Raw genomic sequence first — 55,360 nt, 5'->3', positions numbered from 1 at the left:
CCCTCCTGAATTTGCGTGATAGATTGACGTTCGCGTAAACTTTGTCACGCGAAACCCCACGTCACCCTCTTTGCTGTTGCGCCGGTGATTGCTAGAGGTGGGCGAAACAACACGATGAGGCCGCGCATGACCCCCGAAGAAATTGCCAAACTGCCCTATCGCCCCTGCGTCGGGCTGATGCTGATGAACGATCAGGGCCAGATCTTCGTCGGCCAGCGCAACGACCGGTTCGAGGACGCCTGGCAGATGCCACAAGGCGGCGTGGACAAGGGCGAAGACCCTCGTGATGCGGCCTTGCGAGAGCTGTTGGAAGAAACCGGTGTAACCGGTGATCTTGTGGAAATCGTGGCCGAGACCGAGGGCTGGCTGCCCTATGACCTGCCGCATGACATCGTGCCCAAGATCTGGAAAGGCCGGTATCGTGGGCAGGAGCAGAAATGGTTCCTGATGCGGTTTCTGGGAACCGACGACCAGATCGACATCCAGACGGATCACCCCGAGTTCACCCGCTGGAAATGGCAGGACTCCGATCGCCTGATCGCCGAGATTGTGCCCTTCAAACGCGAGGTCTACGAGCGCGTCATGGAGGCCTTTCGTGGGTATCTGCGCTAAAAAGGGCTGCGACAGCTCCGTGCCGGCGTCCCGACTCAGGCATTCTGTTTTGCGTAGACAGGCGTGCCGTCGGGCTCATAGCCGATGACCCCCGGCTCCCACCACCAGATCGGGTTTGCCTTGAAACTGTCGCGCGCATCCAGCCGGTCGAGCAGCGCCGAAACCTTGCCGTATTGGTCCAGTTTCAGGTCGACACCAAGCGGCCTTGCCTGCACGAAACGCACATGGGCGGCCAGAAAGATATCCTGCATCGACAGGTAGCTCGGCACGAAACCGTCCTCGCCGCTCAGCCGGTCTTCCAGCCAGCCCAGGATATGGGTCAGCTTCTCGGCCGACCGCTGCAGATGCGCGTTCTGGTCCACGCTCACGCCGGACCATTTCATTTGCGAGATGGTCGTGGCCGCGTAGCCGAAGGTCTGGATGGTCGAGAATACAAGCTTGTCCTGCCACTGCGCGCCCCCGGGCCGAAAGGCAAAGGGTGCCAGCTTGGGCGCGGCCTGCGGCCTGTCCGGATAGGTCGACAGCAGGTATTCGACGATGGTGCCGCTTTCCCACAGCACAAGATCGCCGTCCCAGAATGTCGGCACCTGCAATGTCGGAGTCGCCTGCGCGCGTTGCTCGGCGCTGGGCGTGGTGATTTCCTCTCGCCTTTCGTAATCCAGCGAAAGTTCGTCCAGAACGATCCTGACCGCCCTTGCAAATGGCGATCCCGTCGTGAACAGCAGTGCTCTCATGACACCCCCCCCCTTTTTAATGCGAAAAGCATAACGCTGTCAGAGCTAGCCCTGCCAGCAAAAAAGGGCTTCGCGGCCCGGTGTTCAGGCCGCGCTCGCAGGGTCGAGCCGAATTTTTTCCCGAAGAAAGGCGCGGGAAACCCGCGTCCTCAAACCAACCCTTCTTCCCTCAGCAGCTCCAGCATGTTCGCCTCGGGGCGGGGGCCGATATGGCTGATGACCTCGCGGGCGCAGGCATTGCCGATGCGGGCGCAGGTCTCGTAATCGCGTCCCGTCGCCATGCCGAACAGGAACCCGGCGGCAAACTGGTCGCCGGCACCTGTTGCGTCAACGGGGACGACCTTCTCGACCGGTACGTCAATGCGAGCATCGCCGTTCATAACCGTCACCCCGTCACCCGAACGGGTGCAGACCACCAGCGGGCAGATCGCCGACGTACGCCGCAGCGCCTCTTCCAGGTCGTCGGTCTCGAACAGGGATTTGATCTCGGCCTCGTTGCCGATCACGAAATCCAGCTCGTTTTCAATCAGCAGCAGGAAATCCACCCGATGCCGTTCCACACAGAATGGGTCGGAAATGGCAATCCCGGCCTTGCCGCCACCCTTGTGACAGGCACGTGCGGCCTCAAGGAATGCCGCCTTGCCTTTTTCCTTGTCGAACAGATACCCCTCGAGAAACATGATCTGGCTGTTTCCTGCGACCTCATCCGGAACGTCCTGAGACGACAGTTCCGAGGAAATGCCCAGATAGGTGTTCATCGACCGCTCGCCATCAGGCGAGACAAAGATCATCGAGCGTGACGTGGGCAATTCGCCACCCGGAACAGGCGGGTTCACGAAGTCGACGCCATCTTCGTTCATCGCATCTGCATAGAACCGGCCCAGAGCGTCATCGTGTACCCGGCCGATAAACGCTGCATCCAGCCCAAGAGCGCCTGCGCCCGCAATTGTATTAGCTACTGAGCCGCCCGGCGTTTGAACTCGGCTTTCCATCGAGGCGTACAGCACCTCGCCGCGTTCCTGTTCGATCAACTGCATGATGCCTTTTTCGATGCCCATCAGCTCCAGAAAGCTGTCATCGGCCTGGGAAATCACGTCCACAACGGCATTTCCGATGCCGGTCAGTTGATAAGTCTTCATAGGGTTTTGTCCTCGAATTGGCAGAGATCACGGATGATGCAGGTCGGGCATTGCGGCTTGCGCGCCTTGCAGTGGTACCGGCCATGCAGGATCAGCCAGTGATGCGCATGAAGTTGAAAGTCAGCGGGAATATTGTCTTCGATGGCGCGTTCGACCGTGTCCACATCCTTGCCGGGGCAAATACCGGTGCGGTTGCCGACGCGAAAGATATGGGTGTCCACCGCCTGCGCCGGTTGCCGCCACCACATGTTCAGAACCACGTTGGCCGTCTTGCGGCCCACACCCGGAAGGGATTGCAGGGCAGCCCGGGAATTGGGAACCTCGCCACCATATTCGTCAACCAGGATACGGCTGAGCTTGATGACGTTCTTGGCCTTCTGGCGGAACAAGCCAATGGTCTTGATGTGCTCGATCAGGCCGTCCTCGCCCAGTTCCAGCATCTTTTGCGGCGTGTCGGCGATCTTGAACAACTCGCGCGTCGCCTTGTTGACGCCCGCATCCGTGGCTTGCGCCGAAAGGGCCACGGCGACGACCAGAGTATAGACGTTCACATGCTCCAGCTCTCCCTTGGGTTCCGGGTCGGCCTCTTGAAAGCGCGTGAAAATCTCGCGGATCGTATGATAGTCGAGTTGCTTTGCCATCCGGGCCTTAATGCCGTCCACCGCGCCCTGACACAAGCACAAAGCCAATGCGCAAGTTCCGGGTCGCGACAGCGTGGCCGGCGCGCTATGGTTTTGTCAGATGATGAGGTGGAACCATGAACGTCCAGACCCCAGAAAGCGGTTATCATTACAACGTCATGCGCCGGGCAATCGAGTTGATCGATCAGGGCGGTGAAGGCCTGAGCCTTGATGAACTGGCCCGCCAGATGGATATGAGCCCGGCCCATTTCCAGCGTTTGTTCTCGCGTTGGACCGGAGTGTCACCGAAACGGTATCAACAATACCTGACGCTGGGCCATGCGAAGGCATTGTTGCGTGAACGGTTTACGACATTGGAAACGGCCCACAATGTGGGCCTGTCCGGCAGCGGGCGTCTGCATGATCTGTTCCTGAAGTGGGAATCGATGAGCCCCGGCGAATATGCCCGCAAGGGCGAAGGCCTGACGATCTATTGGGGGTGGTTCGAATGTCCCTTTGGCCCTGCGCTGGTCATGGGGACCGACAAGGGCATCTGCGGCATCGCCTTCGGGGCCGAGACCGGCGAAGAGGCCGCGATGGAAGACATGATCTCGCGTTGGCCCAAGGCAACGTTCGTCGAAGATCCGATGCGCCTGCGTCCTTGGGTGCTGAGTGCTTTTGGCGCTGCCAGCGACCGGTTGGAGCCGACACCGCTTTTCCTGATCGGATCACCTTTGCAAATCAAGGTGTGGGAAGCGCTGATGCATATCCCGTCCGGGCAGGTCACGACCTATTCCGAGATCGCCCAGCGAGTCGGCTCGCCGCAAGCCGTTCGCGCCGTGGGAACGGCAGTTGGCCGCAACCCGGTCAGTTGGTTGATCCCCTGCCATCGGGCATTGCGCAAATCAGGTGGTCTGGGGGGCTATCACTGGGGCTTGCCTGTCAAGCGTGCCATGCTGGCCTATGAGGCGGCGCAGGCAGACGCCTGATTGACATACGGCCCGGCCGCTGCCAAAAGGCACCTCAGGTTCGGGTCCCCTGCCGTTCGCGGCCATTGGCTTTGGTGAAACCCGGTTTGAAAAGCATCTGTTGCCCTTTCCCGGCGCGCGGATGGAAATGCGAGCCCCGTCCTGACTTCGCGCCCGTTCAAGGAAACGAGGCACATGATGACACGATCCCGAACCGTTGCTCCGGTTGAAGAGCTGAAAGCGCAGGCGAGACGCCTGCGGGAAGACTTGAAAACGAAGGGCGTTTCGCTGTCGCACAGTGCGGCATTGGAACTGCTGGCCCATCAGCATGGCGTTCGAGACTGGAACACCTTGCACGCAATGGCCGGAAACCGGATGCATCTGCGCGTGGGTGATCGGGTCGAAGGGCGCTATCTGGGTCAGGCGTTCACGGCCGAAATTCGCGGTCTGACCATGCTTGGCGATGGCGCGCGTCGCCGAGTGACCCTGCATTTCGATACGCCGGTAGATGTGGTGCGCTTTGACAGCTTTTCTGCATTTCGACAGCGCGTCACCGGAGAGATTGGGTGGGACGGTCAATCCCGGCGCCGCACGTCCGATGGCGTGCCCCAGCTTGTAGTGCGGCCCCTATAGGGGGTTGCGGGCGGGGCCAACCGTGTTGCCCCGCCCGATCTGTCTGCTTAGCAGGTAAAGTTACTCTGCCGCCCAACCACCGACAGCTTTGATCTCGAGGAAGTCCTCAAGCCCAAAGACGCCGCCTTCACGCCCGTTGCCGGATTGCTTCATGCCGCCGAACGGTGAGCCCGCGCTGCGCGATTGTCCGTTCATTTCGACCATGCCCGAGCGCAGCGCCCGCGCCATGCGATTGGCACGCGCGCTGTCCTGCGTCTGAACATAGTTGGTCAGGCCATAGGGTGTATCATTGGCGATTTCGACAGCCTCTTCTTCGGTGTCGAAGGGGATCATGGTCAGAACCGGGCCAAAGATTTCTTCGCGGGCGATGGTCATCTGGTTGTTTGCATCGGCAAAGACCGTGGGGCGGACATAGTAGCCCTTGTTCAGCCCCTCTGGCCGTCCGGTGCCACCTGCGACCAGCCGCGCCCCTTCATCGATGCCTTTCTGGATCAGGTCCTGAATCTTGGTCCACTGAACTTCATTCACCACCGGTCCGATATGACGGCCTTCCTCTGAGGCAGGGCCAACCTTGACCATGTTTGCAACCTCGGCCGCGGTTTCCACAGCCTTGTCATAGATCGGGCGTTGCACCAGCATCCGGCTGGGGGCGTTGCAGCTCTGGCCGGTGTTTTGCATCATGTGCAGCACCCCACGCTTAACCGCTTTTTCGTCCGCGTCCTCAAAGATGACGTTGGCCCCTTTGCCTCCAAGCTCAAGATGTACTTTCTTGAGGGTATCTGCCGCATTTTTGGAAATCGCGGTGCCTGCGCGGGTCGAGCCGGTGAAGCTGACCATGTCCACATCCGGATGGCCCGAAAGTTGCGAACCAACACCCGCGCCGTCGCCGTTGACCAGATTGAACACACCGGGCGGGAAGCCTACCTCGTCCATCATCTCGGCAAAGATCATCGCGTTCAGCGGGCTTTGTTCCGACGGTTTCAGCACCATGGTGCAGCCCGCAATCGCAGCAGCCCCAACCTTGAGCGTGATCTGGTTCATCGGCCAGTTCCACGGCGTGATCAAAGCGGCAACGCCAACCGCCTCGTAAATGATGCGATCATTCGGCGCATGATCCCCCAGCGGGCGTTCAAATTCAAACGACCTGGCGGCGCGGATGAAGTTCTTCAGGTGATAGATGCCGGCACCCGCCTGCGCCGAGCGCGCCAGATCGATCGGGGCGCCCATTTCCAGCGACATCGCCTGCGCCAGATCCTCTGCCCGGGCTGCATAGAGTTCGACCAGTTTTTCCACCAGCGCGATGCGGGTTTCCACTGGCGTGGCCATCCAGCCCGGCAGGGCGGCCTTGGCCGCGGCAACGGCCGCATTCGTGTCGGCTTCGGTGCCAAGCGAGATCACGGCGCAGGGGTCTTCGGTTGACGGGTTGATGACCTCGAAGTCATTGGGCTGCGATGGGGCCACCCACTGACCATTAATATAGAAATCCCGCTTTTCGATCATCCTGAGCCCTCCTGAAGGTCTGCCTGAAACCGGTTGTTCGGGGCCACTCTGTCACCCATGCACAGGCTGAGCAATAGTGAATTTGATCAAATTATTTTCTGGCAATGCCCACGAATTCCGTATCGCCAGGCGTGATGGACGGTTTAACCTGCACACAAAGTGATTAGGTTCCAAACAACCGATTCAGGTTTTTCACAGAGAAGGAGATGCCCCATGGGTTTGCGTATCAACGACACCGTTCCGAATTTCACGGCAGAAACGGATCAGGGCACCATTCAGTTTCACGACTGGATTGGCGACAGCTGGGCCATTCTGTTCTCGCACCCAAAGGATTTTACACCTGTTTGCACCACCGAGTTTTCGGCCGTTGCGCAGTTGAATGACGAATGGGCCGCGCGCAACACCAAGGTGATCGGCGTATCGGTCGATGGTGTCGAAGACCACAAAAAGTGGAAGAAGGACATCGAGGAATATGGCAAGGCCAAACCCGGCTTTCCGATCATCGCCGATGACGGTCTGGCTGTGTCCAAGGCTTTCGACATGCTGCCTGCCGAAGCATATCTGCCCGACGGCCGTACACCGGCTGACAGTGCCACGGTGCGTTCCGTCTTTATCATCGGCCCGGACAAGCAGCTGAAGCTGTCGATGACCTACCCGATGACCGTGGGCCGGAACTTTGCCGAAATTCTGCGTGCGCTTGACGGTTTGCAGATGTCGGCCAAGGGCGTTGCGACACCTGCCAACTGGGTGCCGGGTGAAGACGTGATCATCCCGCCAACCGTGTCGAACGAAGACGCCAAGGCCAAGTTTGGCGAGTTCGAAACGATCTTCCCCTATCTGCGCAAGACCAAAGCGCCGTCGTAAGCCGGTTGCCGGGTCAGGGGGGCTGTCTGCCCCCCATCGTGCCCGCTGGCACGATTCCCCCGGAGGATATTTTTTCGCCAGATGAAGCAGGCGGTTGTTGCAGTTCGGGCGACCACCGGCATATCCAGCGCGTACTGCATTTTTCGGGGTTTTCCGGGTGCTCCCGCGCCTGAGGCGCGAGGGCAAAGAGGTGCAGGAAACCGGAGAGAAACCTGACACCCGAAGCAATCAGAAATTATGGCGAAGTCCGAAATTGATGCTGAAAGTATCCAGATCGTCCTCTACGTTGCCGGTCAAAGCTCCGTTGGGGGCCAGGCGCTGCGACGAAACATCAAAGGCGCGGGCGTAACGGGCGTCAATCGTGAACGCTGTCGACGCGTTGATGTCATATGCCACACCGGCGATCAGCTGGGCGGCCAAGGTGGTGTCGGTGTCGTTCAGCGCCACACCCGGCCCGTAAGAGAATTCCAGATCCGAATAGGTGGCCCCCAGACCAAACCCGGCAAACGGTGTCAGCGCGCCGGCCTGTTTGAAATCGAACAGCAGATTGGCAAATAACGAGGTCTGCGTGACGTCGCCCGAGATATTGCCCTCGGGCCCCGGACCATTGCCGGTAAAGTTCACACCATCCACGTCGCTGTCGCGATAAGACAGTTCCAGCTCGATCCGCGTTCCGATGATATCGTTGGACCATTGCGGGATTTCCTTGCCTATCGCGAGGCCCAGTCCGAAACCTGCGTCGAATTCGGTATCGACCGATTGCGTCGCGCCACCGATCGTCCCGGTGAAATCGCTGTCCTGTAGCTGGCTGTAGCCGATGAAGCCGTGAATATAGGTGCCGTCGCCCAGGCTCTGCGCGGCAAGCGCCGTTGCGCTGATCGCCAGAGCCGAAGAGGCGAGAATGAGGCGCGTGAACATAACCATCTCCAGTGTTCCAAAGTCCGCATGCCATGGATGTGGACGAGGCTTGCCCAAAAAGAAAGGCGCCGGGCCTTCACTTCGTTTCACAGGTTTTTAGGAATGTGTGAGTGAATAGACACGAGGCTCTGCCACTGTTTCAGGGCACATCCCTGACCAACGGTTCTGACAGGAGTTCGTCGACAAAGAAACTGAGCAACTGCACCCTGCTGGAAACGCCCGCCTTTCGATAGACTGCAGCGCTTTGGGCCTTGATCGTCCCTTCTTTCGTCTGTCGCATTCCGGCGATTTCCGCGATGGAAAGACCCTTGATCGTCAGCATGGCGACGTCACGCTCAGCATCACTGAGCTTCCACTCGCTGAACTGGGTTTCGATGACCTGGGCAAAAGCCCCTTGCGCCACTTGCAGTTGCCGCTGCATGTCGCGCACCCGCCTGGACTGGGAACGGATCAGGGCGATCGTGGCGCTCAGGCCGCCGACAAGCGCCAGCGACAGAAACAGTTCGAACGAATGAAGGTTACGAAACCCTGCGCCGTCACCGCCTGTCCAATCCAGCACCGCATCCGTCATGAAAAAGGCGGCGCAGAGGGCCTGCATCACCAGAAGGAGCCAGAGCAAAGACGTTTGAGGTACTTTCATGCGGCCCCTTGGACGTTGCAGGTTCAGTCGTCGTCCTCTTCGAGCTCGATGGCTGTCACCACCCCGTCCGTGTCAGACAGAACCAGTTCAGTTTCCCCGCCATCCTTGGTGAGTTCAACCTCGATCTTCCCACCTTCGAATTCGATCTCTTCGATCTGGTACCCCTGGGCTTCAAGCGCCGTGCGGATATCGGCTTCGCTTGTGCCCAGTTTGTCGCCCAGTCCGACATTGGCCAAAGCAAGAACCGGTGCGGTTGCGATCAATCCCGTCAGTGTCAGCAGTTTCAAGGTTTCCATATCGCATCTCCTTTTTTCGTTGTGGCGATGCGGTCGAACTGGGGATGGCAGCGGACACCTGCGATTGGTTTTTGGTTGAAACAGGGCGAATGGAACCAAGGTTTATGCCATTTGCGGCCGTTTGCGCGCGTCAGGTTCAGATTGCAATCAAGTTGTGATAGTTTGTTTTGCGGAAACATACGGGCATGTGACCAACGATGTCGGGCTTTCTGACTGTCCTGAACAGGAGAAAACCATGGCTTTTACAGATTGGTACGTCGAGGGAGAAAGCTTCGGAAACTGCAACTGCGGCTATGCCTGCCCCTGCCAGTTCGAGGAATTGCCGACGCATGGCGATTGCCGCGGCTTCGAGGTGCTTGAAATATCCACCGGATATTTTGGCGAAACGGATCTGAGTGGAACCAAGGCTGCGTTGATCTATGCATGGCCCGGGCCAATATTCGAAGGTGGCGGCGAAATGCAGGTGATCGTCGACCCCGCGGCCTCACCGGCGCAGCGCGATGCGTTGGAAAAAGTCTTTCACGGCGAAGAAACCGAAGAGATGGCAACCCATTGGTACGTGTTCCGGGCCATGTGTGAGACGGTGCACGACACGCTGTACCTGCCGATCGAGCTTGAGATGGATATCGAAGGACGAACGGCCAGCGTTGCCGTTGGCGACGTTCTAAAGTCGACCGGGCGCCCGATTCAGGCCCCGCATGGTGGCGGCGAACACCGTGTACGCATCGATATTCCCGGTGGGATCGAATTCACCATTGCCGAGATCGGCAGCGCCTCGACCCGAGCCGATGCGGCGATCAAACTGGATCTGAAAGACAGCTACGGCCAGTGGCACCTGTTGAAACATGGCCCCGGTGGTGTCGCGCACTGACCTGCGGTCAGGCGGCTTTCGCGGATTCATTGGGGCGGACTTTCCAGCCCGGAACCGCCAGATCCGCCGACAGCACCCGGACTTCGAAAGGTTTGAGGACCGGCAATGCGGTCGAACCGTAACTGCCTTCACCATTGGCAAGTTCCGGGAACAGTTCGAACAGCTCGCTTCGGGTGGCGGGTGCCATTGCCCCAAGGCTGGTGTCGCCGGGGTAAAAGGACTCGGACCAGATTCCTTCGACATTCACCAACTCATGCTGATCAAAGAGGATATGAATGTACTCCACCCCAAGTGCGGGCGTTTCCTGAACGATGGTATGCCCATTGATCAGCCCCTTTGCGTGGGCCAGCATCGCCGCTTCGCAATGCATAAGCTCCATCATGGTCGAGGTCACGGCAATCCGGTGCTGTGGGGAAATGACGAGATCGCGGCTTGGGCTGTTCGACCCGAAACAGCCCGCCTTGATCCGTACAGGGGACAGGTGCGTGTTTCGCCGCAACTCAGCCGCGGACAACCGGCGCTTGCCGATCCAGCGGACCGGGCGGGCATGGCCGCCGGCGGTGATGACCGGGTCGCCGGGCTCCAGCGCCTCGACCCGGCGCAGCCCAGTTGGTGTCTGGATCAGAGATCCTGAGGTGAAACACACGAAAGAAGGCAAAGTGTCATACGCGGATGGCGGCGCGGTGCCGGCAAAACTGGTATCTGAAATCGTGTCATTCAGTTCGGCCTGACCCGAAGTGACTATGATGTAACGCGGGTTTGAAAACTGGATCAGGATGAACGTGACCGGCGCGCCATCGACCGTTCCTGTGTAGTTTTCGAAAGTACTGAAATTCTGGGTCGAGCCGGAAAAGCCGGGAAGAGACCCGAGGTCAAGTTGCGAGCTGCCATCCGGGTCGGGATCTTGCAGCAGAGCGTCATTATCCGTGACGTCGACCGAATACGCAGCAGTAATATCAACAATGCGGTTGCTGAACGGGTCTGCGCTGATTTCATAAACAGTAATCGATGCCACGGTCGAACAGCTTCCTTGAAAACGGCAATATCCCCCTTAAGGTTGAGCTAATACACGCAATAAGTGTTAATAATTGATTTACCAAAGTTGCGGCGCAGTTAACCGTCCTGCTGCCGCGCAAACAAAAAGGCCCCGGATGAAACCGGGGCCTTCCGCTGTGGGTCAGAGGGGCAGATTACTCTGCGTTTTCCTCTTTCTTTTCTTTCTTTTCCGGAACGATCTCTTCGCCGGTCTCCTGATCGACGACTTTCATCGACAGGCGCACCTTACCGCGATCGTCAAAGCCCAGAAGTTTGACTTTGACTTCCTGACCTTCTTTCAGAACATCCGACGGATGGTTCAGGCGGCGGTTTTCGATCTGGGACACGTGGACCAGACCGTCGCGCTTGCCAAAGAAGTTCACGAAGGCACCGAAGTCGACGATCTTGACCACTTTACCGGTGTAGATCTGACCTTCTTCCGGCTCGGCCACGATCGAATAGATCATGTCATAGGCCTTCTGGATCGATTCACCATCGGGCGAGGCGATCTTGATGACACCGTCGTCGTTGATGTCGACCTTGGCACCCGAAACCTCGACGATCTCGCGGATGACCTTACCGCCCGAGCCGATCACTTCGCGGATCTTGTCGGTCGGGATGTTCATGGTCTCGATGCGCGGGGCGTGGACCGAGAAATCGTTGGTCTCGGACAGGGCTTTGCCCATCTCGCCCAGAATGTGCATCCGGCCTTCCTTGGCCTGTGCCAGGGCGGTTTCCATGATCTGCGGCGTGATACCGGCAACCTTGATATCCATCTGGAGCGAGGTGATGCCGTTTTCGGTGCCCGCAACCTTGAAGTCCATGTCGCCCAGGTGGTCTTCGTCACCCAGGATGTCGGTCAGAACAGCGTACTCACCGTCATCTTCCAGGATCAGACCCATGGCCACACCGGCAACTGGCGCTTTCAGCGGAACACCTGCATCCATCATCGACAGCGAACCGCCGCAGACCGACGCCATCGAGGACGAGCCATTGGATTCAGTGATCTCCGACACCACGCGGATGGTGTAGGGGAAGTCGGTCGGTGCAGGCAGAACAGCCTGCAGCGCGCGCCATGCCAGCTTGCCGTGACCGATTTCACGACGGCCGGGCGAACCCACGCGGCCCACTTCACCCACCGAATACGGAGGGAAGTTGTAGTGCAGCAGGAAGTTCGATTTGAAGTTGCCATGCAGCGCGTCGATGAACTGCTCATCGTCACCGGTGCCCAGCGTGGTTACAGCCAGCGCCTGTGTTTCACCACGGGTGAACAGGGCAGAACCGTGGGTCCGGGGCAGAAGCGAGGTTTCCGCAACGATCGAGCGGACATCGGTGGTCGAACGACCGTCGATCCGTTTGCCGCCCCTGACGACGTCGCCACGCAGAATGCCGGCTTCCAGCTTTTTCATCGCGGAACCGAGGTTGCCGTCTTCTAGCTGCTCTTCGGTCAGCGCCTCTTTGATCGCTTCGCGGGCGGCGGCAACGGCGGCGGTGCGCTCTTGCTTGTCGGTGATCGCGAAGGCGGCGCGCATCTGCTCTTCACCGGCGGCCTTAACGGCGGCATAAAGCTCGGAGTAATCCGGCGCCTGGAAGTCAAACGGCTCTTTCGCGGCTTCTTCCGCCAGCGAGATGATCAGGTCGATGACCGGTTGGATCTGCTCATGCGCAAAGTTCACCGCACCCAGCATTTCCGCTTCGGACAGTTCGTACGCTTCCGATTCCACCATCATCACGGCGTCTTTGGTGCCGGCCACAACCAGGTCCAGACGCTGTTCGGGGTTCAGGCGCAGGTCCTGCATGTCGTCCACGGTCGGGTTCAGGACATATTCACCGTCGGTGTATCCCACGCGGCAGCCCGCGATCGGGCCCATGAACGGTGCGCCCGAGATGGTCAGAGCAGCCGAAGCAGCAATCATCGCAACGATGTCGGGATCGTTGACCAGATCGTGGCTCAGCACGGTACACATCACCAGGACTTCGTTTTTGAAGCCGTCAACGAACAACGGACGGATCGGACGGTCGATCAGACGCGCGGTCAGCGTCTCTTTCTCGGTCGGGCGCGCTTCGCGCTTGAAGAAGCCACCCGGAACCTTGCCGGCGGCATAGTATTTCTCTTGGTAATGCACGGTCAGCGGGAAAAAGTCCTGACCGGGCTTCTGTTCCTTGGCGAAGGTCACGTTGGCCATGACGCTGGTTTCGCCCAGGGTGGCAATCACGCTGCCGTCAGCCTGACGGGCAACCTTGCCGGTTTCCAGTGTAAGCGTTTCCTCGCCCCACTGCATCGATTTCTTCGTTACATCAAACATATGCGTATCCTAGATGGGAGCACTCCCGCCCCTGCGGGTCTCCCGTTTTGCGTGGCGGCCCCATTGCCGCCGACCCCAATTTATCTTCCATTCGAGTGCCGGGGTCAGGGCACAACGTCTCAGATACCGCGCGCATACATGAGAATGCGTTGGAAGGAAAGCGAAACTGCATCGGATGGCCGTTTCATGCCGGGACTGGCTTGTGCTGCCACCGGGCGCAAAAGATTCAAGCCCGAACAACGATCAACTTATCAAGCCGCTGTTGGTTCTTCAGGTCCGGGGTTACGAGAAACCGGAACAGCGTGTAGCGCTAACATATCCGCAATCGAATGCATTTTGTAAAAATATGAAGGCAGTATAAGCTCTTATCACTAAGCCTGCGGTCGAAATGACGGAAACGCGCCAAGGGGGTTAACTAACTCATTCCCGTCCGCCGACCGAATACCTTGGCGTTTGCAGACAGCGAACAGAAGGGCAATCGAATGGCACAAACAAAGAAGATGCTGGATCCGGACCCCCGGATTTACGACTTCGAAACGGAATATGAACTGGGGCAGGATAACGTCCGGCCGTTTGGCTTGGACATTCACAACCCGGTCTTTCTGATCTCGAGTATCATGATCTTTGCGTTCGTTCTGATCGCATTGGCCAACCAAGAGGCCGCAGCTACGTTTTTCGGCTGGCTCCGGCCTTGGCTGACCAGCACGTTCGATTGGTTTCTGGTCCTTTCGGTAGATGCAATCACCCTGTTTTGCCTCGTTCTGATCATCCTGCCCGTCGGCAGTGTGCGGATCGGCGGCAAGGACGCCAAGCCTGATTATTCCTACGCCGGATGGATTGCGATGATGTTCGCCGCCGGTATTGGTATCGGTCTTTTGTTTTTCGGTGTGATGGAGCCGGTCTACTACAACTTTGCCGAAGACGGGAATGCGCGCCCACTGGGTATCGATATTGCTGTTCCGGGCAATGAGTATATCGGCGTTGTTGGAACCATTCACCATTGGGGGCTGGAAGGCTGGGCGGTTTACGCCGCAGTCGGCCTGAGCCTGGCGATCTTCAGCTACAATCTGAACCTGCCCCTGACTTTGCGTTCGGCCTTCTATCCAATTCTGGGTGAACGGGTCTGGGGCTGGTGGGGCCATATCATCGACACGTTGGCGGTTTTTGCCACGTTGTTCGGATTGACCACATCGCTCGGTCTGGGTGCTCAGCAGGTTGCCGCTGGCCTATACGAGGTCTTCGGCATCGAACCCAGCCCCACCGTCGTAGTTCTGCTGATCATTGGCATTACATTGATCGCGCTGGGCTCGGTTTTGCTGGGCATGGATGCGGGCGTCAAACGGCTGAGTGAGATCAATATGATCATGGCCGTGGGGCTGTTCCTTTTCGTCATCGCAGTAACGGGCATTGGCACCGCCATCGCCCGGTATTTCAACGTGATGACTGATTACGTGCTGCACCTGCCCGCGCTGTCGAACCCGTTCGGACGGGAAGACACCAGCTATTTCCACGGTTGGACAACCTTCTACTGGGCGTGGTGGATCGCATGGTCACCGTTTGTTGGCATGTTCATTGCCCGCATTTCAAAGGGCCGTACGGTGCGCGAGTTCGTAATCTGTGCGCTGCTGGCGCCAACAGCCGTCTGTGCCCTGTGGATGTCGACCTTCGGTGGCGCAGCCATCGACATGTTGAACGCAGGCGGAGCAGAAGGTGTGCGCGCGACCGTGATCGACAGCTACGCCCCCGAGGGAGCGCTGTTCGGTTTCCTGAAGGAGCTGCCGCTTTACGGCATCGTAGCCCCGATCGCCCTTGTCCTGATCGTGATCTTCTTCGTCACCTCGTCTGATTCCGGATCTTTGGTGATCGACACGATCACCGCAGGCGGCAAGATGGACGCACCCGTGGTTCAGCGCGTGTTCTGGTGTACTTTGGAAGGCCTGGTTGCCATCGCATTGCTGTTGGGAGGCGGTCTTTCCGCATTGCAGGGCGCGGCGGTTTCAACCGGCATCCCCTTTACGCTGGTGGTTCTGATAATGTGCTATTGCCTGTGGCTGGCGTTGAAATCAGAAAAGGCGAAAATGTAGAGCCGAAGATTTTTCCCATGAACGAGACGCCCGCCGATTGGTGGGCGTCTTCGGTTTTGTGGAGCCTGCATAAAGTGAAGAGATCTGCGCGGTGTCTTGACCGGAATTTTACACCCGTCAGCGCGAAGAAAACCGCACAGGTCGGGCTCTGCGCTTGATGCCGGATGCCGAACACCCGGGCGCAGGATGTCAGCAAAGCAGGGAAGCTTCCAACTTTACGCTGCCCGGGAAACTTGCCCGCTTTGCCGCATGTTCCGGGACGTTGCTATTGCGTTGACATTGAATACGCAGAATAGGACGTTCACGCGAAGAAAACCGCTTTGGACCACCCTTCGGAGGAATGAGTGTCAATTGTTGATGTCCTGGCTGCGCGCCTGATCGAAGATGTCAAATCCAATGACCTTTCAGGAAGCTTTCTGATGCTTGGGCGGCAGGATTGGATCGGTGCGCGCCGGTCTAAGTCCGCCGCATTGTTCAGGGAAACCTTGCAGAAATACCTGCCCGGAGTGGCCGAAGCTGACCTTCGCAACCCGGATGATGGATACTCGGAAACATTCTTTCGAAAACTTGGATTCTCGGAAGTGGATTCGCTGGATTTTTCGGACTTCGAAGGTGCGAGCATCGTTCAGGATCTCGCGGGGGATTTGCCTGAAAATCTGGTTGGTCGGTTTGACGTTATCTATGACGGTGGAACCTGCGAGCACGTGTTCGATTTGCCGACCGCCTACCGGAACATTGACAAGATGCTGAAGCGCGGGGGTGTGTTTATCGCACATTCGCCATCGAACAACTGGATCAATCACGGCTTCTATCAGATTTGCCCAGAGATCGTGTACGGCTTTTGGGTAAACGCCATGAACTATGAGGCTCTGAAATGCGTGTGGCAGCCATTGAGGCCATACGCTGCTCGTGACGTGGTGAAAATGACGGACCCCAACAAGACAAAGAAACGTCCGCGACCGCTGGGAACTTTTGGTCCGGGATTGCCTGTTCTTCTGGATTATGTGGTTCGAAAACCTGTTGCCGGCACCAAGACAAGTGAAAATGTGTCGCAAAGTGACTATGCCACGCGTTGGGAAAACACGCAGAAAGCCTAAAACCAAGTGCCGCAACGGACATTCCCTGACCGTCGGGGAATGTCCAGTTGCTCTGGCAAGTTAAGGGGGGGTATCGCTTGCGGTGGATCCAACGGAAAACGCCCGCCGGTTGGCGGGCGTCGAACCGGAATACCCGGTTTCAGGTCATCTGCAAAAAAGCGTTTAGCGGCGGATGCCCAGCTTTTTGATCAGGTCCTGGTAACGTGCTTCTTCTTTGCCTTTCAGATAGTCCAGCAGCTTACGGCGCTGGGCAACCATCTTCAGCAGACCGCGACGACCGTGGTTGTCTTTCTTGTGGGTCTTGAAGTGCTCGGTCAAAGTGGTGATGCGCGAGGTCAGGATGGCAACCTGTACTTCAGGCGAACCGGTGTCGCCCTCTTTGGTTGCGAATTCTTTCATGACGCGTGCTTTTTCTTCAGCAGTGATCGACATCGGGGTCTCCTTCAAAGGTTAGAGTTGATGGCGCAGGCCGGGATGTCGTCCAGCACAGGCCCATGGAGAAAACCGCACCGATTCCGATGCGGATGGGCGCGTATAGGCGCATTTTCACCAAATGGCAAAGGGAATTTGCGGGATCAGACCATCTGCCCGTACTGGGCCAGTTGCGCTTCGGTGATCAATTGAATGTCGGCCACCGACATACCTTCGGCCCCGTATACCTGCGCCACTTCCTGACCGTTGATCATGACCCGCGTCAGGTTGGCATTTTCCGCGTCGGGTTCCACCTCAATCTCCGGGTCGGCCTCATCCTCCCAGGTGACAAGCAGCTTGTCCTCGCCGGGTTGGAAGCCCATGACGGTGACGTCTTCGTCACCCGGGCTCAGCACGATGTCATCGGCGCCCTGCCCACCGGTCACCACATCCCCGCCGCCTGCCACAATGGTGTCGTCACCGTCGCCGCCGTTCAGGAAATCCTTTTCGGCTGCGCCCTCTTCGATGCCAAAGACAAAGTCGTCGCCGTCGCCGCCAAAGACCGTATCTTCACCTGCGCCACCGTTCAGCGCATCGTCTCCGAACCCGCCCTGCAACGCGTCATCATCGGCCCCGCCCATCAGAGTATCGTTACCCTGACCGCCGTAAAGCTCGTCTTCGCCTTCGCCGCCATCCAGGGTGTCGTCCCCGAAATGGCCGAACAGGGCGTCGTCCCCCTGATTGCCGAACAGAAAGTCGTCATCCGCCTCTCCGTGCAGAACATCATCACCCTGACCGCCCGCAATCGTGTCCGTACCGTCGCCCCCGTGCAGAACGTCGTCGCCCTGGCCGCCGTCGATGGTGTCATCGCCGCCAAACCCGTTGATCTGGTCAACACCGTCCTGACCGGTGATCTGGTCCGGGCCATCGCTGCCGGCAATCACGAGGTCTCCTTCGAATTCAGAGATTACGGTTCCAGTGGATGGGGTTTCGATGTCGGGGTTTACCGGGTCTTCGACGTTTTCGCCAATCTCAAGAAACTCTCCGGTGTCGGGTTCAGTTTCTGCGTCATCATTGGGGTCGTCCTCTGATACGTCCTCGTCTTCGATCAGCATGTCGCTCATCGCGTATGCGGCACCGCCGATGGCGGCGAGTCCGATCAATCCGGCCAGAAACATGACACCTCTCCGATCGCAGAATGCTCCGAGGGTGAACATCCCACGCAATCGGCGGTCGGGTCAAAGTCAAGTTATTGAAATGGTTAATACTTTATCACCATTGCTCGGGCTGTTGGCTGTAGGCGATATAAAGCGGGTGCTTGGGGTGGCCGTCTTTGGTCAAGCCCAGATGGAACAGCGGCTGGCCGGTCCGGCGCAGCAGGGTTTCCACCGCCGGGCCCCGGTCCAGATGCGCACCATGGGTGCCCCAGGCGGCGATGACCTGATCGGCCCACCGAACACCTTCCAGAATGGCGGCGTCATTTTCCGGGCCTACCGGATCGGCAGCGGCACGCATCTTGCGCGGATCGGTGTCGCGCCAGGCAAAGATGTTGGTCACCTGAAACGCGCCGAACCCCAGCGCCCGGGCACGACGTTCGCAGCGTTCCACCGTCGGGTCGTTCTGCACTTCGGTCGCGGTTGACGGGTTCAACATGACAAACAGCGCCTTGCGCCCTGCCGGGTCCCACACACGGGTCAGGCTATAGCGGTATTTCTCGCAGTCGGAATAGATGGCGGTCGAGGGCGCATCGCCCTTGGTGTGCGTTCGGGTGATCATGCTTTTCGCCTAACACGTGGTTCAGGCGGCGAACACCCGGCTGGGATGCAATTCGCCCGATTTATAAACCCCCACGGCCACGGCCTTGCCATCCAGCGAGGCCCATGCCTCGTCGCCGTATTCAACATCCGAGGCCAACACCATGCCCGGGTTGCCATTGCGCAGGCGGGTTGCGCCTTCGGGGGTGCATTTGAGCTCGGGCAGGTCGGACAGGCCGGCTTCCAGCGGGTGCAGATAGTCGTCCAGCGCCGTGGTCTTCGCCATTTCGTCGATCTGTTCGATGCTCAACCCGTCTTCGGCCTCGAACGGTCCGGACCAGATCCGGCGCAGTTCCCGGACGTGGCCGTGGCATCCCAGCGCTTCACCCAGATCGCGGGCGATCGAGCGGACATATCCGCCCTTGCCGCAGGTCATCTCCAGCACCACGTGATCTGCGTCGGGGCGGTCGACAAGGATCAGTTCCTCGACCCAAAGGGGCCGTGCGGTCAGTTCAACGTCTTCGCCGTCGCGGGCCAGTTTATAGGCGCGCTGGCCGTCGATTTTCACGGCGGAAAACTTGGGCGGAACCTGCATGATGTCGCCCAGAAACGGGGTCAACGCCTGCTTGATGTCTTCGTCTGACGGACGCGCATCGCTTTCGGCAATCACTTCGCCCTCGGCATCGTCAGTGTTGGTGGCCTGACCCAGACGGACAGTGAAGGTGTAAGCCTTCAAAGCATCCGTGATGTAGGGAACGGTCTTGGTCGCCTCACCCAGGGCCACGGCCAGAACGCCGGTGGCCTCGGGGTCCAGCGTGCCCGCATGGCCCGCCTTCTTGGCATCCATGGCCCAGCGCACCTTGTTGACCACGGCGGTCGACGTCATGCCCGCGGGCTTGTCCACCACCAGCCAGCCGGAAATGTCGCGACCCTTGCGTTTGCGTCCCATAAAGCACCTTCAATCTTGCTGAGGCGCGCGACCTAGCGGATCGCCATCGCCCTGTCAATTTCAAGGTGCGTCTTCGACCACACCCACGATCGGTCCCAGCGAAAACCCGACATCGGACCGATTGTTCGCGCGGTCATACATGCGAGAGATATTGCCGTCGAAGAACAGCGCATTCGGAGTTTCCAGCACGTCCCGGAACAGGCGGCCGAATTCGTGGAATGTGACGTAATCTTCGGAAATCGCAAACACCGCCCGGGTGCCATCGGCGCTGGTGCCCACCCCGTTGCGCACATAGTGCGAGGTCGAATCGGGCAGGAACCGGGGATGCAACTCGCCATCGATCACCAGCATCGGGCCGGATTGGCTGGCGAACCGGCAGTCGGGGGCCTGATCGAGGAAATCCAGCGTCTCGAACACATCAGCCCGGCCCTCGCGGATGCAGAACACGCCGTTGGGCAGCAGGCCGAAATTGCCGGGGCCGGGGTTGGAGATCACCCGCATGACCTCTTTGCCGTTCTCGACATAATGGCCGACGGGCGAACGGTCATCGTGGTACATGCCCGCGTTCATGGCAAAGGCCAGACGCTTGCCGCCGGGGGCCAGCGCCTCGTTCACCGACGAGAAATGCCCCAGCAGATCCCCGTTTTCGTCGTTGAGAAACAGGCGCAGGTCTTCGTTTTCCGCGTCGACCTCGCAGACGGTATAGCGCTTGTCATCATGGGTCAGCTTTTCGCAAGTGACCGCGGAGGCTTGCGCGGCCCAGACAACCGCGCCCAATGTGACAAGTGCCCGGATCACTCGTCCAGATCGCGGCGCACCGCGTCCTGTTCGAACATGCGGCGGGTGTCGTCCAGACGATCGAACGTGTCATCAAGGCGGAACCGAAGATCGGGCGAGAATTTCAGGCCGACCTTTTTGCCAACCATGCGCCGCAGTTCACTTTTGTTGCGGGCGAGCAGATCGATCACGTCCTCCTGCCCTTTGCCGCCCAAGGGCAGCACATAGGCGGTGGCGATTTTCAGATCGGGCGAGGTGCGCACCTCGCCCACTGTGATCGACATGCGGTTCAGGTCGGGGTCGTGGACATCTCCGCGCGCTAGAACCTCGGACAGGGTGCGGCGGATCAGTTCGCCGACGCGCAGCTGTCGTTGGGACGGGCCGGGGCCATCGTGGAATTTGTTCTTTGCCATAATCCCCGATCTAAGCGCAAACCGGGGCTTTGCCAAGCGGGCGCGAACGGGGTAGGAGGCTTTGAGCAGTTTGCAGCAAGGGAATACCGCCATGACCCATATTCCGGGGATCGTCATCACAGGGGCTTCGGGCCGCATGGGGCAGATGCTGATCAAGACCGTAACCGACAGTGATCAGGCGCGTTTGGTCGGCGTGGTCGAGCGCACGGGGCATGACTGGGTCGGTCAGGATGTGGGCGAAGCGATGGGTGGCCAGGCGCTGGGCGTCAAAGTTACCGATGACCCGCTGGAAGCTTTTGCGCAGGCACAGGCGGTGATCGACTTTACCGCGCCCGAGGCGACGCTGGACTTTGCCGCTTTGGCCGCACAGGCGCGTTGCGTGCATGTGATCGGTACGACCGGCATGACGGATGAGCAGATCGCCGCGCTGGAACCGGCCTCGCGCCACGCGGTGATCGTGCGGGCAGGGAACATGAGCCTTGGCGTCAATCTGCTGGTGCAACTGACCAAGAAAGTCGCGGCTGCACTGGATGAGGATTTTGATATCGAAATCATCGAAGGGCATCACCATCACAAGGTGGACGCACCATCCGGCACCGCGCTGATGTTGGGCGAGGCCGCCGCCGAGGGGCGCGGCGTCAAACTGTCGGATGTGGCCGACCGGGGGCGGGATGGCATCACCGGTGCGCGCAAGCGTGGTGACATTGGCTTCCACGCCATTCGCGGCGGCGACATCGTTGGTGAACATGACGTCCTGTTCGCCGCGCCCGGCGAGCGCATCGTTCTGCGCCATCTGGCCAGCGACCGCGCGATTTTTGCCCGCGGCGCGCTGAAGGCGGCGCTGTGGGGGCAGGGGAAGGCACCCGGCCAATATGACATGGTGGATGTGCTGGGTCTGTGAGCCATAGACGAAGCGGTCGCCGACGCTAACTTTGATTCATGAGGATTCGGCGCTCTGGACTGGCAACCGGCATTTTGCTTGCGGTGTTTTACCTGACACTGTTGCCATTCGTTGCGCATGGCGTTGGAATGATCGGCAAAGGCCTGTCGCAGGACGCCGCCCGGCACAGCTATTTGTTCGCTGATGGCGCGAATTTCGGCAATGCCGCGATGTTGGTGCACATTCTGGCAGGAACTTTTTTGGTCGCACTCGTCCCGCTTCAACTGTTGAAGGGGCTGCGGCTCAAGTACAATCGATTTCACCGCATGATGGGAGCCTGTCTGGTGGCGCTGGCATTGATCACCGGGCTGGCGGGCATGAGCTATATTCCCCTGCGCGGAACCATCGGTGGGCCGCTGATGTCTGCCGCCTTTTTTCTGTACGGGCTGTGTCTTTTCACGGCTGCGCTGATGGTGGCGCGCAGGGCTTTGGAAGGGGATCGCGCAGGCCATTGGGCATGGGGATTGCGGCTGTTCTGGCTGGCGTTGGGGTCGTGGCTTTACCGCGTCCACTATACGCTTTGGTATCTGCTGACCGGAGGGGTGGGGTCAGAGCCCGATTTCTCGGGCCCTTTTGATCTGGTGCAGAATTTCGCGTTCTTTGTGCCTTATCTGCTGGCCTTGCAGATCTGGATTGCACACCGGCGCCCGAGGCATCAGGGGGCGTTGGTCACAAATCCCTGACTTTGTCCGCGCGCAGCGGGCAGGCCAGATAAACGCCGAACTCTTTGCCGATATCGGCGCTGACCCGCGCGTGGACCCGGCCCTGACGATCCAGAAAACGCTGGTTGTCTTCAACCGGGAAAATCCCTTCATGCCAGATGCCGGGATGGATATAGAGCCCCTTTGACCCGTCGCACCAGAATGCCACCACTTTCTCAGGGGTCAGGTCGTCGCCGGGCAGGGCAGCAGGCACGATGAAGGGCTTGTTGTCCAGCGGCCAGAACATCTGGCCGCCATCGGGGTGATAGTTCATATGCCACAGCAACACCTGATTCCGCGGGGCCGTTTGTCGGTCGGTTTGCGCCTGCTGAGGGTCGGCGGACCAACCCAGCACGTAATGGCCTTTGACCGCCTCGTTCTCACCGTAAAGCACGTCACCCTGCCAATCGCATTTGAACGTGCCTTCAACCCAGCCGCCTTCGTCACCCGTGCCGTCGTCAATCGGTCGCCAGCCCTGCTGCGGCCAGCGTACGATCTCGATTTCAAAGGTTTCGGGGTCGCCGACCAAACAGCCGTACCCCCTGACCGTGCTGTCCGTCGCCCGGATCAGGGGAACCTCGTGCCACGGCAGGGATGGCTTGGAACTGGCCTCGAAGATGTACTCGGGTGCGGTCATGATGCCCCCAGGTGTTTGTCGACCATGCGCTGCACCATCGGTGCGAAATGGGCGAAATCCGGTGTCTCCATATCCGCCCGTTTGCCGGCCTCATCCAGATACCGGACCTGAATGATTTCTTTCAGGTTCGGATTGGATTCGAAGGCGGCGACTTCTTCGGCGCTCATCGGGCCGCCTTGCAGTTCCAAGGTATGGACCGAGGCGGCAGAGAGGCGGTCGAAATATTCGGGCTTGGTGGCGCAGAGATACCGTTTGGCGGCCACGTGATATCGGCAGCAATCGGTGATGACCGAAGGGAAGAACTGTTCCAGCACCTCAGCACCCGCATCTTCGTGGTGGCGATCTTCGGTATCATCGGGGTGGTAGGTCCCGAACTCGGATGTGAAATGGCCGATATCATGCAACAAGGCGCCGACGATGATCTCTTCAGGCTGGCCGTTCTGTTCGGCGATGGTGGCGCCTTGCAGCATGTGCTGGGCCATGGTGACGGGTTCGCCAAGATATTCCTCACCGCCGCGGCGTTCGAAGATATCCCCGATGAAGGCGACGATATTGTCCCGGTTCAGGGTCGAGAAATCGGGCTTCATTCCGCTGCCTCCGGTTGTGTCATCTCCATCGCCGCCAAAGTCGACAGCAACCCGTCCTTGTCGGCGTAGCACCCCTGCAACCAGCGCGACCCCGCACCGGAATAGCCCAGCCTTGCATGCAGGACACGGGTGTTGTCGACGATGAAACTCTCGCCCGGCTCCAGTTTGAACGACACGCCCATGGCCGGGTCGTCGATGATCTCGCCCAGTTGGCGGTAAGCCGCGTAATAGGCTTCCATCCTGTCGAAAGGCACGTCCACGAATGGCGCTGAGGAACGGTTGTTGAAGCGAATGCCAACCAGTTCGCCATCCGGCGACAATTCGATCATCGGACGGCGGGACCGCAGGCAGACACCGTCAGACCCCTTGTATTCAAACCGTGCCGGGTAACCTGCCAGCAGCGCAAAACCTTCGGGGTTCTGCGCACGCAGCTTTTCGGCAGCGCGAAAGCCGTCGACCACGATCGAGTCGCCCCCTTCGGCGCTGTTTTCCAGACAATAGAGGATTTGCAGCGTCGGCACAGGGTCGCGATAGGGGTTGTCGGTGTGGGCCTGCAAGCCAAGCCCGGTATAGGCGAGGTTGGTCGGGTTCACTTCCGTCCGAACCTCGAAATAAGGGCCATAGTTGGTTTCGCGGACATAGCCGAACAGGTCGGCCACTTTCAAAAGCGACTCTGGTTCGGTTGGCCCGCCCGTCAGCTTGGCAAAGCCGTAACTCGCCACAGACGCCAGCCAGCTGCGTTTGGCCGCAGGGCTGGCATGAACCTCGTTCCAGTCGCCAGAGGGTGCGGCGATCCCGCCTTCCCAGGTGATGATGCCGGGGCCGGTGCGGCCCAGCGTGTCGTCCCGTTCGCAATCATAGTTGTGTTCGGCCAGCCATTCGGCCGGGAAAGTAACGGTTTTGTCTTCGGGCTGGAACGTGACCTGAAGGCCGCCCGCGACAACCTCGGCTGAACTGACCGAGATGTCAGCAGGGATATCGCCGATGGTGATCAGCCGCTGGCCGTTGCCCGGGGCCCGGGTTTCCGGGTCCAGCGCGTTGTCGCGCAACCAGACGGCGTGAAAGCGGGCTTGCGTTCCTGTGTCGAACGCGACGGTGACGACCGAAGTGTCATGGGTGGCGGTGCGCAGCATTTGGGGTCTCCTGTTCGGCGCGAGCTTTGGTTGAGCAGATACGCTTTTCATGGCATTACGACAATTAATCCTTATTTCGGCTGAGGCTTGGAAAATCTAATGGCTAAGAAAAGGATCGGGCTACCGCCACTGGACTGGCTGCGCGTGTTCGAGGCCGCCGGGCGTCTTGGTGGGTTCTCGGCAGCAGCCAAGGAGTTCGGGCTGACGCAGGCCGCTGTCAGCCAGCGGATCGGCAACCTCGAAGCCTGGCTGGGCCGATCCTTGTTCGTGCGCGAGGCGCGGGGCGTGTCACTGACGGTCGAAGGTGAAAGCTATCTGCCTTTGGTGCAGGACAGCCTTCGCGCGCTGGAGCGCAATACCGAGGACCTGTTTGGCAAATCCCCGCGCGAGCTGCGCGTGGCCGGCTTGTCGTCGAACATCCACGCACTGGTTTTGCCGGCGCTGACCCGGTTTCACGAGATGCAGCCAGGGGTTCGGGTGATGACCGACTCGGTCGCGCGCCGGTCGTCTTTGGACGAAGAACGAACCTGGCTGCAAATCCGATATGGTCGAGGCATCTGGGCCGGGCGTGATGCCGCCCTGATCGCGCCTGAGATCCTTGCCCCCATGGCGCCGCCGGGTGTCGACTGGGGCGCTCCATTGATCGATCTGCGCGGAGAACGACCCGGCTGGAGAGAGTGGAGCCAGAAAAACGGCCAGCAGGACCTGCTGCAATCAAAAATCAGCTTTGATTCGATGGAACATGCGATTTCGGCTGCGCGGCGCGGCATGGGTGTGGTTTTGGGATCCGTTCCCTTGGCCCTTGCCGACCTGCAAGAGGGGCGGTTGCGGCGGCTGGATTTACCCGAATTACACACCAAGGACGGGTACTGGCTGACCTGGCCTGAAGACCGGGCGAAGTCCAGAAAACAGCGTGCCCTGATCGAGGATTTCCTGAATGCGCTGCGTGGTTGACCGTTCAGAAATCGATGGCGATGCCCTTCTTTTCCCAGTCACCATAGCGGGCCGGATCCGGTCCGTCTCGGCCACCCAGCTCTTTCGGCAATTCCCGGGCCTCGGCTTTGGCTTTGCGGCGGCGTTCTTCCGCTTCTGCCAGGGCGCGCTGGGCGGCGGGGGGCAAGTCTTTGCGGTCGTCACTCATTACATCGGGTTCCTTTCCTTGCGCAGTCTTGATATACGCCCGCGTCCGCCATTGGCAATGCGGACGCAGGTCACATGAAGGCGGTACCATGTCTAACAGCGCGACAGCAGCACGGCGCAGCGCAATCTATCTTCTGGATCAGGTTCTGGGCGAAGGTCGCCTGCTGGCCGAGTGTCTGGCGGCGGGCGCAGTGGATCGCTTGGAACCCGAGGATCGCGCGCGTGCCCAGCGACTGGCGTTGGAAACACTGCGTGGGCTGGAACGGGCCGACCGCCTGCTGGCCAACCACCTGAACCGAACACCCGCTCTGACGGTCCACAACGCGCTGAGACTGGGTGCGGTCGAACTTTGCAACGGCGAAGCCGCCCATGGCGTCGTCAATTCCATGGTCGAGATCGTCAGCCGTTCGCGCAAGCATGGTCGCCTCAAGGGGTTGGTGAATGCCGTTCTGCGCAAGGTTGCGGCAGAAGGCCCCGAGGCTTGGCCGAAGATGCGCGTTCCGCGTTTGCCGGACTGGTTGCGTGAACCGCTGATCGCAGCGTGGGGCACGGATGCCGTTACCGGAATCGAGCAGGCACATTTCGCGGGTGCGCCACTGGACCTTACCTTGAAACCCGGGGCGGAAGGCCCTTCAGGCGAGATCCTTCCGACCGGGTCGGTGCGGTTGCACGATGCGGGTCAGGTCTCGACCCTGCCGGGGTACAAGGACGGAGACTGGTGGGTGCAGGATGCGGCGGCCGCATTGCCGGTTCGCGTTCTGGCCCCGAAGGCGGGCCAGAAAGTGCTGGATCTGTGTGCGGCGCCGGGTGGGAAAACGATGCAGCTTGCGGCCGCAGGGGCCGATGTCACGGCACTTGACGTATCGGACTCACGGATGGAACGGGTGCGCGAAAACCTTGCAAGGACCGGCCTCAGGGCGAAGGTCATCGTGGGTGATGCGCTGGAACACGAAGACCGGTACGACGCGATCCTGCTGGACGCGCCGTGCTCGGCCACGGGTACGATTCGCAGACATCCTGACTTGCCGTTTGCCAAGGACGGTTCGGAATTCGGCGGCCTGATCGAGCTCCAGTCGCGCATGTTGTCCCATGCGTGGGGCTTGCTCAAACCCGGTGGGCGTCTGGTCTATTGCACCTGTTCCCTGCTGCCGGACGAGGGGGAAGTTCAGGTGGAAGAGGCGCTGGACATGTATTCGGACATGAGCGTGGATCGCGACGCGCTGAACGTACCCGGTGTCGAAACGGATTGGATCACCGAGGAAGGCGGCTTGCGATTGCGACCGGATTATTGGCCGGATCGGGGTGGTATGGACGGGTTCTATGTCGCGTGTCTGACCAAATCCGTCTGAACGCACGCTTTTCGATGACTTGACGATCGGCGCGGTCTATCGTTGGGTCTCAAGCGCCAGCAGAGCGCAAGGGGCAGAGTAACACGCGTCATGTCGAAATCAGACACCATGGCCAGTCGGTGGATGCGGTTTCAGAACCGTTTCTATGCGCACCTGAGCCAACGGCAAAAGGCGGTCACAGGGTTTGTTGCGCAACCGGATCCGCGCTCGGTGGGTTCGTTCGCCCGTGGCCGGCAACTGGTTGCCGGAAATCTGTTGTTCGCCGGTTATCTGGTCGAGGCCGAAGATACCGGGCTTTGGGACGTCACCGCCCCCAGCGCCGGCTTTGACGAAGAACGTCACGGCTTTGCGTGGCTGGATGATCTGGCCGCGGTCGGAGACATGCGTGCGCGGGAAAAGGCGCAGCGCTGGGTCTGGGGATGGATTGAATCTCATGGCCGCGGGCAAGGGCCCGGCTGGGCGCCTGATCTGACCGGACGTCGGGTGATGCGCTGGATCAACCACGCGCTTTTTCTGCTGCGAGGGGCGGATGAAAAACAAAGCAAACTGTTTTTCCGCTCGTTGGCCCAGCAAACATGGTTCCTGTCCAAGCGCTGGCATGCCGCGACCCCGGGACTGCCCCGGTTCGAGGCGCTGGCCGGACTGGTACAGGCCGGGCTGGCGCTGGAGGGTCTGGAGCGGATGGCCGACCCGGCCCTGCGCGCCCTGGCCGGGGAATGCGACCGTCAGGTGGATGCGCAGGGCGGAATTCCAACCCGCAACCCGGAAGAATTGCTCGAGGTGTTCACGCTGCTCAGCTGGACTTCGGCGGCGCTGAATGATCTTGGTCGCGGGACGCCTGCCGCCCAGGCCAATGCGATCAAACGGATCGCGCCGACCCTGCGCAGCCTGCGCCATGCGGATGGGGCATTGGCGCGGTTCCATGGTGGCGGGCGCGGTGTCGAGGGGCGACTGGAGCAGGCCCTTGCGCAAAGCGGCGTCAAACACAAGGCGGCCACCGAATTGCCGATGGGCTATGCCCGTCTGTCGGCCGCGCGCACCACGGTGATCGTGGATGCCAGCGTGCCGCCGTCGGGGGCGGCCTCTTACAATGCGCATGCCTCTACTCTGGCGTTCGAGTTGACCTCGGGGCGGCGGCCGCTGATTGTGAATTGCGGGTCGGGGGCCAGTTTCGGGCTGGAATGGCGCCGCGCAGGACGGGCGACGCCGTCGCACTCGACGCTTTGCCTGGATGGGTTCTCAAGCGCCCGGCTGGCCAACCCGGTGTCGGGGCGTGAAGCGCAGGCGCTGGTGGACGCGCCACAGGAGGTGCCCGTTGATTTCGAGGATGCGTTCGAGGGCATCCGCTTTATGGCGGGGCATGATGGGTATGCCAAGGTCTTTGGTCTGACCCATGCACGGACCTTTGAATTGCGATTTGACGGGCGCGAACTGACGGTCGAGGATATTCTGCTGACTGCGACCGACAAGGCAAAACGTCAATTTGACAAGGCGATGGACGCTTCGGGCCTCAAAGGCATTGGCTATGACATCCGGTTTCACCTGCATCCGGATGTCGATGCGGCGCTGGATTTGGGCGGTGCGGCGGTATCGATGGCGCTCAAAAGCGGTGAAATCTGGGTTTTCCGCCATGACGGCGTTGGAAAATTGTCCGTCGAGCCAAGCGTTTACCTTGAAAAAGGGCGTTTGAAGCCACGCGCGACAAAACAGATCGTTCTATCCGGGCGCGCAATGGAGTATGCGACGCGCACCCGATGGACTCTGAGCAAGGCACAGGACACAGCCTATGCCGTGCGCGATACGCATCGGGACGAGCCCGAGTTAGACTGACGCCAAAAGGACCTTTGGACCCATGACCGATCTTCACCCCGTGCGCCGCGCGTTGCTTTCCGTATCCGACAAAACCGGGCTGATCGAGCTGGGCAAGGCGCTGGCCGAGCGCGGGGTCGAACTGCTGTCGACCGGCGGCACGGCCAAGGCGCTGCGCGATGCAGGGCTTGCGGTGAAGGATGTCAGCGAGATCACCGGCTTCCCCGAGATGATGGATGGTCGGGTCAAGACCCTGCACCCGATGGTGCATGGCGGGCTGCTGGCCCTGCGCGACAACGACACCCATGTTGCAGCCATGAACGAACACGGCATCGGTGCAATCGATCTGTTGGTTGTGAACCTGTATCCGTTTGAAGCAACCGTGGCCAAAGGCGCAGGTTACGATGAGTGCGTCGAGAATATCGACATCGGCGGTCCGGCGATGATCCGCGCGGCGGCCAAGAACCATGCGTTCGTAAATGTGGTCGTGGATGTTGAAGATTACGAAAAACTGCTGGGCGATATGGATCAGCACGACGGCGCGACCTGTCCGAAATTTCGCCGCAAGCTGGCGCAGAAAGCCTATGCCCGTACGGCTGCCTATGACACGGCAGTGTCCAACTGGCTGGCCGATGCGCTGGAGCTTGAAGCCCCGAAGCGCCGCGCCTTTGCCGGTGAATTGAAACAGACCTTACGCTATGGCGAGAACAGCCATCAGCAGGCTGCGTTCTACACCGACGGCACCAATCGGCCCGGTGTGGCGACCGCGATCCAGCATCAGGGCAAGGAACTGAGTTACAACAACATCAATGACACGGATGCGGCCTTTGAACTGGTGGCCGAGTTTGACCCCACCGAGGGCGCCGCCTGTGCCATCATCAAGCACGCCAACCCCTGTGGCGTGGCCAGGGGTGCAACCCTGCTTCAGGCCTACAAGGCTGCCTTCGACTGCGACCGCACCTCGGCCTTTGGCGGGATCGTGGCGTTGAATCAGCCCCTGGACGCCGAAACCGCGCAGGAGATCACCGGGATTTTCACCGAAGTCGTGATCGCTCCGGGCGCATCGGATGAGGCCAAGGCAGTCTTTGCCGCCAAGAAAAACCTGCGCCTGCTGACAACCGAAGCTCTGCCGGATGTGACCGCCGGTGGGAAAACCGTGCGTCAGGTGGCCGGCGGGTTGCTGGTGCAGGACAAGGATAACGGCTTTGTCGGCTTGGATGATCTGAAAGTCGTGACCAAGAAGGCCCCGACCGACGAACAGATGCGTGACCTTTTGTTTGCCTGGAAAGTGGCAAAGCACGTCAAGTCCAACGCCATCGTCTATGTCAAAGACGGTGCCACGGTGGGCGTCGGCGCGGGCCAGATGAGCCGTGTGGACTCGGCCCTGATCGCCGCTAAGAAAGCCGAACGCATGGCTGATGCGCTGGGCTTGGCCCAACCGCTGACCATCGGTTCGGCCGTTGCGTCGGACGCGTTTTTCCCCTTCCCTGACGGCCTGATGGAAGCGGCCGAGGCAGGCGCAACCTGTGTGATCCAACCAGGTGGGTCCATGCGGGATGACGAAGTCATCGCCGCTGCGGATGAGGCCGGCCTGGCCATGGTCTTCACCGGCATGCGCCATTTCCGTCACTGATGCGGTCAAGCCTGCTTCTCTGGGCGGCGCTGACCGCCTTTGCGATCGACCAGATCAGCAAATATCTGGTCGTTCATGTCATGCGCGTGGCCGATCAGCCCGGCGGTATTGATGTTGTGCCGCCGCTGCTGGTGTTCAAATACGGCGAGAACCGGGGCATCAATTTCGGCCTCTTCCAAGGAAATTCGGAGGCTGCGCGCTGGATTCTGATCGGTATTTCCGTGGCGATCTGTGTTGGCGTGCTTGTCTGGCTCGGCCGTGCAGCCCATTCGGGTCTGATGCTGTTTTGTGGCGGCCTGCTGATCGGCGGTGCGCTGGCGAATGTGGTGGATCGGGTTCTTTACGGCTTTGTTCTGGATTTCCTGAACATGTCCTGTTGCGGCATCAACAATCCGTTTGTTTTCAACCTCGCAGATGTCTTCATATTTGCAGGAGCCATCGGGCTGGTGCTGTTTGACGGCAAAAAGGCCTCGTGACGCGCGGAATGATATGCGATAAAAGCGCCTGAAACAGGCTGGAGACACCAATGCGGATGCCGCGCGCCCTATTTGTTTTGATTGTTGCCGCTGCGGTTGCGGCGTGTTCGAATCCCGGTCTGCGGGATCTGGAGGCTCCGGGCCCGGGGCCGGATGAGTTTTCGGTGCTGCCGGTCAAGCCGCTGACCCAACCTCAGGACTATGCTTTCTTGCCTGCACCCACGCCGGGTGGCGCGAATCTGACGGATCCGAACCCAAATGCCGATGCGGTGGCTGCGCTGGGCGGCAATGCTGCTGCGCTGAACCCGAACGCGGCTGTGCCATCCTCGGATGCAGCGCTTGTCACGGCCTCCAGCCGCTATGGTGTTTCCCCCGATGCGCGGCAGGTGGTCGAGGCTGATGACGCCGCGTTCCGCAAACGCCGGGGGCGCTGGACCGGCCTGCGTCTGTTCCCGGTCGACCGCTATGGGCAAGTTTACGAAAAACAATCGATCGATCCGTTCGCGGAAACAGAAGCCGCCCGTCGGGCCGGCATCGAAACTCCTTCTTCGCCGCCGGGTGAATAATTCTTAACTTTCCGTCATCGGGCTTGAACCCGGGCCGCGTCACCGTAGTTTGAATACCAGAAACGAAACGGAGGATGCCCTATGGTTCGGGCCCTGGCCTTGTCGGCTGCCCTGATCGCTGCCGCCCCGGTATTTGCCGAGGATGGGAAAGAAGCGGTTACCACATTCACATTGGACAACGGCATGGATGTCGTCGTGGTCGAAGACCACCGTGCCCCGGTCGTGCAGCATATGGTCTGGTACCGGGCCGGATCCGCTGATGAGCCGATCGGATCATCCGGCGTGGCGCATTTCCTGGAACACCTGCTGTTCAAAGGCACCGACACGCTGGCCCCGGGAGAGTTCTCTGCCACCGTCGCTGCCAATGGAGGTAACGACAACGCCTTCACTTCGTATGACTATACAGCCTATTTTCAGCGTGTCGCCGCCGACAGGCTAGAGCTGATGATGCGGATGGAATCCGACCGGATGCGGAACCTTCGGCTGAGCGAAGAGGACATTCTGACCGAACGGGACGTGATTCTCGAGGAACGCAACCAGCGCACCGAAAACAACCCGCGCGCCCTGTTCGGCGAACAGATGAGTGCGGCCCAGTATCTGAACCACCGCTACGGCGTGCCGATCATCGGCTGGATGCACGAGATGGAGGATCTGGACATGGAGGACGCGCTGTCGTTCTACCAGACCCATTATGCGCCCAACAACGCCATTCTGGTGGTCACAGGTGATGTCGATCCCGCTGAAGTCCGCGCGCTTGCCGATCAGTATTACGGTGTGATTCCCGCCAACCCGGACCTGCCCGAGCGGGTTCGGTCCCAAGAGCCGCCGCAAACGGCCGAACGTCGCCTGACCTTCAAGGACCCGCGCGTCGCCCAGCCTTACGTTCAGCGCAGCTATCTGGCCCCGGAACGCGATCCGGGCGAACAGGAAAAAGCGGCGGCTCTGTTTCTGCTGGCCGAGTTGCTGGGCGGCAGCACGACGTCTTACCTGAACGAAAAGTTGCAGTTTGATCAGCGAAAGGCCGTCTATGCCGGTGCGTTCTATCGCGGTGTTTCGCTGGATGACACGACCTTTGATCTGATCGTCGTTCCGGCCGAGGGTGTTTCCCTGCAAGAGGCTGAAGACGCCATGGACCAGGCCGTGGCCGACTTCATCGCCGAAGGTGTGAACGAAGACGATCTTGAGCGCATCAAGATGCAGCTGCGCGCCGCCCAGACCTATGCGCGCGACAACGTGGACGGCATCGGCAACCGCTATGGCCGGGCCCTGACCAGCGGCCTGACGGTCGAAGATGTTCAGGCCTGGCCCGACATCCTTCAGGCCGTGACCGGGGATGAGATCATCGCCGCGGCCCGCGAAGTTCTGCAACCCGAGGCGTCGGTCACCGGTTGGCTGATGCGCGATGACGAGGTGACGCAATGAAACGGTTTGTTGCAACGCTGATTGCCTGCCTGGTCGCCCTGCCGGCTTTGGCCGAGATCGAGATCGAAGAAGTGACCTCGCCCGGCGGCATCAAAGCCTGGCTGGTCGAGGACCATTCCATCTCATTCACCGCGCTGGAGTTACGCTTCCGTGGTGGTACGTCGCTGGACGACCCTGACAAACGCGGCGCGGTCAACTTGATGAGCGGGCTGATCGAAGAAGGCGCGGGCGACATGGATGCGCGGACCTATGCCCGCGAGCTGGAAGCTCTGGCGGCTTCGTTCCGATACAATGCTGGCGACGATTCAGTTTCGATTTCCGCGCGTTTTCTGTCCGAAAACCGGGATGAAGTGGTCGATTTGCTGCGCACGACGATCCACGAACCGCGTTTTGATCAGGATGCGGTTGACCGGGTGCGCGCGCAGGTTCTGTCGGGCCTGCGCTCGGACCAGACTGACCCGAACGAAATCGCAGGCCTCACCTTTGCGCAGATGGCCTACGGCGATCACCCCTATGGATCCGAAGGGAAAGGCACCATCGAAAGTGTCTCGGCCCTGACCCGCGATGACGTGGTCGCGGCTTACGAAGGCGTGTTCGCCAAGGATCGTCTGTACGTGGGGGCCGTCGGCGATATCACGGCAGAGGAGCTGGGTATCCTGCTTGATACCCTGCTTGGCGACTTGCCGGACACCGGCAAGCCCATCCCGGGCAAGGCCGAGGTGAACATTCCCGGCGGCGTCAGCGTTGTCGAATTCGACACACCTCAGTCCGTGGCCTTGTTCGGTCAGGCCGGGATTGATCGGGATGACCCGGATTTCTTTGCGGCCTTTGTTCTGAACCATATTCTTGGCGGCGGCGGGTTTGAGAGCCGGCTGATGCAGGAGGTGCGCGAAAAGCGTGGCCTGACCTATGGGGTCGGGACCTATTTGGTGCCCAAGGATCTGGCTTCGGTCTATCTTGGGTCCGTGTCCTCGGCCAATGACCGTATCGCCGAAGCCATCGACGTAATTCGCGATGAATGGGCGCGCGCGGCCACCGAGGGTGTGACGCAAGAGGAACTTGACGACGCCAAGACCTATCTGACCGGCGCCTATCCGCTGCGGTTCGATGGCAATGGTCAGATTGCCTCGATCATGGTCGGAATGCAGATGGAAGGCCTGCCGATTGACTATATCGCCACCCGCAATGACAAGGTGAACGCGGTGACATTGGAAGATGTGAACCGCGTTGCTGCCGAACTGCTTGACCCGGACGGTCTGCACTTTGTCGTCGTTGGCAAGCCGGTGGGCCTGGAAACAACGAACTGAACCTTTTGGGGTAAGCTGCGGCTTACCCCTTTTTCATGCTGCGCAGCATGTCTCCCATCATCTGGCCGAACTGGCCCGAGCCGCGCTGATACAACGCCCCGTCCACTGCCAGAACGGTACCGCTGATATAGCTGGCCATGTCCGAGGCCAGAAACAGGCAGGCATTGGCCACGTCTTGTGGCGTACCCCAGCGGCCCAGCGGCACGTCCCTGCGCAGCTGCTCGCCCGCGTCGGGGGTGGGGGCCAGCCGTTTCGCGCCTTCGGTGCCCTCGATGAAGCCCGGCACCACCGAGTTCACCCGGATGCCTTCCACGCCCCACTCCATCGACAGGGTACGGGTGATCTGATCGACCCCCGCCTTGGCGGCACAGACATGGGCCTGGCCCTCGTAGGGCAGATAGGATTGCGGGGCTGAGATGTTGATGATGTTGCCGCCGGGCCGTTTCAGATAGGGATAGGCGCCTTTCAGAACATGCACGGTGCCCATCAAGTCGATCTCAACCACGGTGCGGAAGGCGTTGGCCGACATCTCCGCCATCAGCGCCGGGAAGTTGCCCGCCGCCCCCGAAACCAGCACGTCGAAATCGCCGAGCGCCGCTTGGAACTGTTTCAGCCCCTCGGCGACCGCATCGGCGTCGCGCACGTCAAAGGCCGCGCCGACCGCCTCGGCCGCGCCTGCCGCCTTCAGCGCGGCGACGGTGTCATCCACCTTGTCCTGCGAGCGGCTGGCCGCGGCCAGTTTGGCGCCCGAGGCCGCGAAGGCCTCGGCGATGCCCCGGTTGATGCCACTGGTGCCACCGATGACGATGACGGTTTTTCCCGAAAAATCCATGTAGGCCTCCCTTGAAGGGGAGCCCTACTCGCCGTAGGGCACCCAGATGTTTTTCACTTCGGTCGAAGCCTGAAGGAAGCGGCGGGAATGGTCCATGCCCCAATCGAATGCCGTCGCGTTATTCACCCAGGTCCGTTTCAGGTTCCCGGCCGAGACGACCTCGATCTGCGCCGACAGGTCCGTCGATGAGAACGACCACACCGCGTCCACGTTCAGGTGCGAGGCCAGCGGTTTGGCCAGTTCCTCGTGGCTGCCGGTCAGGATGTTGACCACGCCTGCGGGCACGTCCGAGGTGTCCAGCACCTGATAGAAATCGGTGGCCGCCAGCGGATAGGGCTCGGACGCCACCAGGACCACCCGGTTGCCCATCGCGATCGCCGGCGCCATGGCCGAGACCAGACCCAGCAGCGGTGCCTCGTCCGCACAGAGCGCGCCGATCACGCCCACCGGTTCCTTCATCGCAATCGCCACGCCCCGGATCGGAACGCCATGCACCTGGCCGTCATACTTGTCGGCCCAGGCGGCGGCGGTGAACAGGCGCTGGATTGCGGCGTCGACCTCTTTCGCGCCGTCCTTGCGGCCGGTCATCGCGTCGATGCGATGCGCGAACTCGTTGGAACGGGCCGAGAGGTTCTCGCCGATATAGTACAGGATCTGCGCCCGCAGATGGCCGGTGGTCTTGGACCAGCCCTTGGCCCCCGCCGCAGCCTCGACCGCGTTGCGCACATCCTTGCGGTTGGCCTGACCTACAAGGCCCAGCAGCCCCGCCTTGCCCCAGACCGCGCGGGAATAGCCGCCATCGGGCCGCGCCTGCTTGCCACCGACATACAGTTTGGCGGTGCGGTCGATCGGGTCGACCGGGCCGCCTTCGCCCACGACGGGTTCGATCTTGGCCAGCGGCTTGGCCTTGCCCTTGGGCTTGGTATAGGCGCTCAGCCCTTCCCAGCCGCCTTCGCGGCCAAAACCGCTTTCGCGCAGGCCGCCAAAGCCCGCGGCCGCGTCGAACAGGTTGGTGGCATTGACCCAGACCACTCCCGCGACCAGCTTGGGCGCGATGTCCAGCGCAAGGTTGACGTTTTCGGTCCAGACCGTGGCCGCCAGCCCATAGCGGGTGTTGTTGGCCAGTTCGACGGCCTCGGCCGGGGTGCGGAAGGTCGACGAGACCAGAACCGGGCCGAATATCTCCTCTTGCATCAGCGGGTCCGAGGTTTCGAGCCCGGTGATCAGCGTCGGGGGGTAGTAGCAGCCATTTGCGGGCAATTCGCAGGCAGCCTGATGCACATGACCCACCGTATTGCTGTCGACCATGGAAGTGATCGTCTGCAACTGAACCGGATCCACCACGGCACCTACGTCGATGCATTTGTCCAGCGGGTTGCCGATGCGCAGCGTGTCCACGCGGGCGCGCAGCTTGGCATAGAACCGTTCGGCGATGCCTTCCTGCACCAACAGGCGCGAGCCCGCGCAGCAGACCTGGCCCTGGTTGAACCAGATCGCATCGACCAGACCTTCGATGGCTGAATCGATGTCGGCGTCATCAAAGACGATATAGGGCGACTTGCCGCCCAGCTCGAGCGTCAGGGCCTTGCCAGACCCGGCGGTGGCCTCGCGGATGCGGCGGCCCACTACGGTCGAGCCGGTAAAGGCGATCTTGTCCACGTCCGAGGCCACGATCATCTCACCCACTGCACCGTCGCCGGTGACGATGTTGACCACGCCCTTGGGCAGACCGGCCTGCATGCAGATATCGGCAAACAGCAGCGCCGTCAGCGAGGTGTATTCGGCGGGCTTCAGAACCACCGTGTTGCCCATGGCCAGCGCCGGGGCCACCTTCCACGCCAGCATCAGCAGCGGGAAGTTCCACGGGATGATCTGGCCGCAGACCCCCAGCGCCTGTGCGTCGGGCAGCTCGGTTTCCATCAGCTGGGCCATGCCCGCGTGATAGTAGAAATGCCGCTGCACCAGCGGAATGTCGATGTCGCGCGATTCCCGGATCGGCTTGCCGTTGTCCAGCGTTTCCAGCACCGCGAACAGGCGGGCATGCTTCTGGATCAGCCGCGCGATGGCATAGAGGTATCGGGCGCGGGCGGGGCCGCCCAGCTTTTCCCATTTGGGCTGGGCCTTGCGGGCGGCGGCAACGGCGGCGTCCACATCGGCCTGTGTGGCTTGGGTCAGCTTGGCCAGAACCTCGCCCGTGGCCGGGTTGCGGCTTTCAAACCCCTTGCCCGGCTTGGTGAAGGCCCCGTCGATGAAATGGCCAAACGTGTCGCCCTGATCGACCAGCCATGCCAGGGCCTCGGCGGCGCTTTCCGGGGCGGGTCCGTATTCCATGGTCTCGAAAATCTCTTTGACTGTCATTGTTGATCCTTAGTCGTTTTCCGCACGGCCTTGTTCGCACCAGAACTTCGTCTTTACGCCTGGTTGGTTTTGGAAAAGCTCAGCAGCTAGTTGACAGTTTTCCAAGTTGTAGTCGCCGCCATTCGATGTGTCGAATGTGGCGATGTGAACTTTGGAAACTCCTTCGACGAGTGACGTTCTGTATAGCGAGTAAGTGCCTTCCGTTGCGAAAGCAGAGCTAGCCAGAGTGACTGCAATCGAAAAAGTAACGATGAGCTTCATACATCACCCCATAGAATGCCGGTAGCCGGCCGAGTATGCCCCGGTGACGAAATGTTCCAACTGCCGCTCGATATCGCCCAGCAGGGACGAAGCGCCGAACCGGAACAGGTCGGGTTGCAGCCAGCGGTCGCCCAGCTCGTCCTTGATCAGAGACAGGTAGACCAGCGCGTCCTTGGCCTTGGAAATCCCGCCCGCGGGCTTGTAGCCCACGCGATGGTCGGTGCGGTCATAATAGTCGCGGATGGCGCGGATCATCACCAGCGACACGGGCAGGGTGGCGTTGACGCTTTCCTTGCCGGTCGAGGTCTTGATGAAATCGGCCCCCGCCATCATGCAGACCAGCGAGGCACGCGCCACGTTGCGCAGGCTGCCCAGCTCACCCGTGGCCAGGATGGCCTTTACATGCGCCTCGCCGCAGGCGTCGCGGAACGCCTTCATCTCGTCATACAGCGCCTGCCAGTCGCCTTTCAGCACATGGCGGCGCGAGATCACGATATCGATCTCTTCGGCCCCGGCCTTCACGCTTTCCTCGATCTCGGCCACGCGCAGGTGAAAGGGCGACAGGCCCGCCGGAAAGCCGGTGGAGACAGCCGCGACCGGAATGCCGGTGCCTTTCAGCGCATCCACAGCCGTTTCAATCATGTCGTGATAGACACAGACCGCGCCGGTGGTGATCGGCGGCATGTCCAGCGCTTTCAGCAGGTCAGGCGACACGGGCTGGCGGGCCTTGGCGCACAGGCGGCGTACGCGGCCCTCGGTGTCATCGCCCGACAGGGTGGTCAGGTCGATCATGGTGATCGCCTTCAGCAGCCAGGCGGCCTGATGCTCTTTCTTGACCGACCGGCGCCCGGGCAGGGTCGAAGCCCGGCGTTCGATGGCCGAGGTGTTGGCCTGCACGGCGCGCACCCAGTCCAGGTCCAGATCCATGCCGGGATTCCGGGCTTCGGTCACTTGCGGCAGATGCGCGGTGCGCACGGGGCTTTCTGAGCTCTGCGTATCCATTGTCACGTCCTTTGGGAGGTTTGCGACAAAATTCGCACGGGAGACCGGGGAATGGAAGATGCAGGCGGGCAATGTTTGGATAATTTTTGACCAAATGGACAAAATGTAACCGCTTTCTTGCGAATAATTCGCATTAGCGTTGACTTACTTGCGAATGGTTCTCATATTCAGTTCGTACGAGAAGCAAAAACTGAGGTAGAAGATGATTCGCCGGAATTTTCTTGCGGTATTGGCGCTGGCCTTTTCCCTGCCGGTCACGGCCTGGGCCGATGCACCCCTCAAGGTTGTGGCCACGACGGGCATGATTGCTGACGCGGCACGTCAGGTCGGTGGTGATCAGGTAGACGTCAAGGGGCTGATGGGGCCGGGCGTCGACCCGCATGCCTATCGTCAGACCCGCAGCGATATCGTGGCGATGACGCGTGCGGATCTGATCCTGTGGCATGGTTTGTACCTCGAAGCGCAGATGGAAGATTTCTTCCATGACCTTGAACGCAAGCGAACCGTGGTTGCAGTTGCCGAAGGTATCGACACGTCGAAGCTGCGCGCGCATGACGATTACGCCGACAAATATGATCCGCATGTTTGGATGACGCCCGAATTGTGGCGGGAAGTGGTGCTTGAAGTGCAGGCAGCCCTCACCGAGGTGCGTCCTGAAGCGGCCGAGGTTTTTGCAGCGAATGCGCAGGCACACCTGGCAGATATCGATCGTCTGACAGCCTATGCAGATCAAGTTCTGGCGTCCGTTCCGGACAACAACAAGGTTCTAGTAACCGCCCATGATGCCTTTGGTTATTTTGGTGAAAGTTTCGGGTTCGAGGTTCTGGGAATTCAGGGCATCTCGACCCAGTCCGAGGCGGGACTGAACCGGATAGGCGAATTGGTCGATCTGCTGGTTGACCGCAAGATCACGGCTGTTTTCGTCGAAAGCTCGGTCTCGGATCGTTCGATCCGCGCGCTGATCGAGGGCGCGGCCGCCAAGGGTCATGAGGTGCACGTGGGGGGCGAGTTGTTCTCGGACGCCATGGGTGAAGAAGGAACCTATGAAGGCACCTATCTTGGTATGCTGGACCATAACATCACGGTCATTGCCAGTGCTTTGGGTGGCGATGTGCCAGATCGTGGCATGGATGGAAAACTGTCGGCGGGGTTTTGATCGATGCTGGGCCTGATCAGCAATGAAGGCGTAACCGTCGGTGAGACGGGGTTGGCCGACAGCCCCCTTGCCCTGCGCGGCCTGACGGTTTCCTACGGGCAGAAACCTGCGGTGTTTTCAGTCGACATGACCGTACAGCCCGGGGCGATGACCGCGATCATCGGGCCGAACGGGGCCGGGAAATCCACATTGCTCAAGGCGGCGCTTGGCATCGTTTCCCCTTTGTCAGGTCAAGTGACCGTGTTTGACCAGCCATTGGACACGCAGCGCGCGCGCATTGCCTATGTTCCTCAGCGTGCCAGCGTGGATTGGGATTTTCCCACGCGCGTCATCGACGTGGTTCTGATGGGCCTGTCGCGCGAACTTGGCTTGCTGGGCCGTGTGCGTGCCCGCCACAAGGCGTGCGCGATAGATTGTTTGCACCGCGTGGGAATGCGGGATTTCGCGGATCGCCAGATCGGGCAGCTGTCCGGCGGGCAGCAACAACGTGTCTTTCTGGCGCGCGCGCTGGCGCAGGGCGCGGATCTGTATCTTCTGGACGAACCTTTTGCAGGCGTCGATGCCGCCACCGAGAAAGCCATCATCTCGGTGCTGAAATCCCTGAAAGAGGCGGGCAAGACGGTTGTCGTAGTGCATCACGACCTTGCGACCGTGACCGATTATTTCGACCATGTCTTCCTGATCAACACCCGCAAGGTCGCCGAGGGACCAGTGGCCGAGGCCTTCACGGCGGAAACGTTGCAATCAGCATATGGCGGTCGACTGGCAACCGCGCAGATCGATCAGATATCGCGCGCGCTGGGGTAACGCATGCTTTGGGATGCTCTGACCCTGCAACTTGGTTATAACGCCACGCTGGTCGCCATCGGTGCAACCTTGCTGGGTGTGTCTGCCGGTGTGACGGGGACGTTTCTGTTTCTGCGCAAGCGCGCCTTGGTCAGTGACGCAATCAGCCACGCAACCCTGCCGGGCGTCTGTCTGGCTTTCATGGTATTGGTCGCACTGGGAGGAGACGGGCGCAACCTGCTGGGCCTGTTGGCAGGATCGGCCGTCTCGGCCTGGATCGGCCTTCTCTGCATGAACTGGCTGACGCGTCACACGCGTTTGGCCGAAGATGCCGCCATCGGAGCGGTCCTGTCGGTCTTCTTCGGCTTTGGCATCGTGTTGCTGACGGTCATACAGACGATGGGCGTAGGCCGTCAGGCCGGGCTGGAAGGCTTCCTTTTGGGGTCCACTGCCGGGATGCTCTGGGCTGATGCGATGATCATTGCGGTCGGCGGCGCTGCGACGCTGCTGCTGGTCATGATCATTCGTCGCCCGATGATTCTTGTGGCCTTCGATCCTGAATATGCTGCGGCCCGCGGTTTGCCGGTGCACAGGATTGATCTGGCCATGATGGGTTTGGTCATGGCCGTGACCGTGGTTGGCCTGAAAATCGTGGGTCTGATTCTGATCGTGGCTTTGCTGATCATTCCCGCCGTGACCGCGCGGTTCTGGTCCGAACGCTCGGACCATGTGGTTCTGCTTGCGGGATTGGCCGGCGGGTTGGCGGGGTACATTGGCGCGGCCATTTCGGCCTCGGCGCCAAACCTTCCGACGGGGCCGATTATCGTTCTGGTCAGCTTTGCCTTTTTTGTCGTGTCTTTGTTTCTGGCGCCGATACGTGGCGTTTTGGCGGCGGTGCTGCGCCATTTGCGCTTTCAGCGTCGGGTGCATATTCGTCAGGGTCTCTTGGCCTTGGCGCAGGGGCAAAAGATCTATGAGCCCCTGACCCTGCGCTTGCTGCGCCGCGCTGGGCTGGTGCGCGCGGACGGCGTTGCGACCGACATCGGCAAAGCCCGCGCGGCCAAGGCGCTGCGGGATGAAAAGCGCTGGGAAATCGTGCGCGCAGATCAGGCGCATGAGGCAACAGCCGCGCTATATGATGGGTTGCGGGATATCGAAACCGTCCTGACCCGCGATCAGATCGCCGAGATAGACCGCCGCATCGGCGGGCCAATGGGGGTGCCGGTATGAGTGGTGAAGAATTTGTCCCCCTGTCTCTGACGCCGTTGTTGATCGGTACATTCGCGGCCATTGCCTGCGCGTTGCCCGGCAATTTTCTGGTGTTGCGCAAACAGGCATTGATCGGAGACGCGATCAGCCATGTGGTGCTGCCGGGAATCGTCGTGGCGTTTCTGATCACAGGGACGATATCGACCTGGCCGATGATGCTGGGCGCGGCAGGCGCTGCCGTTGTGGCCGTGGTGCTGATCGAAGCCATTCGCCGATTGGGTCAGATTGAACCCGGGGCCGCCATGGGCGTGGTTTTTACCACCATGTTCGCTGTGGGCGTCCTGCTGCTTGAGCAGACGGATACGTCAACGGTGCATCTGGATGTGGAACATGCGCTTTACGGCAATCTCGAAAGCCTGATCTGGCTGGACGCCACCGGATGGTCGTCCTTGCTGGACGCAGAGGCGCTGTCCGGATTGCCCCCGGAATTACCCCGCATTGCGCTGACACTGGTCGGTGTGTCTTTGTTTACATGGCTGTTCTGGCGGCCGCTGAAGATCTCTACCTTCGACGAGGGCTTTGCCCGGACCGTTGGCATTCGCACCGGCGTTCTGGGCATGGCACTGGTCATCACCGCGGCAATTGCGGCGGTGGCGGCTTTTGACGCGGTGGGCTCGATCATCGTGATCGCCATGTTCATCTGCCCGCCCGCTGCGGCGCGGATGTTGACCAACCGACTGGAAGCGCAGATTGCCTGGAGCGTTGTGTTCGCCATAGCCGCGGCAGTGTCGGGCTATGTGCTGGCAGGTTATGGCCCGCTGTGGCTGGGCGGCGCGGATGCCGTCAGCGCGGCGGGCATGATCGCCACGATGTCAGGCTTGATTCTCGCTGCGGCAGCGATGTTCGGACCCTGCCGGGCCAGGATCGGCGTACGCACATCTGGCTGATCAGGCATTTTCCCGCCACACTTGCCCGCACGTCATCGGCCAATCTCTGCCAAGAAACTGAGCGGGAGAATCTTAAGCAGATTTTCCGACACGTGCATGATACATCCTGCCCCATTGATTAGCTGAAACACACCACTCACTTGGCACGTCCGGGTGATCCGGAATGAATTCTCGTTCGCGGACACCCGGGCGCCCCCTCTCTTCCAAAAAGTGCGGTTCAAACCGGTGGCAGAATCGTGCGCGGTTATGCTAGGTATAGGGGTATGGCGCAGGTAAACCCCAATATCGGCGAAAAACGCCCCGTGATTAAGCAGCTCGACGATGCCGCAATCAACCGCATCGCGGCTGGTGAGGTGGTGGAACGACCGGCCTCGGCGGTCAAGGAACTGGTCGAGAATGCAATCGATGCCGGGGCCACGCGGATCGCAATCGATGTCGCAGATGGCGGCAAGACCCTGATCCGGGTCACGGATGATGGCTGCGGTATCGCGGCGGAAGATCTGCCGCTGGCCCTGTCCCGCCATGCCACGTCAAAGATTGACGGTTCGGACCTGCTGAACATCCACACTTTCGGCTTTCGGGGCGAGGCGCTGCCATCCTTGGGCGCCGTTGGGCGTCTGACCATAACCAGCCGCGTTCCCGGTGCGGATGCGGCGCAGGTGCACGTCGCGGGTGGCAAGATGGATGCGGTCAAACCCGCCGCCCTGCGCGCGGGGACTGTGGTCGAACTGCGCGATCTGTTCTACGCCACGCCAGCCCGCCTGAAATTCATGCGCACGGACCGGGCCGAGGCACAGGCGATCACCGACATAGTGAAACGGCTGGCCATGGCCGAACCTTCCGTGACCTTCACCCTGCGCGATGTGTCCGGTGGCGGCGAGGGTCGCGTGACCTTTCGCGCGGATCGCGAAAACGGAGATCTGTTTGATGCGCTCCACGCCCGACTGGCCCGCGTGATCGGGCGCGAATTTGCGGAAAACTCCTTGCAGATTGATGCCACGCGTGAGGGCATCCGGCTCTATGGCTATGCTGCCCTGCCGACCTATTCCCGGGGCGCTGCGGTGGCACAGTACCTTTTCGTCAACGGACGTCCTGTGCGCGACAAGATGCTGACTGGCGCGCTGCGGGCGGCCTATTTCGACTTCCTGAGCCGGGATCGCCACCCGGCGGCAGCTCTGTTCATCGACTGCGACCCCACGCTGGTTGACGTGAACGTCCACCCTGCGAAATCCGAGGTTCGGTTCCGGGATCCCGGTGTCGCGCGGGGGCTGATCGTGTCCAGCCTGCGCCATGCTTTGGCCGAGGCCGGGCACAGGGCGTCCTCGACCGTTGCCAATGCGACGCTGGGCGCAATGCGACCGGAACCCGCACAGCCTGCTCCGGCGCGGGTTTATCAGATGGATCGCCCGTCCTCTGCCGCGCGCACGGCGGCGTATTGCGCACAGGCACCGGGATTTGCGGAACTGGCCAATGACTACAGCGGCAGCTTTGTCGAGCCGACCCCGGTTGCACAGGTCGCCGAGGTGCAGGAGCCTCAGGCGCAGGATCTGCCGCTTGGTGCTGCTCGCGGGCAGGTGCACGAGAATTACATCATAGCCCAGACCGCCGATGGCATGGTGATCGTAGATCAGCATGCTGCACATGAACGGCTGGTTTATGAAAAGCTGAAAACGCAGATGGCCGAGAATGGCGTCGCGGCGCAGGCCCTGCTGATTCCGGAAATCGTGGAATTGTCGGAAGGGGATTGCGCCCGCCTGATGGCCGTCGCAGATGACTTGACGCGCCTTGGCCTGACCATCGAACCTTTCGGCGGAAGCGCCATTGCCGTACGCGAAACCCCCGCCATTCTGGGCGAAGTCGATGCGCGCGCGATGATCCTCGATATCCTGGATGAACTTGCTGATCAGGGCGAAAGCCAGATGGTGCAGTCAAGGATCGAGGCGATCCTCAGCCGGGTGGCCTGCCATGGGTCGATCCGATCCGGTCGTCGGATGCGCGCCGAAGAGATGAATGCCCTGCTGCGCGAGATGGAGGCGACGCCGCATTCCGGCCAGTGCAACCATGGGCGGCCCACCTATGTGGAACTGAAACTCAGCGACATCGAACGCCTGTTCGGGCGCAGTTGATCCTGCGGCCCGGCGGGGCTATGAAGAATAAAACAAGAACACGCGAGTTATGATGATCGAGATTGCAGGCACCCAATATGCATTGAATGACCCTGTCATACTGGTCGGGGGTGGCGTGGTGGCGTTGATTCTGCTGCTGCTGTTTCTGTCGTTGCGGGCGGCCAACCGCTCGGCCCGGATGGCGGAACCTTTGGCGCGGCAGATGGCGCATCTGGGTCAGCATGTTCAGCAACTGGGCCAGGGGCAGGAACAGTTGCGCGGCGGTCTTCAGCATGTCTCGGACACTCAGGCCAACGCGCAGATGCAGGTGATTCAGACGGTCGAGGCGCGTTTGGCTTCGGTCCAGCAACAGATGAATGACCGGCTGGCGGATAATGCGATGAAATCGGCGCGCGCGCTGGCCGAGATGCAGGAACGGATGAAAGAAACGTTGCATGGCTCGTCGAAACAGACGGCGACCTCGCTGACCCAACTGCAGGAACGCCTGGCCGCCATCGACAAGGCGCAGGACAATATCACCAAACTGTCAGGCGATGTGCTGTCTTTGCAGGATATCCTGTCAAACAAGCAAAGGCGCGGGATGTTCGGTGAAATCCAGCTGAACGATATCGTGTCCAAGGCGCTGCCCGCTGACAGTTATTCGTTGCAGGCCACGTTGTCGAACGGCAGGCGGGCGGATTGCCTGATTCACTTGCCGAACCCGCCGGGACCGATCGTGATCGACGCAAAGTTCCCGTTGGAGGATTTCGAGGCGCTGGCCGCTGCGCAGACGAAGGCGGATGTCGAGAGATGCCTGCGGGCCTTCGGCGCTGCGGTGAAAGTGCATATCAAGGCGATTTCCGAAAAGTACATCCTGGACGGGGAAACTGCGGACGGCGCCTTGATGTTCGTACCTTCCGAGGCGATTTACGCCGAGCTGCACGCGCGTCTGCCCGACGTCGTGCGTGAAGGGTTCGCCGCGCGGGTCTGGATCGTGTCCCCGACGACGTGCATGGCCACGTTGAATACCATGCGGGCTATCCTGAAAGACGCGCGTATGCGCGAACAGGCCGGAGCGATCCGCAAAGAGTTGGGGTTGCTGCACAAGGATGTGGACCGCCTGGGTGATCGCGTCTCGAACCTGGATCGTCATTTCGGGCAGGCGGCCAAGGATATCTCGGAAATCAAGATCAGCGCCGAAAAGGCTGGCCGACGTGCGCAGCGTTTGGACAATTTCGACTTTGAAGAAATCGAGACCAAGGCCGAAAACGGCGTTGTACCCCTTGCTCGACACGAAGGTTGAAATCTACTGGATGGACAGATCCAAGTTGTACCCCACGGTTTTTCCGGTATCCCTGTCATTGCCCATCAGATAGACGCGGATCGTATAGTCTCCATCGTCGGGCAAGGTGATCCGGGCCGTATTGCCGTCAATCGACCCGTTATAGATCGCCACACCGTCGCTGCCCGGCGGCAGGATGTTGAAATAGATCACGCCGTTACCATTGGTGTCGCTAACCTGAAGATCGGCAAACATCTCCTGTCCGGCTTTGGCGCCCAGCGAATAGTCGAAGTACTCATCTCCTGAGATGGTTCCGCTGACCATGGTGCCAAAATTGCCGGGCTGAAACTGAACCTCGGCCGACATTTGGGCTGATGCGACGGGCGCGATTTCAACGAGAAGGACGCACACAGCAAGTCTTGCGAACATAATCATTCCCGTCAAAACACGCCGTACGCGGCGCTCGCGGGCAAATTCAGATGCGCAGGAAGGGTTGGAACAGGCGTGGCATCAACTTGGTGAATTTCAACGGTGCATCCGTAACCGCCAGACAAATACAATCTTCCGAAATGTCCGCCACAGGCGTGTGTTCCAAATCCTCGTCCGCGATCTCGACGTCGCCACGGGCGAAGCGATCCACTTCGTCCGAGAATGCGCCCTGAAGCACCATCGTCAATTCTATACCGTTGTGGCTGTGATCTGGTACAGCCGTTCCGGCTGGAATGAACAGCAACCGGGCCGAGGCCTCGCTTGTGGTTGGAAGAATGGCCTGTTTCACACCCATGCCGATCGGTTTCCATCGGATATCTGAAACCGTACCGCCGACATAATCCTGCAACGGGGCCGGCAATACCGAGCAGTTCGGACGCGCCGGTTTGGACGCTGGCGCACCTTTGGAGATCAACGCCATAGTCGCGGCCAGAGATTTGTCACTCATGGCGATGGATTCAGTCTGTTCCTCCAGAACATGCCCACCCACGGCGTCGTAACTTTCCGCCCGCGCACGGCAATGGTCGCACAGCGACAGATGCGTCGCGACCATCAGGTCGAATGCCTCGGGCAGACTGCCTGCGGCATATGCCATCAGCAGGTCATCTGTCAGGTGATGTTTGATCGATTTACTCATCGTACTCATCTCAGTTCATTGCATGGCGCAAGCGGTCCAGCGCCAGCCTGATTCGTGATTTGATCGTTCCCAGGGGCAACCCGGTCTGAGACGCAATTTCCCGATGACTCAGATCACCGAAATACGCCTTTTCGATCAGCTCTCTCTGCGCGTCTGGCAACGCTGTCAAAGCGTCGCGAAGCTGCGCGGTTTCTTGTTGCAGCGCGATGACATCGTCCTGCTCAGGCTCGGCCTCGGGACCCCACCACAATTCTTCGGGTTCGGGGCGGCGTTGCTTGCGCAGAACGTCAATGCGCTTGTTCCGAGCAATCGTGAATACCCAAGTAGCCACTGTTGCCCGCGTCGGGTCGAACAGATGGGCTTTGTGCCACAAAGTCGCCATCACCTCCTGCGCACACTCCTCGGCCATCGTGGCGTCTGATCCTGACTTCATCAGGAACGCCTTGATTCGTGGCGCGAAGTGCTGGAACAGCTCGGCAAATGCCGCCTGATCCTGCGCGTCGCGGATGCGCCTGACGTGATCCACCCATTCGGTTCTTGTCTCGCGCCTGCCGTTACTTCCGTTCACCCGTCTACCCTTGATGCGTTTCTTTTCGCGCCGAGGCTGAAGGGCGGCCGGTTCAGCCGCAGGTTCGTCCAAGGTCACGGTATCGATCTCGGTAAACATAACCTCATTACGGCGCGTTCCCCAAGCCGGATCACTTTATCGGGACATTATGATCCAAATTGTGCAAATTGCCGTATCAGAATTACCAGCATCTGAAGGAAATCAGTGTAGTTCAAGGCATTTACGGGAAGGCCAGAAAGCAGCGGATGACGCAGGAAATAGACCATATCGCGGGTCATACCTATCACGGGCGCAAGGGTGCGATTGAAAACGCATTCCGATACTCGGTCGATTACATCCTGCTGGATCCCGAAGCAGAGCTGGACACCCCTTTGCTGTTTTCGGTTGATCGCGCGAATGTCACGAACTGGCGCACCAGCGATCATGGGGGAGAGCCGGGTAATGGGGAAGGGGCCCAATGGCTCCGCGCGCGATTTGATGAAATGTCGGTGCAACAACCGGCGCGTTTCAAGTTGCTGACGCAACCGCGCGTTTTGGGTCACGTTTTCAATCCCGTCAGTTTTTGGTTCTGTATTGACGACAGCGATCACCTTTATGCCGTGGTGGCCGAGGTCACCAATACCTATGGCACCCGGCACAGTTACCTGTGTCACAAACCCGATTTCTCGGTCATCGAACCGACTGACAGGGTGGTGGCGGACAAGCTGATGCACGTTTCACCGTTTCAGAAAATCGAAGGCAGCTATAAGTTCCGCTTCGACTATCGCGCGGATCGCGTCGGTGTCTGGATTGATTACGGCCGCGCTGATGGTGGGCTGATCGCGACGCTGACCGGCCCGCGGCAACCCCTGACCAACCGCGTGATTCTGTGGTCCTTGCTGCGGCGGCCATTCGGCGCCCGGCGAACCTTTGCACTGATCGTCTGGCAGGCGTTCAGGCTGTGGCTGAAAAAAGCCACCTTTCGCCCGTTTCGCAGGCAACCGGTACCGGACCAGCCGATTTCGCGTGCGCGGAACTAGGGCCGTTGTTTGCGTAAGATCAAAGACTCGGCCCTTGTTCGGTGATTGTGATGTCACGACAACCGCGAACACGAGGAGCTGATGCATGTTGGAAATATCGGCAAGAAAGGTCGCTCAGATTGCCATGATGGGGCGCGAGCTGAACCGGGCAGAAGGTGAAATGCGCGCCTTCATCGAACGTATGAGCGAAGACGAGCAAGCCGAACTGGTTGCCATCATGTGGATCGGCCGCGAAAGCTTTTTCCCCGAGGATCTGGCCGAAGCGATTGCCACTGCCAAGGCCGAGGCCTCGACCCCCTGCGCTGACTATCTGATCGGCACTCCGCACATGTCAGACCACCTCGAGAACGGTCTGGACGCGCTGGGGATATCAGCCGAGGACGTCGAAAACGATCTGATGTGACTTGCCTGCAAAGGGGCGGTTTCTGCGACGGATCGATATTCGCGTTATCTTGATCCGCCACTGAAAGGACATGTCGCGGGCCTGGATCGAAGACTGTAATCAACGCGCCGGTCCAGCCCAAACTTTCCCTCCAATACAGTCTTAACAAACCTTAATGAACCGGTTTGGCAACGTTAAGGCAGCCTTCCCAAATCTGATGTCAGGAAGACAAAGACATTGAGTTCAGGAGGAGAAAGACATGTCACATACACAAACATTCGAAGGCCGGGGTGGTCTGCTTGACGGTCTGTTGTCAAACTATGCGGAAGCAAAGGTCGAGCATTTCCGCCGCCGGATTTTTTCGAAAACCGTGCGGGATCTGGAAAAGCTTGATGACGTGCAACTGGCCGACATCGGCATCCAGCGGGATCAGATCAAAAGACGCGCATATGAAAGTGTTTATCACAACAAGCCATACCGGCAGTGATCAAGCATTCAGCGTGAACTGAGACAATCCCCAAAAGCATGTTAGCGAGGTTACCAGGATGTTCGACGTCGTACCGCCCACCAATCAACCGGCTCCGGCCGCCAGTGCGCTTTTGCTGTTCGATCGTGCCATGCGGATCCGTTCGATCAGCCCTGATATTGTCCGCGCAGCCCAGCATCTGAATGCTTTGACCGATCATCAGTTGTCCGAGCTGGGCATCAACCGCAGTGATATCGAAGATACCATCCAGCGGTATATCTGAAGGCCGGGTGAGGGAAACCCGAACGAGGACAACATGCATAAATTAAGAAAATGAAAGCCATTCCAGACAGTCTGGAATGGCTTTTTTCATTCAGGCCGTGTGATCGACGATTTGCAGATGCTGGGCCAGCTTGTCGATTTCACCCATCCATACCTGCACCAGCTTGGGATCACTGGGGGCCGCGTGAACACCGGCCGGGATGGCGCGGTTCAGTACGGCCTCGACCGCAAGTGAGACCGGAATCGACACCAGACGCGCCATTGCCGTGCCGCGCTCGTCGCCCCAGGCGTCCATGACATAGGTCTTGTGCCAGACTTCGATGCCGTCTTTCTCGGCCTTCAATCCCACGCACAACACAACACGATCAGGCTCGCCTTCGTCATAGGCGTTTTCCTCCCAGAACTGGTCCGACATCTCTTTCAGACGCGCATCCCCTTCCGGGCCGGACAGGGTTTCGATCTCGGTGAACACATCCGACCACGCGTCGGCCCAGCCGTTCAGACGCAAGGTGCCGCGGACGAATTCCTTGACCGGCCAGTGGTCCTCGAAATGGTACTGCGCCATGAAGGGGATCGAATCGCGGTTCGGGTAGACCTCGAAGCTTTCCGGTGTCGGCAGCGGGGCGATGTAGCTGCTGATCGCATCCCAGGGGCGGGCAACGTCCAGCGGCGCGTAATCGCGGATCGATTTCGACGGCGACCGCAGCGCTTTCAACACGCCCAGCGGCGACCAGCTGAATTTATAGCGGAACGGGTTGGGGTTCTTGGGAATGCCGCCGCAATAGGAAATGAAGCTCAGGTGGTTTTCCGGGTCGAACGCATCGGAGCCGCGGTAGTCGTCGATCAGGGCATGTGCCATCAGGTGATCGATGCCCGGGTCCAGCCCGACCTCGTTGACCAGTGCGACACCGGCCTCGCGCGCCTTGTCATCCAGCGCGCGCATCTCGGGCGCGATATACGAAGACGAGACGAAATTGGCCCCTTTCGAAATCGCCAGTTCCGCAAGCGGCACATGCCAGTCACCAGGCAGCATCGAGACGATTACATCGCCCTTCTCCAGTACGACGCCAAGCGCGTCGATGTCGAAGGCGCGGATGTCGTCGGTCAGGTCTCCGACCTCGGCCCTGGCCTTGTCGACGGTCCGGTTCCACACGGTGACTTTGTGGCCGCCTTCGATCAGGCGACGCAGGCCGGGAATGGCCGAGAGGCCGGTGCCACACCAATGAATGGTCATCGTTCAGAGTCCTTCAATATGCGTTTTGTAAGTTGCTTCTGCCCGACCCCAGACACCGCTGTCCAGATCGGCCAGAGTCAGCAAGGACGGCAGCAGTTGCGCGGCATAGTCTTCCGAGCTTTCGACCGGCAGCATCGACGGCAGGTTGTCGATCGCCATCACGTCCATCACGGGGTCGGTGGCCACGCGCAGGGCGGGTTCTTGCCACGTGGTGGCGCGGTCATAGACGGGCACCGGGTTGTAGTCGCTGTCCGGGTCGCAGGCCACGTCACCGATGGCGGTCAGCTTGCGCGGGGCGGTCAGCGCCTCGCGCGGGACGAAGACAGGCGTTCCGGGGCGCGCGAAGATGCAGTTCAGGAACAGATCATGGTCGAGGATTTCCGGGAAAGGCCCACCGCTGGCGGTTTCGGCCATGTCCCACTTGGTGACCGCGACGCCCATCGCCTCACACAGGTCAGCGGCGCCGGTGCCTACACGGCCCAAAGCTCCGATGACGATCGCGCGGGGGCGGGGCGCGCCGGTGGCGTCCAATTCTGCCAGAAGTTCGGCGTTCAGCGCGTCCTTGTCGGGATAGACGCCGACAGGGCCGCAGATCTCGCCCCGTTGCTGCGCCGCCCAGGTCTTGAGCGACACCGCCGCGCCCGCGTAGCCTGCCCAATAGCCGAATGCGGCGACCCGGCGACCATCCTCATCCACGAGGTATTCCAGATCATAAAGCGTGCCGCCGCCTGCCTTGAAACGTTCCAGCAGAGCCCGGCCCGAATGCTGACCCTTGAAGGCATGGCCGAACATGATGTGGCGGTGGGGCAAGGGTGTACCGTCTTCGGGCAGTTCCTTGAGGCCGAAGATGATCGCGTCCAGCGGGGCCTCGGGCCAAGAATTCTCGGGCGCGATCTCGCAGCCTGCGTCCTTGTAGCCGTCCAGTGGAATGGCGCGTGCATGGCTTTCCTCGACCGTCACGCGGATGCCGGCCGCGATCAGCGCTGCGGTACCTTCCGGTGTCAGCCCAACCCGTTCTTCGTTCGGGCGCTGTTCTGCCCGGACCCAGAGATGTGTCATCTTATTTCCTTTTGTCAGAGCATTCCGGCAGCACGCACTGCCTGAACCGAAGGGCGTGCCTCCATCGCCTCACGGAAGGCGACGATTTTGGGAAAGGCCGAAACGTCCACGCCATCGCCTTCCAGCCAGCTGCACACCACATACAGATAGGCATCGGCCAGCGAGAACGCCTCGCCCAGCACAAATGGACCACGCAGGCCGTTCGACGAGATATAATCGCAGGACGCGGTCATCGTCTGCGCGACCTTGTCTTTCATGTCTTTCCAGCTGGATTTCTTGTCGGCCCAGCGGTGCCCCCGCAGCTTGTGCGCGTGGTTCACATGCATGGTCGAGGCAAGGTAGAACATCACTTCGCGCATCCGGGCAGCCATCACCGGATCAGCCGGCACCAGCCCGGTCTCGGGGGCCTTGGCTGCAACGAATTCCAGCAGGGCTCCGGTTTCAGTCAGGATGCCGCCATCCATCACCAGCGCCGGAACGCGGCCTTTGGGGTTTATTTGCTTGTAAGCAGGTTTCGTCTGTTCGCCCCCGGCGAAGTCGAGCTTGACCGCTTCGTATTTCAGCCCGGTCTCTTCCAGTGCGATCGCGACAGCGACCGAGATGGTTCGGGGTGCATAGTAGAGCTGCATCAGGCGTCTCCGATCTGGTTACAGGTGGGTCTGCGCGAACTGCCGATCAGGGGCTTCCAGATGCGGAACGGCATTGAAAAGAACCGGGCTCAGCTGAGCACCAATCGGATGCAGACGATGCATCGACGTGTTCATGATGGCAAGGGCCACCCGTGCCATTGACGGGATATCCAACCCCATCGCCTGACGCACCACCATCGAAATCAACCCGCCCGAGGTCACGACGATTGCCGGTCCGCCCTCGGTCCCGATCTCGTGCAGCGCGTCGCGCACGCGCGTCTCGAATTCTTCGAAGGTTTCCGGCGGGTTCTCGATTTCGCCATTGGCCCAGGCCGCAAATGTTCTGGGCAGGTGTTCGACGAAACCTTCGCGGTCGGTGGGGATCGCGACGCCGTGTTGGTCCTCGAACAGTTGTGCCAGCGTGAAATACTCGATCTCGTTCAGTCGCGCGTCACGGATTGGCTCGTGCAATCCCATGCTGTCCGCTGTCTCGGCGTGGCGGGTCAGGGTGCCGCAATAGACCCGGGCATAGTGGCTGCGGGTATCACGCAGATGCGCCCCCAGCCAGCGCGCCTGCTGATGCCCCAAGTCGCTGAGCCTGTCATAGCTTGCCTCGTCCCGCGCCGTTGTGTTTGCCTGCCCGTGGCGCACCAATGTGATATGTGACATGTCGGTCCCTCTTGCGCCGAAGTCTTAGGGCAGGTTCCCCTCTGGTGCCAGAGGGGTTTCACGCCTGTCGAAAAAAACCTCGCTCCTTTACTGTTTCTGGCTATGGTTTGCCCCGAACAAACCTTCGGAGGGGTTCATGACCGTCGATCACACGCGTTTTCTGACCGACCTGCATAAGTTGCGTGAATTCGGTGCCTCGGGAGTGGGCAAAGGGGTTGTCCGCCCTGCCTATTCCGACGCGGATATCGCTGCGCGCCAGTGGCTTGCCGGACGTATGCGCGAAGCGGGCCTGACCCCACAGTTTGACCCGGTGGGAAACCTGTTCGGATTGGCGTCCGGCCCTTCGCTGCTGATGGGATCACATTCCGACAGTCAGCCCGAAGGCGGCTGGCTGGACGGCGCCCTTGGCGTCATCGCCGCGCTGGAAGTTGCACGTTCCGTCGACCGTCCCATTTCAGTTGTCAGCTTTCAGGACGAAGAGGGGCGGTTTGGCGTGACCACAGGTTCTGCTGTCTGGTCGGGCGGGTTGTCTCTGGAAAAAGCCGATGTGTTGACCGATGGGGCCGGAGTCAGCTTTGGCCAGGCCCGATCCTCCATGGCAGACTTGTCCCAGGGCTTCGTGGACCCGTCCCGTTTCGATGGCTTCATAGAGATGCATATCGAACAGGGCCCCTCTCTGGACGCGTCCGGAGATCAGATCGGAGTTGTCACGGATATCGTTGGCATCCGCGATATGTCGATCACCTTCGAAGGTCAGCAGAACCACGCCGGCACCACCCCCATGCACCTGCGCCGCGACGCATTTCAGGCCCTGTCCCTGTTCAACACCCGGCTCAATGAGAGGTTTCGCAATGTCGTCACGCCGCAGACGGTCTGGACCGTCGGGCGGGTCAACCTGCATCCAAACGCTTCGTCCATCGTGCCGGGACGGGTTCGGTTCTCGATGCAATGGCGCGATGCTGATGCAGACCGTTTGGCCCGGATGGAGGAGATCATTCGGGCGACAGCACAAGAAACCGCTGAGCAACTGGGGATGAGCTTGGATTACGGCCCCATGTTGGGGCTGGATCCCGTTGCCATGGATCCGACCTTGCGCCGCGCTCTTGAACGCGGTGCGGAACAAGTCGCGCCGGGTCGGTGGCGCAGAATGCCCTCGGGGGCCTTGCACGATGCCACCAACGTGTCTCGCCTGATGCCGGTCGCGATGCTGTTCACGCCCTCAATCGACGGAATCAGCCATGATTTTGCAGAAGATACGGCAGAGGTCGATTTGATTGCGGGGCTCGAAGTTCTGATGCGTGCCGTACGGTCCCTCTCTGTCTAAACGCCACTTTGCAACGAAAAATCCCGAAGAAGGTGGTGCATCGACAGTGAAATCCTCCCCCCGGCATCCGGCCGGGCGCCGGGGATTTCATGCGATGGAAACGAGGGTTGTTGCCTAACGGAAAATAGTTTCCTATAGGAACATTCATGATGCATGCGTCTGTATACCGCCTCTTCTTCGGATTGGTGTTTCACTAGAAACCGGGTGGAATCATTGCATTCTATGCGGCTTGGGGCAGACTGACGGTTATGCATTTTGACCTTTGGATAATCGGAAGTTGACCGGATCATGACCACACCGAAGCGCACGCCTCTCCACTCTTTGCACGTCGAGCTTGGCGGCA

At 60.3% G+C, this 55,360-nt stretch carries 56 protein-coding genes and 1 pseudogene; 28 read left to right on the top strand and 29 right to left on the bottom strand.

The window, feature by feature from the left end; genetic code table 11:
• The first annotated feature begins 126 nt into the window (after positions 1-126).
• Positions 127-612: an RNA pyrophosphohydrolase gene (locus tag GS620_RS16730; protein WP_171617013.1), complete on the top strand. Its 486-nt coding sequence runs from the start codon at positions 127-129 to the stop codon at positions 610-612.
• 35 nt (positions 613-647) lie between these two features.
• On the opposite strand, the gene GS620_RS16725 is transcribed toward GS620_RS16730, so the two are convergent.
• The 3 genes from GS620_RS16725 to nth all read right to left on the bottom strand — a co-directional run bounded on the left by GS620_RS16725 (position 648) and on the right by nth (position 3,126).
• A complete protein-coding gene (locus tag GS620_RS16725) occupies positions 648-1,346 on the bottom strand; it encodes a glutathione S-transferase family protein (protein ID WP_171617011.1) in 699 nt (232 codons plus the stop codon).
• A gap of 149 nt (positions 1,347-1,495) precedes the next feature.
• Positions 1,496-2,485 carry an adenosine kinase gene (locus GS620_RS16720; RefSeq protein ID WP_171617009.1) on the bottom strand — a complete coding sequence of 330 codons (990 nt, stop codon included), beginning with the start codon at positions 2,483-2,485 and terminating at the stop codon, positions 1,496-1,498.
• On the bottom strand, positions 2,482-3,126 hold the full coding sequence (nth, locus tag GS620_RS16715) for an endonuclease III (protein ID WP_171617007.1): 645 nt from the start codon (positions 3,124-3,126) through the stop codon (positions 2,482-2,484). The genes GS620_RS16720 and nth overlap by 4 nt, the downstream gene beginning before the upstream one ends.
• Positions 3,127-3,242: 116 nt before the next feature.
• On the opposite strand from nth, the gene GS620_RS16710 reads away from it, so the two are divergent.
• Both GS620_RS16710 and GS620_RS16705 read left to right on the top strand, forming a co-directional pair.
• Complete coding sequence (locus GS620_RS16710; protein WP_171617005.1) at positions 3,243-4,094, top strand: bifunctional helix-turn-helix domain-containing protein/methylated-DNA--[protein]-cysteine S-methyltransferase; 852 nt, start codon at positions 3,243-3,245, stop codon at positions 4,092-4,094.
• Positions 4,095-4,268: 174 nt separating this feature from the next.
• Positions 4,269-4,706 (top strand): glyoxalase superfamily protein, encoded by a 438-nt coding sequence (locus GS620_RS16705; RefSeq protein ID WP_371809818.1) that lies wholly within the window; start codon positions 4,269-4,271, stop codon positions 4,704-4,706.
• A gap of 60 nt (positions 4,707-4,766) precedes the next feature.
• Here the strand turns inward: GS620_RS16705 and GS620_RS16700 are convergent, their stop codons facing one another.
• A complete protein-coding gene (locus GS620_RS16700; RefSeq protein WP_171617003.1) occupies positions 4,767-6,206 on the bottom strand; it encodes an aldehyde dehydrogenase family protein in 1,440 nt (479 codons plus the stop codon).
• 213 nt (positions 6,207-6,419) lie between these two features.
• Between GS620_RS16700 and GS620_RS16695 the strand changes: the two genes are divergently transcribed.
• A complete protein-coding gene (locus GS620_RS16695; protein WP_171117162.1) occupies positions 6,420-7,070 on the top strand; it encodes a peroxiredoxin in 651 nt (216 codons plus the stop codon).
• A 228-nt stretch (positions 7,071-7,298) separates the two neighbouring features.
• Here the strand turns inward: GS620_RS16695 and GS620_RS16690 are convergent, their stop codons facing one another.
• The 3 genes from GS620_RS16690 to GS620_RS16680 all read right to left on the bottom strand — a co-directional run bounded on the left by GS620_RS16690 (position 7,299) and on the right by GS620_RS16680 (position 8,924).
• Entirely contained in the window at positions 7,299-7,988 is a 690-nt protein-coding gene (locus tag GS620_RS16690) for an outer membrane protein (RefSeq protein ID WP_171617001.1), read from the bottom strand.
• A 139-nt stretch (positions 7,989-8,127) separates the two neighbouring features.
• The gene (locus tag GS620_RS16685; RefSeq protein ID WP_171616999.1) at positions 8,128-8,628 is read right to left on the bottom strand and encodes a helix-turn-helix transcriptional regulator; all 501 of its coding nucleotides are present in this window, start codon (positions 8,626-8,628) and stop codon (positions 8,128-8,130) included.
• 23 nt (positions 8,629-8,651) lie between these two features.
• Positions 8,652-8,924 carry a PepSY domain-containing protein gene (locus GS620_RS16680; protein ID WP_171616997.1) on the bottom strand — a complete coding sequence of 91 codons (273 nt, stop codon included), beginning with the start codon at positions 8,922-8,924 and terminating at the stop codon, positions 8,652-8,654.
• 235 nt (positions 8,925-9,159) lie between these two features.
• On the opposite strand from GS620_RS16680, the gene GS620_RS16675 reads away from it, so the two are divergent.
• On the top strand, positions 9,160-9,795 hold the full coding sequence (locus GS620_RS16675; RefSeq protein ID WP_171616995.1) for a DUF1326 domain-containing protein: 636 nt from the start codon (positions 9,160-9,162) through the stop codon (positions 9,793-9,795).
• Between the two features lie 214 nt (positions 9,796-10,009).
• Here GS620_RS16675 and GS620_RS22090 read toward each other — a convergent pair.
• Both GS620_RS22090 and pnp read right to left on the bottom strand, forming a co-directional pair.
• Positions 10,010-10,441 (bottom strand): annotated as a pseudogene (locus GS620_RS22090) (Hint domain-containing protein); the annotation flags it as partial.
• Between the two features lie 544 nt (positions 10,442-10,985).
• Complete coding sequence (gene pnp / locus GS620_RS16665) at positions 10,986-13,136, bottom strand: polyribonucleotide nucleotidyltransferase (RefSeq protein ID WP_171616991.1); 2,151 nt, start codon at positions 13,134-13,136, stop codon at positions 10,986-10,988.
• A gap of 482 nt (positions 13,137-13,618) precedes the next feature.
• On the opposite strand from pnp, the gene GS620_RS16660 reads away from it, so the two are divergent.
• Positions 13,619-15,220 (top strand): BCCT family transporter, encoded by a 1,602-nt coding sequence (locus tag GS620_RS16660; RefSeq protein ID WP_152459384.1) that lies wholly within the window; start codon positions 13,619-13,621, stop codon positions 15,218-15,220.
• 344 nt (positions 15,221-15,564) lie between these two features.
• Positions 15,565-16,317, top strand: coding sequence for a class I SAM-dependent methyltransferase (locus GS620_RS16655; RefSeq protein WP_171616989.1), 753 nt, complete (start codon positions 15,565-15,567; stop codon positions 16,315-16,317).
• A 162-nt stretch (positions 16,318-16,479) separates the two neighbouring features.
• Here GS620_RS16655 and rpsO read toward each other — a convergent pair whose 3' ends face one another.
• From rpsO to rbfA, 6 genes are all read right to left on the bottom strand, one after another.
• Positions 16,480-16,749 carry a 30S ribosomal protein S15 gene (rpsO, locus tag GS620_RS16650; RefSeq protein WP_152459381.1) on the bottom strand — a complete coding sequence of 90 codons (270 nt, stop codon included), beginning with the start codon at positions 16,747-16,749 and terminating at the stop codon, positions 16,480-16,482.
• 143 nt (positions 16,750-16,892) lie between these two features.
• Entirely contained in the window at positions 16,893-17,906 is a 1,014-nt protein-coding gene (locus GS620_RS16645; RefSeq protein ID WP_171616987.1) for a calcium-binding protein, read from the bottom strand.
• 94 nt (positions 17,907-18,000) lie between these two features.
• The gene (locus tag GS620_RS16640; RefSeq protein WP_170346689.1) at positions 18,001-18,504 is read right to left on the bottom strand and encodes a DUF1643 domain-containing protein; all 504 of its coding nucleotides are present in this window, start codon (positions 18,502-18,504) and stop codon (positions 18,001-18,003) included.
• Between the two features lie 21 nt (positions 18,505-18,525).
• Positions 18,526-19,431 (bottom strand): tRNA pseudouridine(55) synthase TruB, encoded by a 906-nt coding sequence (gene truB, locus GS620_RS16635; RefSeq protein WP_170346688.1) that lies wholly within the window; start codon positions 19,429-19,431, stop codon positions 18,526-18,528.
• A 60-nt stretch (positions 19,432-19,491) separates the two neighbouring features.
• Entirely contained in the window at positions 19,492-20,229 is a 738-nt protein-coding gene (locus GS620_RS16630; RefSeq protein ID WP_171616985.1) for a phosphodiester glycosidase family protein, read from the bottom strand.
• Positions 20,226-20,621 (bottom strand): 30S ribosome-binding factor RbfA, encoded by a 396-nt coding sequence (rbfA, locus tag GS620_RS16625; protein ID WP_152459376.1) that lies wholly within the window; start codon positions 20,619-20,621, stop codon positions 20,226-20,228. The genes GS620_RS16630 and rbfA overlap by 4 nt, the downstream gene beginning before the upstream one ends.
• Before the next feature lie 91 nt (positions 20,622-20,712).
• Between rbfA and dapB the strand changes: the two genes are divergently transcribed.
• Both dapB and GS620_RS16615 read left to right on the top strand, forming a co-directional pair.
• Complete coding sequence (dapB, locus tag GS620_RS16620) at positions 20,713-21,522, top strand: 4-hydroxy-tetrahydrodipicolinate reductase (protein ID WP_171363421.1); 810 nt, start codon at positions 20,713-20,715, stop codon at positions 21,520-21,522.
• 38 nt (positions 21,523-21,560) lie between these two features.
• Complete coding sequence (locus tag GS620_RS16615; protein WP_171616983.1) at positions 21,561-22,244, top strand: DUF2306 domain-containing protein; 684 nt, start codon at positions 21,561-21,563, stop codon at positions 22,242-22,244.
• Here the strand turns inward: GS620_RS16615 and GS620_RS16610 are convergent.
• From GS620_RS16610 to GS620_RS16600, 3 genes are read right to left on the bottom strand one after another with little or no spacing between them, the layout of a single operon-like run.
• Positions 22,231-22,899, bottom strand: a complete 669-nt coding sequence (locus GS620_RS16610) for an ureidoglycolate lyase (protein WP_171206728.1) — start codon at positions 22,897-22,899, stop codon at positions 22,231-22,233. The two genes, GS620_RS16615 and GS620_RS16610, sit on opposite strands and share 14 nt — an antisense overlap.
• Positions 22,896-23,486, bottom strand: coding sequence for an HD domain-containing protein (locus GS620_RS16605; RefSeq protein ID WP_171616981.1), 591 nt, complete (start codon positions 23,484-23,486; stop codon positions 22,896-22,898). Before GS620_RS16605 ends, GS620_RS16610 begins: the two co-directional genes overlap by 4 nt.
• Positions 23,483-24,619, bottom strand: a complete 1,137-nt coding sequence (locus tag GS620_RS16600; protein WP_171616979.1) for a TauD/TfdA family dioxygenase — start codon at positions 24,617-24,619, stop codon at positions 23,483-23,485. The genes GS620_RS16605 and GS620_RS16600 overlap by 4 nt, the downstream gene beginning before the upstream one ends.
• A 99-nt stretch (positions 24,620-24,718) precedes the next feature.
• Here GS620_RS16600 and GS620_RS16595 point away from each other — a divergent pair, with 99 nt between their 5' ends.
• Positions 24,719-25,573 carry a LysR family transcriptional regulator gene (locus GS620_RS16595; RefSeq protein WP_171616977.1) on the top strand — a complete coding sequence of 285 codons (855 nt, stop codon included), beginning with the start codon at positions 24,719-24,721 and terminating at the stop codon, positions 25,571-25,573.
• A 4-nt stretch (positions 25,574-25,577) separates the two neighbouring features.
• Here the strand turns inward: GS620_RS16595 and GS620_RS16590 are convergent, their stop codons facing one another.
• Positions 25,578-25,760, bottom strand: coding sequence for a DUF1674 domain-containing protein (locus GS620_RS16590; protein ID WP_152459369.1), 183 nt, complete (start codon positions 25,758-25,760; stop codon positions 25,578-25,580).
• A gap of 88 nt (positions 25,761-25,848) precedes the next feature.
• Between GS620_RS16590 and GS620_RS16585 the strand changes: the two genes are divergently transcribed.
• From GS620_RS16585 to GS620_RS16555, 7 genes are all read left to right on the top strand, one after another.
• Positions 25,849-27,108, top strand: a complete 1,260-nt coding sequence (locus GS620_RS16585) for an RsmB/NOP family class I SAM-dependent RNA methyltransferase (protein ID WP_171117200.1) — start codon at positions 25,849-25,851, stop codon at positions 27,106-27,108.
• 90 nt (positions 27,109-27,198) lie between these two features.
• Positions 27,199-28,938 carry a heparinase II/III family protein gene (locus tag GS620_RS16580; protein WP_171616975.1) on the top strand — a complete coding sequence of 580 codons (1,740 nt, stop codon included), beginning with the start codon at positions 27,199-27,201 and terminating at the stop codon, positions 28,936-28,938.
• A gap of 22 nt (positions 28,939-28,960) precedes the next feature.
• Positions 28,961-30,550: a bifunctional phosphoribosylaminoimidazolecarboxamide formyltransferase/IMP cyclohydrolase gene (gene purH, locus GS620_RS16575; protein WP_171616973.1), complete on the top strand. Its 1,590-nt coding sequence runs from the start codon at positions 28,961-28,963 to the stop codon at positions 30,548-30,550.
• Complete coding sequence (gene lspA, locus GS620_RS16570) at positions 30,550-31,026, top strand: signal peptidase II (protein ID WP_171616971.1); 477 nt, start codon at positions 30,550-30,552, stop codon at positions 31,024-31,026. Before purH ends, lspA begins: the two co-directional genes overlap by 1 nt.
• Before the next feature lie 50 nt (positions 31,027-31,076).
• Positions 31,077-31,592: a DUF3035 domain-containing protein gene (locus tag GS620_RS16565; protein WP_171117208.1), complete on the top strand. Its 516-nt coding sequence runs from the start codon at positions 31,077-31,079 to the stop codon at positions 31,590-31,592.
• Between the two features lie 81 nt (positions 31,593-31,673).
• Complete coding sequence (locus tag GS620_RS16560) at positions 31,674-33,014, top strand: pitrilysin family protein (protein ID WP_171233464.1); 1,341 nt, start codon at positions 31,674-31,676, stop codon at positions 33,012-33,014.
• On the top strand, positions 33,011-34,321 hold the full coding sequence (locus tag GS620_RS16555; RefSeq protein WP_171616969.1) for a pitrilysin family protein: 1,311 nt from the start codon (positions 33,011-33,013) through the stop codon (positions 34,319-34,321). Before GS620_RS16560 ends, GS620_RS16555 begins: the two co-directional genes overlap by 4 nt.
• A 22-nt stretch (positions 34,322-34,343) precedes the next feature.
• Here GS620_RS16555 and GS620_RS16550 read toward each other — a convergent pair whose 3' ends face one another.
• The 3 genes from GS620_RS16550 to deoC all read right to left on the bottom strand — a co-directional run bounded on the left by GS620_RS16550 (position 34,344) and on the right by deoC (position 38,774).
• Complete coding sequence (locus GS620_RS16550) at positions 34,344-35,153, bottom strand: SDR family oxidoreductase (protein ID WP_152459361.1); 810 nt, start codon at positions 35,151-35,153, stop codon at positions 34,344-34,346.
• Positions 35,154-35,177: 24 nt separating this feature from the next.
• On the bottom strand, positions 35,178-37,511 hold the full coding sequence (locus GS620_RS16545) for an aldehyde dehydrogenase family protein (protein WP_171616968.1): 2,334 nt from the start codon (positions 37,509-37,511) through the stop codon (positions 35,178-35,180).
• A 264-nt stretch (positions 37,512-37,775) separates the two neighbouring features.
• Positions 37,776-38,774, bottom strand: coding sequence for a deoxyribose-phosphate aldolase (gene deoC, locus GS620_RS16540; protein WP_171233467.1), 999 nt, complete (start codon positions 38,772-38,774; stop codon positions 37,776-37,778).
• 202 nt (positions 38,775-38,976) lie between these two features.
• Between deoC and GS620_RS16535 the strand changes: the two genes are divergently transcribed.
• From GS620_RS16535 to GS620_RS16510, 6 genes are all read left to right on the top strand, one after another.
• The gene (locus GS620_RS16535) at positions 38,977-39,930 is read left to right on the top strand and encodes a metal ABC transporter solute-binding protein, Zn/Mn family (protein WP_171233468.1); all 954 of its coding nucleotides are present in this window, start codon (positions 38,977-38,979) and stop codon (positions 39,928-39,930) included.
• 3 nt (positions 39,931-39,933) lie between these two features.
• Positions 39,934-40,737 (top strand): metal ABC transporter ATP-binding protein, encoded by an 804-nt coding sequence (locus GS620_RS16530; protein ID WP_171206739.1) that lies wholly within the window; start codon positions 39,934-39,936, stop codon positions 40,735-40,737.
• A 3-nt stretch (positions 40,738-40,740) separates the two neighbouring features.
• The gene (locus GS620_RS16525; RefSeq protein ID WP_171171953.1) at positions 40,741-41,946 is read left to right on the top strand and encodes a metal ABC transporter permease; all 1,206 of its coding nucleotides are present in this window, start codon (positions 40,741-40,743) and stop codon (positions 41,944-41,946) included.
• On the top strand, positions 41,943-42,872 hold the full coding sequence (locus tag GS620_RS16520; protein WP_171616966.1) for a metal ABC transporter permease: 930 nt from the start codon (positions 41,943-41,945) through the stop codon (positions 42,870-42,872). Before GS620_RS16525 ends, GS620_RS16520 begins: the two co-directional genes overlap by 4 nt.
• 263 nt (positions 42,873-43,135) lie before the next feature.
• Positions 43,136-44,998 (top strand): DNA mismatch repair endonuclease MutL, encoded by a 1,863-nt coding sequence (gene mutL, locus GS620_RS16515; protein ID WP_171616964.1) that lies wholly within the window; start codon positions 43,136-43,138, stop codon positions 44,996-44,998.
• Between the two features lie 52 nt (positions 44,999-45,050).
• Positions 45,051-46,280 carry a DNA recombination protein RmuC gene (locus GS620_RS16510; protein ID WP_171117231.1) on the top strand — a complete coding sequence of 410 codons (1,230 nt, stop codon included), beginning with the start codon at positions 45,051-45,053 and terminating at the stop codon, positions 46,278-46,280.
• Positions 46,281-46,283: 3 nt separating this feature from the next.
• On the opposite strand, the gene GS620_RS16505 is transcribed toward GS620_RS16510, so the two are convergent.
• The 3 genes from GS620_RS16505 to GS620_RS16495 are packed head-to-tail and all read right to left on the bottom strand — an operon-like array spanning position 46,284 to position 48,052.
• Positions 46,284-46,688 (bottom strand): hypothetical protein, encoded by a 405-nt coding sequence (locus GS620_RS16505; RefSeq protein WP_171616962.1) that lies wholly within the window; start codon positions 46,686-46,688, stop codon positions 46,284-46,286.
• Between the two features lie 46 nt (positions 46,689-46,734).
• The gene (locus GS620_RS16500; protein ID WP_171206744.1) at positions 46,735-47,385 is read right to left on the bottom strand and encodes a ChrR family anti-sigma-E factor; all 651 of its coding nucleotides are present in this window, start codon (positions 47,383-47,385) and stop codon (positions 46,735-46,737) included.
• Positions 47,386-47,395: 10 nt separating this feature from the next.
• The gene (locus GS620_RS16495; RefSeq protein WP_171616960.1) at positions 47,396-48,052 is read right to left on the bottom strand and encodes a sigma-70 family RNA polymerase sigma factor; all 657 of its coding nucleotides are present in this window, start codon (positions 48,050-48,052) and stop codon (positions 47,396-47,398) included.
• Between the two features lie 146 nt (positions 48,053-48,198).
• Here GS620_RS16495 and GS620_RS16490 point away from each other — a divergent pair, with 146 nt between their 5' ends.
• From GS620_RS16490 to GS620_RS16475, 4 genes are all read left to right on the top strand, one after another.
• Positions 48,199-48,972 carry a DUF1365 domain-containing protein gene (locus GS620_RS16490; RefSeq protein WP_171363404.1) on the top strand — a complete coding sequence of 258 codons (774 nt, stop codon included), beginning with the start codon at positions 48,199-48,201 and terminating at the stop codon, positions 48,970-48,972.
• An 85-nt stretch (positions 48,973-49,057) separates the two neighbouring features.
• The gene (locus tag GS620_RS16485) at positions 49,058-49,375 is read left to right on the top strand and encodes a DUF3775 domain-containing protein (RefSeq protein ID WP_152459349.1); all 318 of its coding nucleotides are present in this window, start codon (positions 49,058-49,060) and stop codon (positions 49,373-49,375) included.
• Positions 49,376-49,613: 238 nt separating this feature from the next.
• Complete coding sequence (locus tag GS620_RS16480; RefSeq protein WP_171616958.1) at positions 49,614-49,841, top strand: DUF1127 domain-containing protein; 228 nt, start codon at positions 49,614-49,616, stop codon at positions 49,839-49,841.
• Positions 49,842-49,899: 58 nt separating this feature from the next.
• Positions 49,900-50,103 (top strand): DUF1127 domain-containing protein, encoded by a 204-nt coding sequence (locus tag GS620_RS16475; protein ID WP_152459347.1) that lies wholly within the window; start codon positions 49,900-49,902, stop codon positions 50,101-50,103.
• A 90-nt stretch (positions 50,104-50,193) separates the two neighbouring features.
• Here the strand turns inward: GS620_RS16475 and GS620_RS16470 are convergent, their stop codons facing one another.
• From GS620_RS16470 to GS620_RS16455, 4 genes are read right to left on the bottom strand one after another with little or no spacing between them, the layout of a single operon-like run.
• On the bottom strand, positions 50,194-51,336 hold the full coding sequence (locus GS620_RS16470; protein ID WP_171616956.1) for a saccharopine dehydrogenase family protein: 1,143 nt from the start codon (positions 51,334-51,336) through the stop codon (positions 50,194-50,196).
• Positions 51,337-51,339: 3 nt separating this feature from the next.
• Positions 51,340-52,395 (bottom strand): saccharopine dehydrogenase, encoded by a 1,056-nt coding sequence (locus tag GS620_RS16465; RefSeq protein ID WP_171616954.1) that lies wholly within the window; start codon positions 52,393-52,395, stop codon positions 51,340-51,342.
• A gap of 14 nt (positions 52,396-52,409) precedes the next feature.
• On the bottom strand, positions 52,410-53,024 hold the full coding sequence (locus GS620_RS16460) for a glutathione S-transferase family protein (protein WP_171330351.1): 615 nt from the start codon (positions 53,022-53,024) through the stop codon (positions 52,410-52,412).
• Between the two features lie 18 nt (positions 53,025-53,042).
• Positions 53,043-53,693 (bottom strand): histidine phosphatase family protein, encoded by a 651-nt coding sequence (locus tag GS620_RS16455; protein ID WP_171616952.1) that lies wholly within the window; start codon positions 53,691-53,693, stop codon positions 53,043-53,045.
• 136 nt (positions 53,694-53,829) lie between these two features.
• Here GS620_RS16455 and GS620_RS16450 point away from each other — a divergent pair, with 136 nt between their 5' ends.
• A complete protein-coding gene (locus GS620_RS16450; RefSeq protein WP_171616950.1) occupies positions 53,830-55,017 on the top strand; it encodes a Zn-dependent hydrolase in 1,188 nt (395 codons plus the stop codon).
• Positions 55,018-55,360: the final 343 nt, after the last annotated feature.

The sequence above is a fragment of the Ruegeria sp. HKCCD6428 genome (genome assembly GCF_013110595.1).
GTDB lineage: Bacteria > Pseudomonadota > Alphaproteobacteria > Rhodobacterales > Rhodobacteraceae > Ruegeria.
Note: the sequence above shows the minus strand (reverse complement) of the source record. Positions and strands in the feature narration are given on the sequence as shown.

Bases quoted from the DNA above. Each gene is read 5' to 3' on its own strand.
- GS620_RS16730 (WP_171617013.1), top strand. From the start codon at position 127: ATGACCCCCGAAGAAATTGCCAAACTGCCCTATCGCCCCTGCGTCGGG.
- GS620_RS16725 (WP_171617011.1), bottom strand. From the start codon at position 1,346: ATGAGAGCACTGCTGTTCACGACGGGATCGCCATTTGCAAGGGCGGTC.
- GS620_RS16720 (WP_171617009.1), bottom strand. From the start codon at position 2,485: ATGAAGACTTATCAACTGACCGGCATCGGAAATGCCGTTGTGGACGTG.
- nth (WP_171617007.1), bottom strand. From the start codon at position 3,126: ATGGCAAAGCAACTCGACTATCATACGATCCGCGAGATTTTCACGCGC.
- GS620_RS16710 (WP_171617005.1), top strand. From the start codon at position 3,243: ATGAACGTCCAGACCCCAGAAAGCGGTTATCATTACAACGTCATGCGC.
- GS620_RS16705 (WP_371809818.1), top strand. From the start codon at position 4,269: ATGATGACACGATCCCGAACCGTTGCTCCGGTTGAAGAGCTGAAAGCG.
- GS620_RS16700 (WP_171617003.1), bottom strand. From the start codon at position 6,206: ATGATCGAAAAGCGGGATTTCTATATTAATGGTCAGTGGGTGGCCCCA.
- GS620_RS16695 (WP_171117162.1), top strand. From the start codon at position 6,420: ATGGGTTTGCGTATCAACGACACCGTTCCGAATTTCACGGCAGAAACG.
- GS620_RS16690 (WP_171617001.1), bottom strand. From the start codon at position 7,988: ATGTTCACGCGCCTCATTCTCGCCTCTTCGGCTCTGGCGATCAGCGCA.
- GS620_RS16685 (WP_171616999.1), bottom strand. From the start codon at position 8,628: ATGAAAGTACCTCAAACGTCTTTGCTCTGGCTCCTTCTGGTGATGCAG.
- GS620_RS16680 (WP_171616997.1), bottom strand. From the start codon at position 8,924: ATGGAAACCTTGAAACTGCTGACACTGACGGGATTGATCGCAACCGCA.
- GS620_RS16675 (WP_171616995.1), top strand. From the start codon at position 9,160: ATGGCTTTTACAGATTGGTACGTCGAGGGAGAAAGCTTCGGAAACTGC.
- pnp (WP_171616991.1), bottom strand. From the start codon at position 13,136: ATGTTTGATGTAACGAAGAAATCGATGCAGTGGGGCGAGGAAACGCTT.
- GS620_RS16660 (WP_152459384.1), top strand. From the start codon at position 13,619: ATGGCACAAACAAAGAAGATGCTGGATCCGGACCCCCGGATTTACGAC.
- rpsO (WP_152459381.1), bottom strand. From the start codon at position 16,749: ATGTCGATCACTGCTGAAGAAAAAGCACGCGTCATGAAAGAATTCGCA.
- GS620_RS16645 (WP_171616987.1), bottom strand. From the start codon at position 17,906: ATGTTTCTGGCCGGATTGATCGGACTCGCCGCCATCGGCGGTGCCGCA.
- GS620_RS16640 (WP_170346689.1), bottom strand. From the start codon at position 18,504: ATGATCACCCGAACGCACACCAAGGGCGATGCGCCCTCGACCGCCATC.
- truB (WP_170346688.1), bottom strand. From the start codon at position 19,431: ATGGGACGCAAACGCAAGGGTCGCGACATTTCCGGCTGGCTGGTGGTG.
- rbfA (WP_152459376.1), bottom strand. From the start codon at position 20,621: ATGGCAAAGAACAAATTCCACGATGGCCCCGGCCCGTCCCAACGACAG.
- dapB (WP_171363421.1), top strand. From the start codon at position 20,713: ATGACCCATATTCCGGGGATCGTCATCACAGGGGCTTCGGGCCGCATG.
- GS620_RS16615 (WP_171616983.1), top strand. From the start codon at position 21,561: ATGAGGATTCGGCGCTCTGGACTGGCAACCGGCATTTTGCTTGCGGTG.
- GS620_RS16610 (WP_171206728.1), bottom strand. From the start codon at position 22,899: ATGACCGCACCCGAGTACATCTTCGAGGCCAGTTCCAAGCCATCCCTG.
- GS620_RS16605 (WP_171616981.1), bottom strand. From the start codon at position 23,486: ATGAAGCCCGATTTCTCGACCCTGAACCGGGACAATATCGTCGCCTTC.
- GS620_RS16600 (WP_171616979.1), bottom strand. From the start codon at position 24,619: ATGCTGCGCACCGCCACCCATGACACTTCGGTCGTCACCGTCGCGTTC.
- GS620_RS16595 (WP_171616977.1), top strand. From the start codon at position 24,719: ATGGCTAAGAAAAGGATCGGGCTACCGCCACTGGACTGGCTGCGCGTG.
- GS620_RS16590 (WP_152459369.1), bottom strand. From the start codon at position 25,760: ATGAGTGACGACCGCAAAGACTTGCCCCCCGCCGCCCAGCGCGCCCTG.
- GS620_RS16585 (WP_171117200.1), top strand. From the start codon at position 25,849: ATGTCTAACAGCGCGACAGCAGCACGGCGCAGCGCAATCTATCTTCTG.
- GS620_RS16580 (WP_171616975.1), top strand. From the start codon at position 27,199: ATGTCGAAATCAGACACCATGGCCAGTCGGTGGATGCGGTTTCAGAAC.
- purH (WP_171616973.1), top strand. From the start codon at position 28,961: ATGACCGATCTTCACCCCGTGCGCCGCGCGTTGCTTTCCGTATCCGAC.
- lspA (WP_171616971.1), top strand. From the start codon at position 30,550: ATGCGGTCAAGCCTGCTTCTCTGGGCGGCGCTGACCGCCTTTGCGATC.
- GS620_RS16565 (WP_171117208.1), top strand. From the start codon at position 31,077: ATGCGGATGCCGCGCGCCCTATTTGTTTTGATTGTTGCCGCTGCGGTT.
- GS620_RS16560 (WP_171233464.1), top strand. From the start codon at position 31,674: ATGGTTCGGGCCCTGGCCTTGTCGGCTGCCCTGATCGCTGCCGCCCCG.
- GS620_RS16555 (WP_171616969.1), top strand. From the start codon at position 33,011: ATGAAACGGTTTGTTGCAACGCTGATTGCCTGCCTGGTCGCCCTGCCG.
- GS620_RS16550 (WP_152459361.1), bottom strand. From the start codon at position 35,153: ATGGATTTTTCGGGAAAAACCGTCATCGTCATCGGTGGCACCAGTGGC.
- GS620_RS16545 (WP_171616968.1), bottom strand. From the start codon at position 37,511: ATGACAGTCAAAGAGATTTTCGAGACCATGGAATACGGACCCGCCCCG.
- deoC (WP_171233467.1), bottom strand. From the start codon at position 38,774: ATGGATACGCAGAGCTCAGAAAGCCCCGTGCGCACCGCGCATCTGCCG.
- GS620_RS16535 (WP_171233468.1), top strand. From the start codon at position 38,977: ATGATTCGCCGGAATTTTCTTGCGGTATTGGCGCTGGCCTTTTCCCTG.
- GS620_RS16530 (WP_171206739.1), top strand. From the start codon at position 39,934: ATGCTGGGCCTGATCAGCAATGAAGGCGTAACCGTCGGTGAGACGGGG.
- GS620_RS16525 (WP_171171953.1), top strand. From the start codon at position 40,741: ATGCTTTGGGATGCTCTGACCCTGCAACTTGGTTATAACGCCACGCTG.
- GS620_RS16520 (WP_171616966.1), top strand. From the start codon at position 41,943: ATGAGTGGTGAAGAATTTGTCCCCCTGTCTCTGACGCCGTTGTTGATC.
- mutL (WP_171616964.1), top strand. From the start codon at position 43,136: ATGGCGCAGGTAAACCCCAATATCGGCGAAAAACGCCCCGTGATTAAG.
- GS620_RS16510 (WP_171117231.1), top strand. From the start codon at position 45,051: ATGATCGAGATTGCAGGCACCCAATATGCATTGAATGACCCTGTCATA.
- GS620_RS16505 (WP_171616962.1), bottom strand. From the start codon at position 46,688: ATGTTCGCAAGACTTGCTGTGTGCGTCCTTCTCGTTGAAATCGCGCCC.
- GS620_RS16500 (WP_171206744.1), bottom strand. From the start codon at position 47,385: ATGAGTAAATCGATCAAACATCACCTGACAGATGACCTGCTGATGGCA.
- GS620_RS16495 (WP_171616960.1), bottom strand. From the start codon at position 48,052: ATGTTTACCGAGATCGATACCGTGACCTTGGACGAACCTGCGGCTGAA.
- GS620_RS16490 (WP_171363404.1), top strand. From the start codon at position 48,199: ATGACGCAGGAAATAGACCATATCGCGGGTCATACCTATCACGGGCGC.
- GS620_RS16485 (WP_152459349.1), top strand. From the start codon at position 49,058: ATGTTGGAAATATCGGCAAGAAAGGTCGCTCAGATTGCCATGATGGGG.
- GS620_RS16480 (WP_171616958.1), top strand. From the start codon at position 49,614: ATGTCACATACACAAACATTCGAAGGCCGGGGTGGTCTGCTTGACGGT.
- GS620_RS16475 (WP_152459347.1), top strand. From the start codon at position 49,900: ATGTTCGACGTCGTACCGCCCACCAATCAACCGGCTCCGGCCGCCAGT.
- GS620_RS16470 (WP_171616956.1), bottom strand. From the start codon at position 51,336: ATGACCATTCATTGGTGTGGCACCGGCCTCTCGGCCATTCCCGGCCTG.
- GS620_RS16465 (WP_171616954.1), bottom strand. From the start codon at position 52,395: ATGACACATCTCTGGGTCCGGGCAGAACAGCGCCCGAACGAAGAACGG.
- GS620_RS16460 (WP_171330351.1), bottom strand. From the start codon at position 53,024: ATGCAGCTCTACTATGCACCCCGAACCATCTCGGTCGCTGTCGCGATC.
- GS620_RS16455 (WP_171616952.1), bottom strand. From the start codon at position 53,693: ATGTCACATATCACATTGGTGCGCCACGGGCAGGCAAACACAACGGCG.
- GS620_RS16450 (WP_171616950.1), top strand. From the start codon at position 53,830: ATGACCGTCGATCACACGCGTTTTCTGACCGACCTGCATAAGTTGCGT.